Source organism: Lactobacillus agrestimuris, assembly GCF_943193025.1.
Classification (GTDB): Bacteria; Bacillota; Bacilli; order Lactobacillales; family Lactobacillaceae; genus Lactobacillus; species Lactobacillus agrestimuris.
Window position 1 is genome coordinate 1 of the sequence record NZ_CALPCQ010000001.1, and the last position, 57,671, is coordinate 57,671.

General features: G+C 33.7%; 59 protein-coding genes, 1 tRNA gene and 1 other annotated feature (1 of these 61 running past the window's edge). Of the genes, 55 read left to right on the forward strand and 5 right to left on the reverse strand.

Features of this window, described 5'->3' with window-relative positions; genetic code table 11:
• Nucleotides 1-524 precede the first annotated feature (524 nt).
• The 4 genes from NFR82_RS00005 to NFR82_RS00020 all read left to right on the forward strand — a co-directional run bounded on the left by NFR82_RS00005 (nucleotide 525) and on the right by NFR82_RS00020 (nucleotide 3,569).
• A complete protein-coding gene (locus tag NFR82_RS00005) occupies nucleotides 525-1,523 on the forward strand; it encodes a GHKL domain-containing protein (protein WP_251716096.1) in 999 nt (332 codons plus the stop codon).
• A 1-nt stretch (nucleotide 1,524) separates the two neighbouring features.
• Nucleotides 1,525-2,304: a LytR/AlgR family response regulator transcription factor gene (locus NFR82_RS00010; RefSeq protein ID WP_251716097.1), complete on the forward strand. Its 780-nt coding sequence runs from the start codon at nucleotides 1,525-1,527 to the stop codon at nucleotides 2,302-2,304.
• Between the two features lie 214 nt (nucleotides 2,305-2,518).
• Complete coding sequence (locus tag NFR82_RS00015) at nucleotides 2,519-3,160, forward strand: hypothetical protein (RefSeq protein WP_251716098.1); 642 nt, start codon at nucleotides 2,519-2,521, stop codon at nucleotides 3,158-3,160.
• A 91-nt stretch (nucleotides 3,161-3,251) separates the two neighbouring features.
• Nucleotides 3,252-3,569 (forward strand): bacteriocin immunity protein, encoded by a 318-nt coding sequence (locus tag NFR82_RS00020; protein ID WP_251716099.1) that lies wholly within the window; start codon nucleotides 3,252-3,254, stop codon nucleotides 3,567-3,569.
• Between the two features lie 176 nt (nucleotides 3,570-3,745).
• Here the strand turns inward: NFR82_RS00020 and galE are convergent, their stop codons facing one another.
• Nucleotides 3,746-4,738 carry a UDP-glucose 4-epimerase GalE gene (gene galE / locus NFR82_RS00025; protein WP_251716100.1) on the reverse strand — a complete coding sequence of 331 codons (993 nt, stop codon included), beginning with the start codon at nucleotides 4,736-4,738 and terminating at the stop codon, nucleotides 3,746-3,748.
• A gap of 162 nt (nucleotides 4,739-4,900) precedes the next feature.
• Between galE and NFR82_RS00030 the strand changes: the two genes are divergently transcribed.
• From NFR82_RS00030 to NFR82_RS00095, 14 genes are all read left to right on the forward strand, one after another.
• Complete coding sequence (locus tag NFR82_RS00030) at nucleotides 4,901-5,890, forward strand: LacI family DNA-binding transcriptional regulator (protein WP_251716101.1); 990 nt, start codon at nucleotides 4,901-4,903, stop codon at nucleotides 5,888-5,890.
• A 136-nt stretch (nucleotides 5,891-6,026) separates the two neighbouring features.
• Nucleotides 6,027-7,196 carry a galactokinase gene (locus NFR82_RS00035; protein WP_251716102.1) on the forward strand — a complete coding sequence of 390 codons (1,170 nt, stop codon included), beginning with the start codon at nucleotides 6,027-6,029 and terminating at the stop codon, nucleotides 7,194-7,196.
• A gap of 13 nt (nucleotides 7,197-7,209) precedes the next feature.
• The gene (locus tag NFR82_RS00040; protein ID WP_251716103.1) at nucleotides 7,210-8,676 is read left to right on the forward strand and encodes a UDP-glucose--hexose-1-phosphate uridylyltransferase; all 1,467 of its coding nucleotides are present in this window, start codon (nucleotides 7,210-7,212) and stop codon (nucleotides 8,674-8,676) included.
• Between the two features lies 1 nt (nucleotide 8,677).
• A complete protein-coding gene (locus NFR82_RS00045; RefSeq protein WP_251716104.1) occupies nucleotides 8,678-9,667 on the forward strand; it encodes an aldose epimerase family protein in 990 nt (329 codons plus the stop codon).
• A gap of 14 nt (nucleotides 9,668-9,681) precedes the next feature.
• Complete coding sequence (locus tag NFR82_RS00050; protein ID WP_251716105.1) at nucleotides 9,682-10,080, forward strand: OsmC family protein; 399 nt, start codon at nucleotides 9,682-9,684, stop codon at nucleotides 10,078-10,080.
• A 533-nt stretch (nucleotides 10,081-10,613) separates the two neighbouring features.
• Complete coding sequence (locus NFR82_RS00055; protein ID WP_251716106.1) at nucleotides 10,614-10,772, forward strand: hypothetical protein; 159 nt, start codon at nucleotides 10,614-10,616, stop codon at nucleotides 10,770-10,772.
• Nucleotides 10,745-12,181, forward strand: a complete 1,437-nt coding sequence (locus tag NFR82_RS00060) for a sensor histidine kinase (protein ID WP_251716107.1) — start codon at nucleotides 10,745-10,747, stop codon at nucleotides 12,179-12,181. The genes NFR82_RS00055 and NFR82_RS00060 overlap by 28 nt, the downstream gene beginning before the upstream one ends.
• A gap of 1 nt (nucleotide 12,182) precedes the next feature.
• Nucleotides 12,183-13,001: a LytR/AlgR family response regulator transcription factor gene (locus tag NFR82_RS00065; RefSeq protein WP_251716108.1), complete on the forward strand. Its 819-nt coding sequence runs from the start codon at nucleotides 12,183-12,185 to the stop codon at nucleotides 12,999-13,001.
• Nucleotides 12,985-15,150 carry a peptide cleavage/export ABC transporter gene (locus NFR82_RS00070; RefSeq protein ID WP_251716109.1) on the forward strand — a complete coding sequence of 722 codons (2,166 nt, stop codon included), beginning with the start codon at nucleotides 12,985-12,987 and terminating at the stop codon, nucleotides 15,148-15,150. Before NFR82_RS00065 ends, NFR82_RS00070 begins: the two co-directional genes overlap by 17 nt.
• Nucleotides 15,151-15,163: 13 nt before the next feature.
• On the forward strand, nucleotides 15,164-15,802 hold the full coding sequence (locus NFR82_RS00075) for an HlyD family efflux transporter periplasmic adaptor subunit (RefSeq protein ID WP_251716110.1): 639 nt from the start codon (nucleotides 15,164-15,166) through the stop codon (nucleotides 15,800-15,802).
• A gap of 567 nt (nucleotides 15,803-16,369) precedes the next feature.
• A complete protein-coding gene (locus NFR82_RS00080) occupies nucleotides 16,370-16,507 on the forward strand; it encodes a hypothetical protein (protein WP_251716111.1) in 138 nt (45 codons plus the stop codon).
• A gap of 54 nt (nucleotides 16,508-16,561) precedes the next feature.
• Nucleotides 16,562-16,729: a hypothetical protein gene (locus NFR82_RS00085; protein ID WP_251716112.1), complete on the forward strand. Its 168-nt coding sequence runs from the start codon at nucleotides 16,562-16,564 to the stop codon at nucleotides 16,727-16,729.
• A complete protein-coding gene (locus tag NFR82_RS00090; protein WP_251716113.1) occupies nucleotides 16,729-16,893 on the forward strand; it encodes a hypothetical protein in 165 nt (54 codons plus the stop codon). The genes NFR82_RS00085 and NFR82_RS00090 overlap by 1 nt, the downstream gene beginning before the upstream one ends.
• A 101-nt stretch (nucleotides 16,894-16,994) precedes the next feature.
• A complete protein-coding gene (locus NFR82_RS00095) occupies nucleotides 16,995-17,795 on the forward strand; it encodes a CPBP family intramembrane glutamic endopeptidase (RefSeq protein WP_251716114.1) in 801 nt (266 codons plus the stop codon).
• 491 nt (nucleotides 17,796-18,286) lie between these two features.
• Here the strand turns inward: NFR82_RS00095 and NFR82_RS00100 are convergent, their stop codons facing one another.
• A complete protein-coding gene (locus NFR82_RS00100) occupies nucleotides 18,287-19,633 on the reverse strand; it encodes a ClC family H(+)/Cl(-) exchange transporter (protein WP_251716115.1) in 1,347 nt (448 codons plus the stop codon).
• Nucleotides 19,634-20,006: 373 nt separating this feature from the next.
• On the opposite strand from NFR82_RS00100, the gene pyrR reads away from it, so the two are divergent.
• The gene (gene pyrR / locus NFR82_RS00105) at nucleotides 20,007-20,549 is read left to right on the forward strand and encodes a bifunctional pyr operon transcriptional regulator/uracil phosphoribosyltransferase PyrR (RefSeq protein ID WP_251716116.1); all 543 of its coding nucleotides are present in this window, start codon (nucleotides 20,007-20,009) and stop codon (nucleotides 20,547-20,549) included.
• A 1,129-nt stretch (nucleotides 20,550-21,678) separates the two neighbouring features.
• Here the strand turns inward: pyrR and NFR82_RS00110 are convergent.
• Nucleotides 21,679-24,060, reverse strand: a complete 2,382-nt coding sequence (locus NFR82_RS00110) for a Xaa-Pro dipeptidyl-peptidase (protein WP_251716117.1) — start codon at nucleotides 24,058-24,060, stop codon at nucleotides 21,679-21,681.
• Between the two features lie 105 nt (nucleotides 24,061-24,165).
• On the reverse strand, nucleotides 24,166-24,522 hold the full coding sequence (locus NFR82_RS00115; RefSeq protein WP_251716118.1) for an arsenate reductase family protein: 357 nt from the start codon (nucleotides 24,520-24,522) through the stop codon (nucleotides 24,166-24,168).
• A 150-nt stretch (nucleotides 24,523-24,672) separates the two neighbouring features.
• Here NFR82_RS00115 and NFR82_RS00120 point away from each other — a divergent pair.
• The 29 genes from NFR82_RS00120 to NFR82_RS00260 all read left to right on the forward strand — a co-directional run bounded on the left by NFR82_RS00120 (nucleotide 24,673) and on the right by NFR82_RS00260 (nucleotide 49,966).
• Nucleotides 24,673-24,746 (forward strand) — tRNA-Arg (locus tag NFR82_RS00120).
• A gap of 164 nt (nucleotides 24,747-24,910) precedes the next feature.
• Nucleotides 24,911-26,395 (forward strand): glycosyltransferase, encoded by a 1,485-nt coding sequence (locus tag NFR82_RS00125; RefSeq protein ID WP_251716119.1) that lies wholly within the window; start codon nucleotides 24,911-24,913, stop codon nucleotides 26,393-26,395.
• A 50-nt stretch (nucleotides 26,396-26,445) separates the two neighbouring features.
• Complete coding sequence (locus tag NFR82_RS00130) at nucleotides 26,446-27,048, forward strand: ECF transporter S component (RefSeq protein WP_251716120.1); 603 nt, start codon at nucleotides 26,446-26,448, stop codon at nucleotides 27,046-27,048.
• Between the two features lie 43 nt (nucleotides 27,049-27,091).
• Nucleotides 27,092-27,271 (forward strand): 2-hydroxymuconate tautomerase, encoded by a 180-nt coding sequence (locus NFR82_RS00135; RefSeq protein ID WP_251716121.1) that lies wholly within the window; start codon nucleotides 27,092-27,094, stop codon nucleotides 27,269-27,271.
• A 102-nt stretch (nucleotides 27,272-27,373) separates the two neighbouring features.
• On the forward strand, nucleotides 27,374-28,717 hold the full coding sequence (locus tag NFR82_RS00140) for a DUF2325 domain-containing protein (protein ID WP_251716122.1): 1,344 nt from the start codon (nucleotides 27,374-27,376) through the stop codon (nucleotides 28,715-28,717).
• 94 nt (nucleotides 28,718-28,811) lie between these two features.
• On the forward strand, nucleotides 28,812-29,651 hold the full coding sequence (locus NFR82_RS00145; protein WP_251716123.1) for a YitT family protein: 840 nt from the start codon (nucleotides 28,812-28,814) through the stop codon (nucleotides 29,649-29,651).
• Nucleotides 29,652-29,712: 61 nt separating this feature from the next.
• Nucleotides 29,713-29,792 (forward strand) — a sequence feature (ribosomal protein L21 leader region).
• Nucleotides 29,793-29,807: 15 nt separating this feature from the next.
• Entirely contained in the window at nucleotides 29,808-30,119 is a 312-nt protein-coding gene (rplU, locus tag NFR82_RS00150) for a 50S ribosomal protein L21 (protein WP_025080297.1), read from the forward strand.
• Nucleotides 30,120-30,137: 18 nt separating this feature from the next.
• The gene (rpmA, locus tag NFR82_RS00155; protein ID WP_251716124.1) at nucleotides 30,138-30,428 is read left to right on the forward strand and encodes a 50S ribosomal protein L27; all 291 of its coding nucleotides are present in this window, start codon (nucleotides 30,138-30,140) and stop codon (nucleotides 30,426-30,428) included.
• 70 nt (nucleotides 30,429-30,498) lie between these two features.
• Nucleotides 30,499-31,608 carry a M24 family metallopeptidase gene (locus tag NFR82_RS00160; RefSeq protein WP_251716125.1) on the forward strand — a complete coding sequence of 370 codons (1,110 nt, stop codon included), beginning with the start codon at nucleotides 30,499-30,501 and terminating at the stop codon, nucleotides 31,606-31,608.
• Nucleotides 31,609-31,669: 61 nt separating this feature from the next.
• On the forward strand, nucleotides 31,670-32,239 hold the full coding sequence (efp, locus tag NFR82_RS00165) for an elongation factor P (protein WP_251716126.1): 570 nt from the start codon (nucleotides 31,670-31,672) through the stop codon (nucleotides 32,237-32,239).
• 16 nt (nucleotides 32,240-32,255) lie between these two features.
• Nucleotides 32,256-32,687: an Asp23/Gls24 family envelope stress response protein gene (locus NFR82_RS00170; RefSeq protein WP_251716127.1), complete on the forward strand. Its 432-nt coding sequence runs from the start codon at nucleotides 32,256-32,258 to the stop codon at nucleotides 32,685-32,687.
• A 3-nt stretch (nucleotides 32,688-32,690) separates the two neighbouring features.
• The gene (gene nusB / locus NFR82_RS00175) at nucleotides 32,691-33,089 is read left to right on the forward strand and encodes a transcription antitermination factor NusB (protein WP_251716128.1); all 399 of its coding nucleotides are present in this window, start codon (nucleotides 32,691-32,693) and stop codon (nucleotides 33,087-33,089) included.
• A gap of 49 nt (nucleotides 33,090-33,138) precedes the next feature.
• Nucleotides 33,139-33,993, forward strand: coding sequence for a tetrahydrofolate dehydrogenase/cyclohydrolase catalytic domain-containing protein (locus NFR82_RS00180; RefSeq protein ID WP_251716129.1), 855 nt, complete (start codon nucleotides 33,139-33,141; stop codon nucleotides 33,991-33,993).
• The gene (gene xseA, locus NFR82_RS00185; RefSeq protein WP_251716130.1) at nucleotides 33,977-35,335 is read left to right on the forward strand and encodes an exodeoxyribonuclease VII large subunit; all 1,359 of its coding nucleotides are present in this window, start codon (nucleotides 33,977-33,979) and stop codon (nucleotides 35,333-35,335) included. Before NFR82_RS00180 ends, xseA begins: the two co-directional genes overlap by 17 nt.
• Nucleotides 35,325-35,567, forward strand: coding sequence for an exodeoxyribonuclease VII small subunit (locus NFR82_RS00190; protein WP_251716131.1), 243 nt, complete (start codon nucleotides 35,325-35,327; stop codon nucleotides 35,565-35,567). Before xseA ends, NFR82_RS00190 begins: the two co-directional genes overlap by 11 nt.
• Nucleotides 35,568-35,569: 2 nt before the next feature.
• Nucleotides 35,570-36,439, forward strand: a complete 870-nt coding sequence (locus NFR82_RS00195; protein ID WP_251716132.1) for a polyprenyl synthetase family protein — start codon at nucleotides 35,570-35,572, stop codon at nucleotides 36,437-36,439.
• Nucleotides 36,440-37,252: a TlyA family RNA methyltransferase gene (locus tag NFR82_RS00200; RefSeq protein WP_251716133.1), complete on the forward strand. Its 813-nt coding sequence runs from the start codon at nucleotides 36,440-36,442 to the stop codon at nucleotides 37,250-37,252. It abuts the gene before it with no gap.
• A gap of 12 nt (nucleotides 37,253-37,264) precedes the next feature.
• On the forward strand, nucleotides 37,265-38,944 hold the full coding sequence (gene recN, locus NFR82_RS00205; protein ID WP_251716134.1) for a DNA repair protein RecN: 1,680 nt from the start codon (nucleotides 37,265-37,267) through the stop codon (nucleotides 38,942-38,944).
• An 84-nt stretch (nucleotides 38,945-39,028) separates the two neighbouring features.
• Nucleotides 39,029-39,643: a guanylate kinase gene (gene gmk, locus NFR82_RS00210; protein ID WP_251716135.1), complete on the forward strand. Its 615-nt coding sequence runs from the start codon at nucleotides 39,029-39,031 to the stop codon at nucleotides 39,641-39,643.
• A gap of 1 nt (nucleotide 39,644) precedes the next feature.
• Nucleotides 39,645-39,872, forward strand: coding sequence for a DNA-directed RNA polymerase subunit omega (rpoZ, locus tag NFR82_RS00215; protein ID WP_251716136.1), 228 nt, complete (start codon nucleotides 39,645-39,647; stop codon nucleotides 39,870-39,872).
• A 51-nt stretch (nucleotides 39,873-39,923) separates the two neighbouring features.
• Nucleotides 39,924-42,326 (forward strand): primosomal protein N', encoded by a 2,403-nt coding sequence (gene priA / locus NFR82_RS00220; protein ID WP_251716137.1) that lies wholly within the window; start codon nucleotides 39,924-39,926, stop codon nucleotides 42,324-42,326.
• 12 nt (nucleotides 42,327-42,338) lie between these two features.
• The gene (gene fmt / locus NFR82_RS00225) at nucleotides 42,339-43,283 is read left to right on the forward strand and encodes a methionyl-tRNA formyltransferase (protein WP_251716138.1); all 945 of its coding nucleotides are present in this window, start codon (nucleotides 42,339-42,341) and stop codon (nucleotides 43,281-43,283) included.
• Nucleotides 43,270-44,595: a 16S rRNA (cytosine(967)-C(5))-methyltransferase RsmB gene (gene rsmB, locus NFR82_RS00230; protein WP_251716139.1), complete on the forward strand. Its 1,326-nt coding sequence runs from the start codon at nucleotides 43,270-43,272 to the stop codon at nucleotides 44,593-44,595. Before fmt ends, rsmB begins: the two co-directional genes overlap by 14 nt.
• A gap of 4 nt (nucleotides 44,596-44,599) precedes the next feature.
• Complete coding sequence (locus NFR82_RS00235; RefSeq protein WP_251716140.1) at nucleotides 44,600-45,349, forward strand: Stp1/IreP family PP2C-type Ser/Thr phosphatase; 750 nt, start codon at nucleotides 44,600-44,602, stop codon at nucleotides 45,347-45,349.
• Nucleotides 45,346-47,367 carry a Stk1 family PASTA domain-containing Ser/Thr kinase gene (gene pknB, locus NFR82_RS00240; protein ID WP_251716141.1) on the forward strand — a complete coding sequence of 674 codons (2,022 nt, stop codon included), beginning with the start codon at nucleotides 45,346-45,348 and terminating at the stop codon, nucleotides 47,365-47,367. The genes NFR82_RS00235 and pknB overlap by 4 nt, the downstream gene beginning before the upstream one ends.
• Nucleotides 47,367-48,260: a ribosome small subunit-dependent GTPase A gene (gene rsgA / locus NFR82_RS00245; protein ID WP_251716213.1), complete on the forward strand. Its 894-nt coding sequence runs from the start codon at nucleotides 47,367-47,369 to the stop codon at nucleotides 48,258-48,260. The genes pknB and rsgA overlap by 1 nt, the downstream gene beginning before the upstream one ends.
• A gap of 10 nt (nucleotides 48,261-48,270) precedes the next feature.
• The gene (rpe, locus tag NFR82_RS00250; protein ID WP_251716142.1) at nucleotides 48,271-48,930 is read left to right on the forward strand and encodes a ribulose-phosphate 3-epimerase; all 660 of its coding nucleotides are present in this window, start codon (nucleotides 48,271-48,273) and stop codon (nucleotides 48,928-48,930) included.
• Nucleotides 48,927-49,616 (forward strand): thiamine diphosphokinase, encoded by a 690-nt coding sequence (locus NFR82_RS00255; RefSeq protein ID WP_251716143.1) that lies wholly within the window; start codon nucleotides 48,927-48,929, stop codon nucleotides 49,614-49,616. The genes rpe and NFR82_RS00255 overlap by 4 nt, the downstream gene beginning before the upstream one ends.
• 44 nt (nucleotides 49,617-49,660) lie before the next feature.
• Entirely contained in the window at nucleotides 49,661-49,966 is a 306-nt protein-coding gene (locus tag NFR82_RS00260) for a hypothetical protein (protein WP_251716144.1), read from the forward strand.
• Nucleotides 49,967-50,092: 126 nt separating this feature from the next.
• On the opposite strand, the gene rpmB is transcribed toward NFR82_RS00260, so the two are convergent.
• Nucleotides 50,093-50,278 (reverse strand): 50S ribosomal protein L28, encoded by a 186-nt coding sequence (gene rpmB / locus NFR82_RS00265; RefSeq protein WP_006351512.1) that lies wholly within the window; start codon nucleotides 50,276-50,278, stop codon nucleotides 50,093-50,095.
• 169 nt (nucleotides 50,279-50,447) lie between these two features.
• On the opposite strand from rpmB, the gene NFR82_RS00270 reads away from it, so the two are divergent.
• From NFR82_RS00270 to NFR82_RS00300, 7 genes are all read left to right on the forward strand, one after another.
• On the forward strand, nucleotides 50,448-50,810 hold the full coding sequence (locus tag NFR82_RS00270) for an Asp23/Gls24 family envelope stress response protein (RefSeq protein ID WP_251716145.1): 363 nt from the start codon (nucleotides 50,448-50,450) through the stop codon (nucleotides 50,808-50,810).
• A gap of 20 nt (nucleotides 50,811-50,830) precedes the next feature.
• Nucleotides 50,831-52,489 carry a DAK2 domain-containing protein gene (locus NFR82_RS00275; RefSeq protein WP_251716146.1) on the forward strand — a complete coding sequence of 553 codons (1,659 nt, stop codon included), beginning with the start codon at nucleotides 50,831-50,833 and terminating at the stop codon, nucleotides 52,487-52,489.
• A 2-nt stretch (nucleotides 52,490-52,491) separates the two neighbouring features.
• Nucleotides 52,492-54,531: an ATP-dependent DNA helicase RecG gene (gene recG / locus NFR82_RS00280; protein ID WP_251716147.1), complete on the forward strand. Its 2,040-nt coding sequence runs from the start codon at nucleotides 52,492-52,494 to the stop codon at nucleotides 54,529-54,531.
• Nucleotides 54,532-54,546: 15 nt separating this feature from the next.
• Nucleotides 54,547-55,548: a phosphate acyltransferase PlsX gene (plsX, locus tag NFR82_RS00285; protein ID WP_251716148.1), complete on the forward strand. Its 1,002-nt coding sequence runs from the start codon at nucleotides 54,547-54,549 to the stop codon at nucleotides 55,546-55,548.
• A gap of 15 nt (nucleotides 55,549-55,563) precedes the next feature.
• Nucleotides 55,564-55,803, forward strand: coding sequence for an acyl carrier protein (acpP, locus tag NFR82_RS00290; protein ID WP_251716149.1), 240 nt, complete (start codon nucleotides 55,564-55,566; stop codon nucleotides 55,801-55,803).
• A gap of 124 nt (nucleotides 55,804-55,927) precedes the next feature.
• Nucleotides 55,928-56,968, forward strand: a complete 1,041-nt coding sequence (locus tag NFR82_RS00295) for an ABC transporter ATP-binding protein (protein WP_251716150.1) — start codon at nucleotides 55,928-55,930, stop codon at nucleotides 56,966-56,968.
• A 3-nt stretch (nucleotides 56,969-56,971) separates the two neighbouring features.
• Nucleotides 56,972-57,671, forward strand: partial view of an ABC transporter ATP-binding protein gene (locus NFR82_RS00300; RefSeq protein ID WP_251716151.1) — the 5' portion only. The gene runs 278 nt beyond the window's last position; the window shows 700 of its 978 coding nt (coding positions 1-700); it begins with the start codon at nucleotides 56,972-56,974; its stop codon lies beyond the right edge, outside the window.

The following is a 57,671-nucleotide window of genomic DNA, read 5'->3' on the forward strand; positions in this document are numbered from 1 at the left end:
AGGAACTCCTTTTTCTAATGTTTAAAGAAATAAATTTAAGGAATCATTCATCCTTACACAAACTATTTTACAGTCTCTTGATTCTAGAAACAATATTACAAACTATATTTATTATTATTTCTATTTTACTTGATATTTTAATATTTGTAACGATAACGAATTCTTTAAAAAGTAGAGTTGACAAGATTATACTTACTCTTTTTACTCTAGTTTTTATTCTTTTAACCCTTATATGTACAATCTTTTTTGATAATTTCTATCCGCTTATAACTATATTTGAAATTTTAGGTTTATACATATATTTTGCAATAATAAGAGGCAATAACCAAAAACTTGTATTAGGATCTGCTATAGTTTTCAGCTTAGTTGATCTTATTTTTATGGTGCTTGAAATATTGGTGAGTTCAGTCTTTTCAATATTCAAATTAGATAATCAAATATATTTTTGGACCAGTGTATTTAATGTATTAACTTTATTTCTATTGTATAAATATAAGAAACAGATTAGGACATATCTTACAGATATGAATAGTTCAATATTTTTAGGAATTGTCATATATTTGTACATTTCGATGCAAGTAGTACTTTATTATCTTTATAGCGATCAAAAACCTACAGAAGTTATTCAAATTTCATTAGGGTTATTGATTTTACAAACTTTCTTTGCGGTTCTTGTTTATATAGGAATTGTACGTATTCAAAGGAACTTATTAACTGAGCAAGAGCAAAAACAACAAAAATTACAATTGAAATTAATGGAGACCAAAAAAGAAAATACTGAAATAAAGAATAGAGAACTAGCTTTAAAAGAAGAGCAACTACGTACTGAAAATGCACAATTAAGAGAATATTCTGAATATCTTGATAAAAATGAAGATGAACTTCGACATTTTAAGCATGATTATCAGAATCTTTTAAATGGTCTGAGAATTAGCGCAGAAAAAGGGGATACTGCCGCTGTTGTAAAGCAGCTAACTGAATATACAGATACTCAGTTTGATGAAAAGGCACTTCGTAAATATAAGGGTGTTAACCATGTTCATGTAGAAGAGTTAAAGAGTATTGCAATAGCTAAATTAGCAAAACTCTACAATGAAAAGATTCCTTATAGTTTTGGCTGTGAAGTAGAAATCAAGGATATTCCAAAATCTGTAAATATTTTGGATATAGTGCGAATTATTGGAATTACCTTTGATAATGCAATTGAGGAGAGTCACAAGCTGATTGAACACACTGGAGATACTGATAGTGCAAGAGTTGATGCGATGTACTATCAAGAAGATGGTAACTTTGAATTTAGAATTAGAAATAAGGTAGCACCAACTGAAGAACTAACACCGGAAACTATGAGCCAAGACGGCTATACAACTAAAAAAGATCATACTGGTATTGGCTTAGCAAATGTTGAACAAATAAGTGTTAAGTATGAACAATTTATGCTTATTAGCTACGGAATTAAGGATGGATGGTTTACTTTTGATCTAGAAATTATGCCAGATGAAGAAAAAGTGGAGGAAATTTAGAATGAAATATCCTGTTTTTATTTGTGATGATGATCCGTTACAAGTCAATGATATTGTTAAAATGATTGGAATGGCGGAAAAAATACTCTCTGATAATTTTGAAATTACATTTGATACAGTAACTGCCAATGACTTTAAAACTGCAAAAAAATATTTAAGGGATAATGTCGTTACTGGTGGAATCTATTTATTAGATGTTGAACTTGGTAAAGAAGTTGGTCAAAATAATGGCTTTGATTTAGCTGAGATAATCAAGAGCCAAGACAAAAAAGCGCAAGTTATTTTTATTACTACACATGCTGATCTATCTTTGATCTCTTTTGAAAGAAGACTTGGGCCAGTTGACTATATTGTAAAGCCAAGGGACGAAAATGATCATGATAGATTTAAACAAAGACTCGTTGCAACTTTAGAAGTATCAATTTCGAATATTAAAAATTTCGATTATACAGAAAAACTTACTTTCCATTATAAAGTTGGCAGACAAGTAAGAAATGTAAATATTGATGATATTATTTATATTTCTACGACTTCAACTCCACATAAATTGCTCATGGTAAATGTAAATGGACAGAATCAATTTTTTGGTAGTATCAATCAATATGCTAAGGAATCTTCAGCTTTGGTAAAAATTAGCCAATCTTGTTTGATAAACCCTAAAAATGTAGAGCTGGTTGATTTACCTAATTACAAAGTTACTTTTGTAAATGGTGATGTTGCTGAATTTTCTCAGTCGGCATACAAAACGATGCAACATTTATTTGATAAAATTAAATCTTAAAAATCGTAAGATATTGAAAATATCTTTAATTCAGATCATATTTGATGCATTTTGGAATCATATTTAAATTAGTAAAATAGATTTGATATTGAAACAGATCATTTTTGATGGAATGATTCCAAGTCATGCAATCCTGCTAGTATATTCTATGTAAGTTACGAATAGGTAGTTGAGTAAACTTATGTTAATTTATTAAAAGAAGGCTGTGTTTAAAATGAAGTTTCAAAAATTTATAACTGGTGCATTATTAGTAGCTGGTACAGTTGGTACCTTGGCTGTTGCACCTATGTCAGTAAATGCTGCAAGTAGTAAGACCACACCTGTTGCAGTTGTTAAAAATGATGTTAGTCTAACAAGAGAAGGCTATATCATGCGAATTATTAACAGCAGTAAGGCTTCTAAGATTTATGTTGGTAAGTCAAACTACAACAAGCTAGTTAAGAATGCAATCCCTGCTAAGGGCGCAAGAAGCATCAGTCCTAAAAACGTTCAAAAGATCAAGTTTAGAGTTGAAAAAGTTCTTGATGTTAAAGGTCGTGGAGCTGGTGCACCAGTATATTTAGTTGCTTCAAAAGATAAGAAATATTCTAGTTGGACAACTCAATCTGGCTTGCAATATTATTATCTAAATAGCAAATCTATGCGTGGTGTAACTAAACCACTTAAGAGAATTGCTAATAGATTGAACACTAACCTTAAGAGAGCAGACAATAAGCGTGACTTTAACGCAGCAATGAAAGCTGCTAAGAAGTTGCATGGCAATCAAAGAAGTTTCGTTTTACGTTCATTAAACCAATTAAAGAAGGATGGTTCTATGAATGTAGAAGGAAAGAACTTATTGTTGTTCGGTTTGTAAAAGTGGAGGATGGGTACAAGCACCTGAAAATGACCATTGGACAGGTTTTAAGTATAATGGACAAAAAGTTAAAATAATAAGAGGTACTGATATGTTTGGTAAAAATAAAAATTCAGAACTTTCTCAAGATATAATGACCTTTAAAAATGCGCTTGAAGAAGTGCGCTTTACGCCTGAAGTTGAACATGATACAGAATTAATTAAAATGTTTGATGAGGCTATTGATAAAGCAGAAAATGGGGAAGCAGTTCAAACTATTTATGCCAGACTATATTATCAAATTATTCAATATATTCAAACCCATCACTTTAAAGCTCCTAAACCAGTTAGTGATTTTATTCATGGAACTACTGCAAGTGTAACAAGTGGCTTAACTTCAGTTCCTGTTTCTTGGAATACAGTTCATTAGAAGAAATAAAAAAAGAAACTTATAAGTTATTCGATTTGTAAGATAATATAAAAATAAAACTCAGAAATTTACCAATGTTAGATAAGACATTGCTAAGTTCCTGAGTTTTTATATTCAACAAAAAAACCAAATCAAAATGATTCGGTTCTTAAAAATATGTATTTTATTTATTTGTTTTACTTATCTTCATAACCATTTGGATGGGTTTGGTGCCACTTCCAAGCAGTTTCGATAACTTCATTTACATTTTCATGCTTTGGCTTCCAACCTAAAATAGTTCTAGCCTTAGTTGAATCGGCAACTAAACTATCAGGGTCACCGCCACGTCTTGGACCCATAGTGAATGGAATATCAATTCCAGTAACGTCCTTAGCAGCATTCAAGATTTCTAAGTTTGAGTAACCTTGAGCAGTACCTAAGTTGAAGACATCTGACTCGTTAGTTTCCATTAAGTGCTTAAGTGCAAGAATGTGAGCATCGATTAGGTCTTCTACTTGAACGTAGTCACGTACGTTTGTACCATCTTTAGTATCATAGTCATCACCAAAAATAGTGAAGTTACCATCACCTGAAATTGCACTCTTTAAAATATTAGGAATAAGGTGAGTTTCAGGGGCGTGGTCTTCACCGATTGTACCATCGCTTGAAGCACCAGCAACGTTGAAGTAACGAAGTGCAGTCCATTTAATGCCGTCAGCCTTGTCAGCCCAAGCCATGATCTTTTCCATCATCATCTTAGTTTCACCGTATGGGTTGATTGGGTTAAGTGGAGTGTCTTCAGTAATTGGTAATTTCTTTGGAATACCATAAGTTGCGGCACTTGATGAGAAGATGAGGTACTTTACGCCAGCGTCATTCATTGCTTCAAGAAGGCTAATCATACCAGAAACATTGTTGTCGTAGTATTTAAGTGGCTTCTTAACTGATTCTGGAACAAGTGAATAAGCAGCGAAGTGCATTACAGCGTCGATCTTTTCATCACGTAAAATCTTTGATACGAGGAAAGTATCTTCAATATCACCTTGATAAAATTTTGCCTTTGGATCAACAGCCTTTCTGTGACCAGTGTAGAGTGAGTCGAGAACTACAACATCTTCTCCATCTTTTACTAATTGCTTAACAGCGTGTGAACCGATATAGCCCGCACCACCGATAACTAAAACACGCATATTTTTACTCCTTTTTTGAATTCTTTATTTGAAACCGATTTCATTTTAACATTGAAGTTATGCTTAGTAAATAGTTTTACCAAAAATAGTAAATGCTTTATTAAACACTACTTTTATGTATAATATCTTTAGTAATTATAATATATTAGAAAAGAAATTTATATGGTAACTATTAAGGAAATTGCAGAGAAAGCAGGATATTCGGCGGCTACGGTCTCACGTCTTTTAAATAACGATCCAAAATTATCTGTTAGTCAAACTACAAAAAATAAGATAATCAAAGTAGCTCATGAGTTAGGCTATTTTGAGCAGAAACGAGTAAATATTAAGCCGAATATTGCATTATTATATCGAGTTAATGGAAATGAACATTTACAAGATGAATATTTTGCATTTTTGAAAAATTCAATTAAACAAACGGCTAGGAAAGAATCTATTGAATTAGATACCTTTACCGAGGCTGAAGAATTGTTAAAAAGTGCTGAATCTTATCAAGGATTTATTGGTGTGGGGACAGGTAAACTTACATATTCAACTCTTAAGAAACTAAAAAAAGTTCTTCCAAATGGTGTCTTTATTGATATAAACCCGGCTCCAAAGTTATTTGATTCAGTTCAGCCAAACTTATCTTTGACCATTCAAGATGCACTAGATCGAATAAGTAAAAAAGGTTATCAAACGGTAGGCTATATAGGGGCAGAGAGTTTTACTCTAGATGGTAAATCACAAAGGGATATACGTGAAATAACTTTTAGTGAGTATAGTAAGTTGAAGAACTTTAAAGAAATAAAAGTATTTTCATCAGGTATTGTAAGTGTGGAAAATGGTCGTAAGTTAGCAGAACAAGCGATAAATGATTGTAAAAAATTACCAAAAGCGTTTGTAATTGCATCAGATACTTTAAGTGTTGGGGTTTTACAAGTTTTTAACGAACATGGAATTAAAGTACCGCAAGATACTGCAATCATAAGTATTAATAATAGTGACGTGTCACAATACGTATCACCACCACTTTCAACTTATAATATTGATCAAAATGCTATGGCACAAATTGCATTCGATACTTTACAAAGTAAAATTAATCATCCGGATCGGCCAACTATTCATTTAACAATGAATACGGAGCTAGTAATTAGAAAAAGTTTTGAATAAAGAGGGTATCCTCTTTATTTTTTTGTTTTAAAGTAAAAAATATTAATGTTATTAGTAAATATATTTACTAAATAAATAAAAAGTAATATACTTATTTATAAAAACGATTACAAAAATTTCGGATGAGGAATTAGCAATGAATAAAGAGGAATTACTTAAAGAATATAAAAATGTTTATGGTGAAGATGCAAAAGACGTCTTCTTCTCACCAGGCAGAATTAATGTAATTGGTGAGCACACTGATTATAATGGCGGTCATGTCTTTCCTGCAGCAATCAGTTTAGGTGTCTACGGTGTTTATGGTCCAAGAGAAGATAACAAAGTTAGACTTTACTCAGGAAATGTAGACGGTGACATCGTTGAATTTGATTTAGATGACTCAAGCGTTGAAAAAGATGACCGCTTCTGGACCAACTACTTCAAAGGGATGCTAACTTACCTTAAAGAAAGAGCAGATGGAGATAAGATTAATCATGGCTTTAACTTATACATCAAAGCAACACTTCCATCAGGTTCTGGTCTTTCTAGTTCGGCCGCAATTGAAATGCTTATGGGAATTATCTTGAAAGATGAATTTAATTTAGATGTTGATCGCGTAACCTTAGCAAAGCTGGGTCAAAAAACAGAGAATGAATTCGTTGGACTTAATTCGGGTATCATGGATCAATTTGCCTGCATTATGGGTAAGAAGGATAATGCAATTTTCCTTGATACCAACACAATGGAATATGAATATAAGCCATTAAAGCTTGGCGAATACGAAATCATCATCATGTCTACTAATAAGGAACATACATTAGCTGATTCGGCTTATAATGATCGAGTTCGTGAATGTCATGATGCGCTAACTAAATTGCAAACCAAATTAAATATCAAAGCTCTTGGTGAGTTAGATGAAGAAAGCTTTGATGAATATTCATACTTAATTAATGATGAAACCGAAATTAGGCGTGCACGCCATGCTGTATTTGAAAATCAAAGAACGCTTCATGCCACTAAGGCAATGGAAGATGCAGATCTTGAAAAATTAGGCCGCTTAATTAACGCTTCACATGTTTCACTTCATTATGACTACGAAGTAACTGGTAAAGAACTTGATACTCTAGCTGAAGCTGCTTGGAAGCAAGACGGTGTTCTTGGTGCCAGAATGATCGGTGGCGGTTTCGGAGGAAGTGCCATTGCAATTGTTAAGAAGGATAAGGCTGAAGAATTTAAGAAGAACGTCGGTAAGATTTATCGCAATAAGATTGGTTATGACGCAAGTTTCTATGATGCAGAGATCGTAGATGGAACGAAGAGAATTTAACTAGGAGATAAAAATGAAAGTTATTGAAAAGTTTACTGAAGATGTCATTGAAAATGGCAGCTATCAGCCACTTGATCGTGTCTATGTAGTTAATAAAATCAAAGCTTTAGTTGGTGATGAAGATGAAGAATTAACCGAAGAAAAACCAGTAAAGCAATTAGTTGAAATGGCTGTACGTAATAAGAAAATTGCAGATGATATTACTTCAAGAGAAGTCTTAAATGATCAACTTTATGATTTGGCAACACCAATACCCTCGAAAACAAATGAAATTTTCTGGCAAAAGATGGAAAAATCTTCTAAAGAAGCCACCGATTGGTTTTACAAGCTTTGCGAAGATAATGACTATGTAAAAAAAGAAGCCATTGCCAAAAATATTGAATTTTCAGGTAAATTTGATGAAGGGCATGAGCTAGAAATCACGATTAATTTGTCAAAGCCTGAAAAAGATCCTAAAGCAATTGCCGCGGCTGCTAAAGCAACCGGCAAGAAATATCCTCAATGTGCACTTTGTCTAGAAAATGAGGGCTATATTGGTGGCTATGGTAAAAATGCTCGTTCCAACTTACGCATTATTCGAATGAACGTTGGTGGTCGTGCTTGGGGATTCCAATATTCCCCATATGCTTATTTCAATGAACATTGTATTTTTCTTGATCAAAAGCATATTCCAATGGTTATCAATCAGCAAACTTTAATTAACTTAGTTGAAATTGAAAAGCAAATTCCAGAGTATTTTGTTGGATCAAATGCTGATTTACCTATCGTTGGTGGGTCAATGTTAGCACATGAACACTATCAAGGTGGTAAGCATGTTTTTCCAATGATGAAGGCCAAAATTAAGAAGTCAGTTAAATTTGACGATTATCCTGATGTTGAGGCTGGTATTGTTGACTGGCCAATGAGTGATTTGAGATTGATCAGTAAAAATTCACTTGATTTGATTGATCTTGGTACTAAAATTATTAATTTCTGGAATCATTATTCAGATGAAGCACTTAACATAAGGGCATTTGAGGGTGAGATAAGACACCATACAGTAACTCCAATTATGCACCGTGATGGTGAGAAGTTTGTTCTTGATCTTGTTCTTCGTGATAACAATACTAGTGACAAATATCCACTGGGTATTTTCCATCCGCACCAAGAACTATGGCATATTAAGAAGGAAAATATTGGCTTAATTGAAGTTATGGGTAGAGCAATCTTACCAGGTCGACTTAAGAATGAACTTGAAGAAGTTAAGAAGTACTTACTCGATCAAGATAATGAAATAGCTGAAAGTCACGTAGAATGGGCAGATAAGATTAAGAGTCAAAATAAGATCACTAAAGAAAATGTTGATCAAATTCTTGATCAAAGCTTAGTTGAAGTTTTTGAAAAAGTTCTTCAATGTGCCGGCGTCTTCAAGCAAGATGAAGCTGGAGATAAAGGATGGGAACGTTTCATTAGTGCTTTAGTTGAAAAAGTAGGCAAATAAAATGAAGACATCTTTTATTAAATATGAACGAAAAGATGGTCATGATCTGTGTGAAATAAGCTTAGAAAATGATCAAGGTATGACAGTTAAGCTTCTAAATTATGGAGCAACTCTTGAAAAGGTAGTCATGTCAGATGGAAAAAATATGGTTATGTCCCTTGAATCTCCAATTGATTATTCAAAAGAGAGAAACTTTTTAGGTGGTACTGTTGGAAGAATTTGTGGTCGTGTCAAAGATGGGGAATGGAAACACGGAAATGAAATTTTCCAATTACTAAAAAATGATGGTGAAAATCATATCCATGGTGGAAATGGTATTGATACGAGAGTTTGGAATTTTAGACCCTTTACAAAGGATGATAAAATTGGAGTGATCTTCACTCTATTTGATCCTGATGGTGCAAATGGATTTCCAGGTGATTTGAAAATTAAAGCAGTATATGAATTAGATAATCAAAATAATTTATCTTATAAGTTGACTGCCTTAAGCGATAAATTGACAATTTTCAATCCTGCTAACCACACATATTTCACTTTAGGAGATAGAGCGGAGAATCTTGAATTGAAGCTTGCTGCAGACTATTACTTACCGGTTGGTGAAGATGGGTTGCCAGATCATGGGATGCAGGAGGTAGCTAATAAAGCCTTTGATTTTAGAAACTTTAAGAAAGTTAAAAGGGCATTGAATTCAAATGATCCGCAGATTAACTTGAGAAATGGTCTCGATCATCCGTTTATTCTAAATGGTAATAAACCAGCAGCAATTTTAAGAAGTGCTGATCATGAAATGGTTATGACAACAAATGCACCAGCTTTGGTGATTTATACAGGTAATCATTTTAATCATACCGGTAGTGCAAGTAATGTTGGTCAATATGACGGAATTACATTGGAAGCACAAGAGGCACCCTCTGCAAGTAATGATCTTGATGCAATTACCTTGCTTCCTGGTGAAAAATATAAACGCAAGATTAATTGGAATTTTAAATAGATAGAGGTTGGTTAATGACAGAATACATAGTGAAATCACATGTTGGAGATAAGGAATGGCAGGTTTTTAATCAGACTGGTGATTTAGAATTTATTAGTGATGAAAATCAAACTGCTCCTAATCCTGTTGAATACTTAACTGGAGCCGTTAATTCATGTATTTCTATCTCAGCGGCAATGATTATTAAAGTTCATAGATTAGATGTAAAAAACTTTAGGCTTGAAAATCAGGCTATTACTGAAAAATTAGGTCATGGAAAATCGATTGTATCTACAATGGAAATTAAAGTTTCTTTTGATAGTGAATCCATGGACGACAAGCAAAGACAAGATTTTTTGGACCATGTTTTACATGTTTCAACTGTTTATCAAAGTGTAAAAGATGCTTTGAATATTAAAGTAAAACTAGCTTAAAATGCAGAATTAATTAAGGCTTGATTCCGTATGCTTTCGGAGTTAGGATTTTTAATGGCTCTTTGTCGAATTCTGTTGATGAAGAATCAAAGATGAGGATTAAGCAATTTAATAATTACTTAATCCTCATCTTTGATTTTGTTATCTTCGAGTCTGATTCTGGCTAAGAGATTAAGGAAGTGCCTCAAATTGAAAATCCTGATGTTAATCATGCTTTTAGAAAATATGAGTTAAATGATGCAGAATATGATGAAATACTTTTTGCTGTTTAAAATAGCGTAGGCTTTTTTCATAGTTTTTTTAAGTAAAAGAAAATTTATACAGAATTACCTATTTTATTTTAAAGAAAATTGTTAATGGAAGATCAAAGACTAGACACACATCTTTAAAAATAGTTTGGTGGAGGGTCCTTTTTAAATAAAAATGCGTAATATGATCAAAATAGTGCTGAATATGACGATTTTGAAAATAAAATTGAATGCATAGTAATATTGATATGTAAAGATTAACAAATTGAAAGGATGTTTTATATTATGAAGAACTTGAATGAAAAGAAATTAGTTGAAGTTAAAGGTGGATTTTTAGGTGGATTAATTGATCCAAATGAAAGCTTTTTTTACCTTAGAGATTTAAAAAGCGATAAAAAACATGAAAATCGTTTTAATTGGAAGAGAATTTTTGGATTAAAGTAAAAATGCTGTTTCAGGCTTTATTTTCTCCTATAGTTGATTTATATATTTTTTATAGGGTGTCAGGTTGGAAACTTAAGAGAAGAGATTATATTTTTTCAGTAATCTTCATTGGAATATGTGTTTTCCTTGGGAGTCTGACACAAATAGATGATTTTTTCATAGATATTATTCAAGCAATTTTAGTATTTCTTTTTTCCTATTTTGTAAGAAAAGAGAAAAAAGCCAAGTTAATTATTGGATTGATCTCATTTTTTGAATTATTGGATCTCTTTATGACAATTAGTGTTGAAATATTGCTGCTATTTTTTGATATTAAATTCAGCAGTATTATTTTTATCTTTTTGTTAATAGATTTTTTAGTTGTATGCATAATCCAAAAGTATTATTTAAGAGTCCGTGAATTTTTAAATGATCGAAATAGTTCAATTTTTATTGGATTGATTTTATATGTTTATTTTTCAAGTGCTATTGTTTACTTGTTAGCATTGCAAAATAAACGTATAACAATATTATTTGAAATATCTTTAAGTTTATTAATACTTCAGATAACTTTCTCTATATTTGCTTATTCGACGGCAGTTAATATTCAAAAGAAACTTTTAACCGAGCAAGAGCAAAAAGAACAAAGGCTCAAACTTAAACTAGCAAATGCAGATAGAAAAGCAAAAGAAGCAGAGAATAGAGAACTTGTTCTTAAACAGCAGGAATTAAAGTCCGAAATGCGACAGTTGCAAGAATATTCGAGCTATCTTGATAAAAATGAAGACGATCTTCGACGCTTCAAGCATGATTATCAAAATATATTAAATAGTCTGAAAGTTAGTGCTCAGGACGGGGATACAAAAAAAGTAATCAAAATGCTGGATCAGTATACAAATACTCAGTTTGATCAGAAAGCACTTCGAAAATATAAGGGTGTAAATCATATTCATGAAAAGAATTTAAAAAGTATTGCAATTGCTAAGATATCTAAATTATATAGTTTGGATTTGAATTATAGTTTTGATTGTGAGCAGAACATTTATCAAGTTCCTGGAAAAATTGATATTTTAGATTTGGTTAGAATTATTGGAATCACGTTTGATAATGCGGCTGAGGAGAGCATGGCATTAATTAGGGAAACGAATGATCCTAACACTGCACAAATAGATGCCATGTATTATCAAGAGAATGGTGATTTTGAATTTCAAATCCGTAACCGAGTTCGCAAAGATACTGTAGCGACGGATAAAATGAGTCAAAAGAACTTTACCACTAAGAAACATCATATGGGTATTGGTTTAGCTAATGTAAAGGAAATTACCCATAAGTATGAAGATACGATTATCGTTAACTATTACGTTGATAATGGTTGGTTTAACTTCGACTTAACGATATTATCTGATGAAGAAAGAGAGATAACAGATTAAAATGAAATATCCAGTTTTTATTTGCGATGATGATCAGGATCAAATTGAACAAACTAAAAAAATTCTTGGTGCGGCTGAGATGATCCTTTCGGATGATGAAGAGGTAGAATTTTCAATTGCCACAGCTAAAAATTATATGGATGCTATTACCTATTTGAAAGATCACAAGCTAGATGGTGGTATTTATTTTTTAGATGTCGAATTAGGTGGTGACACTGAAAATGATACCGGTTTTGATTTGGCTTCTTTAATTAAGAAGAATGACGAACGTGCACAGATAATTTTTGTTACTAGTCATGCTGATTTATCTTTAATCACATTTAGAAGGCGTTTAGGTCCAATAGATTATATCGTAAAAACATCTGATTTAGATAAGCTTAGACGAATGATGGTTAAGACGGTTGAGATAGCTATTTATAACTTACACAAGTTTAATTATATGAAAAAAATGACTTTTTCATATAAGATTGGTCGACAGACTAGGAATGTAAATATCGATGACATTATTTATATTTCTACGACTGTTACTCCACATAAATTATTGATGATTTTGACAACAGGAGAAATGCAACTTTTAGGTAGCATTAATCAATATGCTCAAGAAAATCCGCTACTTGAGAAGATTAATCAGTCATGTTTAGTAAATCCTAAGAATATTAAGTCGATTGATTTGAAGCAACATCGTGTATCGTTTATTAACGGGGATGTTGAAGATTTTTCACGTACTAGTGTAAAAAGAATGAAAGATTTATTGGCTGAGTATAATTATAAAACTGAAAAGCTAGCTAAGAAGGAAGAAGAAAATGGTAGTCTCACTTAGATATAAATCAATTTATGTTCCACAAATTGATGAAACAGATTGTGGTGCAGCATGTTTAGCAATGATTTTAAAGAACTATCATTCTCGAGTATCCATAGCACGTTTGCGTCATATTGCTAAAACAAATACTGAGGGAACTACTGCGTTAGGTTTAGTTAAAACTGCCGAAAAATTTGACATGAATGTTCAAGCGGTTAAAGCAGATATGTCCTTATTTGATATAAGTGATATTCAATATCCTTTTATTGTTCATGTAATAAAAGACGGAGGAATACTGCACTACTACGTAGTTCTTAAAAGTACTAAAAGAAAGATAATTGTTGCTGATCCTGATCCTACCAGTGGGATTAAGAAAATGTCTAGAGAGTCATTTGAAAAAGAATGGACTGGGATTACTTTATTAATGACCCCTAAAGTGGACTTTAAGCCTGTAAAAGAAAAAAAGAATGATTTGTTGTCTCTTTTTCCGTATATGTTTAAGCAGAAAAAATTGGTTAGAAATATCATATTAGCTGCTTTATTGATGACTTTGATTAGTATTTGCAGTTCGTACTTTGTACAGGGGTTGATTGACACTTATATTCCTAATGGTACATTTACAACTTTATCAATCTTAGCTATTGGGTTATTGATTGCATATGTCTTTAACTCAATTTTTTTATATGGACAACAATTTTTATTAAATGTCTTAGGTCAGCGGCTATCAATTGATCTTAATTTGCGGTATATTAGACATATTTTTGAGTTACCAATGGAATTTTTTACTACTAGAAAAACAGGAGAAATTACTTCACGTTTTTCTGATGCAAGTAGGATTATTGATGCCCTAGCAAGTACTGTAATCTCATTGTTCCTAGATCTTTCTATTGTGATTTTGATGGGTATTATCTTGGCAGTTCAAAGCATGACATTATTTTTTATTACATTAGCTTCATTACCATTCTATATAATTGTGATTTTTTGGTTTTCTAAACGCTTTGAAAAATTAAATAATGACCAGATGGAAAGTAATGCAGTAGTTAGTTCATCAATTATTGAAGATATTCAAGGAATTGAAACAATTAAAGCACTTAACAGTGAGCAAGTTCGATATCAAAAGATTGATAGTCAATTTGTGGATTATCTGAGAAAGTCGTTTAAATATAATAAAACAGAAGCTTTTCAGACAGTTTTGAAATCTTTTATTAGATTATCGTTGAATGTCATTATTCTTTGGGTGGGTGCTAGTATTGTAATACATAACCAGATGTCTATTGGTGAATTGATGGCATTTAATGCGTTATTATCGTATTTTGTTGATCCATTACAAAATATTATTAACCTACAACCTAAGCTTCAAGCTGCAAATGTGGCTCAAAATCGTTTAAATGAAGTTTATATAGTTAAAAGTGAATTTAAAAATAAAACTTCAGTTAATAGTATTCGTGATTTAAATGGAAAAATTAATTTCTCACATGTTAATTACCGTTATGGATATGGTGAAGATGTTTTAAAAGATATTAACTTGACTATCAATGATAATGAAAAAATAACTATTGTAGGGATGAGTGGATCTGGTAAGTCAACTTTGGTTAAGCTATTGGTTGATTTCTTTAGTCCAATAAAAGGTAAAGTAACTTTTAATAATTATTCAACTAAAGAGATAAATAAGCACGTTCTACGTTCATATGTAAATTATGTTCCACAAACTCCTTATGTTTTTGCAGGTACTATTAAAGAAAATCTTATATTAGGAAGTCGTTCTAATATAACGGAAGAAGATATAGACGAAGCATGTCAAATTGCAGAAATAAAAAATGATATTGAGAAGCTACCATTAGGACTTGATACTCAATTGGATGAGAATGCTAAAATTTTATCAGGGGGACAAAAGCAAAGACTAACGATTGCTAGAGCACTTCTTTCACCATCTAAAGTGTTGATTTTTGATGAAGCAACAAGTGGATTAGATACAATCACGGAGAAAAAGGTAGTTGATAATTTAATAAGCCTAAAGGATAAGACTGTAATTTTTATTGCGCATCGTTTGGCTGTTGCGAAAAGAACGGATAATATTGTGGTCTTGAATCAAGGAAAAATTGTGGAGCAGGGGAATCATGACGAATTGATTGCAAAACAAGGTTATTATTATGATTTGGTAAGAAGTTAGGAGATAGTCTGAAATGAATAATCAAAATCTGGAAAGTAGTAAGTTTTATTCATATAAGTTTCGTAACTTTTCAGCAATGATAATTTTACCAGCATTTATTTTAGTAATTTTATTATTTATAGGTTCCTTTTTTGCTGTGCATGAGAATGTAGTTAATAGTATAGGTGTTGTTACACCAGATTATGTTGTTCCTTTGAAAAATAATGAGTATAAAGAAGGACAAAAAATTTCAAAAGGTACTACTATTACTTTGGCTGATAACAAAAAGAGATTGATAAAAAATAATATCATAGTACATTTAGATGCTGAAAATATTGTTGCTATGCCCGATATTAAAGATAAAAGTATTCTTAAAATAGTAACCTACATTCCAGATGATGAAGTAGCTACTCTTGCTAGTGGACAAAAAATTCGATTTCAAGTTAAAAATAGGCAGGGAGTACTTACAATACTCAATGGTAAAGTTATTAGCATAGGTACATATCCAGTGCAACAGAAAGGTATTAATGTTTTTAAAGTAGATGCTTTAATTAAGACAACTAAGTCTAAGAGAAAGTTTTTACGATATGGGACACAAGGAAAAGTGACCATCATTACCGGCAGAATTAGTTATTTTAATTATATTAAATCAGAGGTATTAAATTCTAAGTAGATTAATGGGAACAATAATTATTGAAGTTATTGTTCTTTTTTATTGTCAAAGTAGTGCTATTAAATTTAGAATTACAACCGAATCTTATTCATATGTTATCAAATTATGGCGATAATGTGGAAGTAAGACTAAGCTCGCTAGAAGTATACATATAAGTTGATTGGCCTCTTGAGATACTAAGTGAGGCAAGATTAAATTGCTGAAGTGTAATATTATTAAGAATTTTGGAAAAGTAATGTTAGGATGTACTTTACTTTCACCAGTGTCAGAAAAATGGAAAGTACAGAAAAGGCTATATCGGTAAAAATGAAAAGAATAGTAGAGAACAGTATATTCGAGAAGGACGTACTTTATCTAAAAGTAAATTAGATAAACGGTGACTTTTTTATATAGGGACCAGTTTTTAGTCAAATTGTGTAGTATGACAAAATTTGACGCATATGTTGTCAATTTAGGATGATTGCGTGGAGAAGAAGCTATTCCTGTTAGAATTATATATGTAAGTTGATGAGACGCTTAGAACTACTAAGCGAGGCAGGCTTAAAAATTTATTGGAGGTATATAATTTTGACTAATACAATTACATTTACGCAATTGAATTCAGATCAATTAGTTAATATCGTAGGTGGTAGTAAAAGACATCATCCATGGTATTGGTCAATTGAACAATTTGGCCAAGGCTTTTTAAGTGGTTTAACTAGTTAGTTATAGGTAAAAAGATACTGTTGTTAGAAAGTTGCTAGAAAGTTGAGGAGAAAAATGAATAATAATTTTGAAATGGTTAGTGTTAAAGAATTGAAAAGTATTGAAGGTGGACGTCGAGGTCATTCATCAGCTTGGAATTACGGTTATCAAACTGCCAAGGGAATTAAGGGTGGCGTAGTTGCTTATAACATTTTAAAAACTGTAGTTGAGGTTTTTGGTTAATGATAAAAAATAAAACAAGCATTACATTTGGTATTGCAAATACATTACTTTTAGTCAGTTTTATTTGGCATCCCAAAACCAATTTCGGTAAACTTGTTTTTGCGGTCATGTTTGTAATGATTTTAGTATTGTTTATTATAGATGCTATTGAAGCTAATCATTAGAATTGTATATATAAAAATCCAATTTTGATTATAGATCAAAACTGGATTTTTGTTATATCACTATTTCATAAAACATTAGATATCAAAAAATGGGTGAACTTATGGAAAATAAATATTATTTGGCAATAGCTGATGAAGTTGAACTAGATCATAAGGATAATGTGAAGAAAACGATAATTGGATTAATCATACTGGAAGTAATGCTTCAGCTATGTTATCAACTTTACCCAGTTTTATTGAGTTTATTGAGTAAAAATTGTCGCGTTATAGTAATGGCCATCTTAGTTACATTTTTTGTTGCGGTTACAAAACATTTTAGTTTCACTACTAGGGTATTTAACAAGCAAGTAAAACCACTAGACAAATGGTTAATAAAGATTACTTTGATTATTTTGGTATTGAAAGTGTTGTTGGATTTAATCAATGTTAGTTCAGTGTTTAAATTACCAATACATCAAGTTGTTGTAATTGGCTTAGCAGCCCTAATTGCCGCGGTTTGTGAAGAATTCATGTTTAGGGGGATTCTCTTCGATATTTTCTTGTTAATCTTTCGTAAAAGCAAGTTTAATATTTTCTGGACAGCTATAACAAGCTCTGCCTTGTTCAGTTTATCTCACTTGATTAATTTAACCCATCAACCTCTTATTTCAACCCTAGGTCAAATAATAATTACATTTCTTTTAGGCTTGATTTTTAGTTATTTGCATATATGGACCAATGGGTTGACGTGGTGTATAATTTTCCACTTTTTTCAAGATTTTTCTCCACAGTTAGCAAAATCAGATTTAGGTAATCCTCATATTGTCGGGGTAATGATAATGAATGTTCCAGTAATAATTGTTATGCTAATCTGTATTTATGCTTTCAATACCAGATATTTGAAGTTGAATAATAGTAAGTAAAAATATTTATTGCCAACACCAAGGCTCTTTGTCAAATACCCTAAAGTATGAAGGTATATAGAAACAATCAATTTGATCAGACGTAAATTCTTCATGCCTTTGCATAATATGAAAGTGGTATATAGACATCACTGAATTTCATCTACATTACAAGAAGCTTTAGAAAAAATTGAAGATAAAATTTTTGATTTACCGCATAAAACAGTATTATATGTTACTCATGTATACAGTAATAAACTCATCAACAAGGCAGATCAAATTATTCAATTCTAGTAAAAATACAATTTTTATATCAATAGTATTAAGTTTATATACGGAAGGCTTTTCTCGAGCAAAGAAGATATGATTGTTAAATTTTAAAACATGGGATTAATTAGGGCCTGAATTCGATTGAATATCGAATTCAGGCCTTTTCTTCTTTATTAAATTTAGACATAGAAAAAGACCTAAAAGTATTTCACTTTTAGGTCTCACTACAGAATCGACTTTTTTTAATCCTTTAAAGGTTTAAAGTTCATTTGAATTCTAAGTGCTTCATAAATTGGTTTACCACCAAGGAGATCAAGAACGTAATATGCGACAAAAGTTGTTATGATCATTGGTAATACTTGTTCAACGCTGCCAACCATTTCAGTAATTAAGATTACAGCAGTAAATGGAGCCTTTTCAATTGCGCCAAAGTATGCAGCCATTGAGATAACAACTATATGTGGATAATAATCTGGACTTAATAAATTAGAATGGATGAAAATACTTGCGAATAGTACTCCAAGTGACGTTCCTAATACTAAGATTGGCATAAAGATACCACCAGGAACTGATGCTCCGTATGAAATCATAGAAAATAAGAATCTAATCAAAAATACAATTAATGGGACCATTAAGAAAGTCCATGCACCCATATTAATATGAGTATCCGCACTGCGATTTACTAAATCGTTGATTAAAACATGTGAGCCACCAAGCATATGCGCATCCCAAAGTCCAACTGGAATAATTAATATGAAAGCAATTATACTGTGATATTTCGACGGGATTAACTTTATCTTACTATATAGTGGTTTAAGGCTTAATAATGCATATTGGTAAACATAAGCAAGTAATCCAAGGATAATTCCAATAATTGGTAAAAGCCAGTATGATTGAAGTGGTAAATGATTTCTAATAGGTAGGTATAGACACGGTGTAGTACCAAAGAATAAAACTGTAACAAAGTCAGCTGAAAAACTCGCAGCTAATGCTGAAAGAACATTGTGTGGTTTAAATTCGAAGGTAATTTCTTCAACAAGAAAAAAGACACCAGATAAAGGTGCACTAAAGGCTGCCGAAAGACCAGCTGCTACACCACTTTCTTGTAAAATTCTAATTTCTTCTTTGTCACCATGAAAAATTTCTTCCCCAAGTCCTTGACCGATCATTGATCCCATTTGGATACATGGGCCTTCACGTCCAAGCATTAATCCAGGACAAATTGATAGCAAACCACCAACAAATTTTCTCCAAAGGATTGCCCACCAAGGCATTTTGTTTTCATTAATAAAAATTGCTTCGATTTGTGGTACACCTGAACCAGTTAATTCATTCAAATAGGGACCAATTATTTTTCCTAATACTAAAGTAATCAAAACCATTAATATTATATAAGGAATCATTAGCCAAGGATTATTGGCCATTTGCGGATAAATGTTGTACAAAATTTGCATTGTATGATCAATTATCCAACGGAAAATACTTACAACGAGGCCAGTTATTAAACCGACAGCGATTCCTCTGGCTAGAGTGAAGGTCAATTTAGAAGCAAAACCTTGTCCAAGTATTTGATTTGCTTTTTTGATCATTTTAAAATCTCCTAAATATTTTATATGTATATATATCGTATCATTTTTGAAATAAAAAAAGACAGTCAAAATGACTGCTTCAAGGAGATTTATCTTATTATTTCCAATTCCAAGGATCCCAAATTTTGATTCTTCAAAATATGGATGTTAAAGATATTAATCAATTAGTTGGCAAGGTTGAATTTAATTAAAACTATTGACAAAAACCAAAGGCATGATTATCATTTAATCGATCAAGTACAACTTTTAAATTAGTCCCGTGAGGCTAGCAAAGTGATTCGTTTAAAGTTTAATAATGATTAACTTTACAGAGAAGCTCCTAGTCTAACCAGATTCAGGAGTTTTTTTCATAGGGCAAGTACAGGAGGTAAAAATGGCTAAGCAAATTTGGGATGAACTCGCAATGAAGAGAGCACTAACTAGAATTACTTATGAAATTATTGAACATAATAAAGGTACACAAGATTTAGTTCTTGTCGGAATTAAAACTCGTGGTGTTTATCTTGCTCAAAGAATTCATGATCGAATCAAAGAGCTTGAAGGAGTTGATGTGCCTTTAGGTGAACTTGATATTACTCTTTATCGTGATGATCGTCATGATGCAAGTTTAAAGCAAGATCCAGTTATCAATTCTGAACAAGTTGGAGCTGAGATTAATGATAAGAATGTCGTTTTAATCGATGATGTAATTTACACCGGTCGAACAATTAGAGCGGCCATGGATGCCCTAATGGATCAAGGCCGCCCAAGAACAATTAGTGTTGCTGCTTTGGTTGACCGTGGTCACCGTGAATTACCAATTAAAGCTGACTTTGTTGGCAAAAATATTCCTACATCAACTGATGAACAAGTTGCTGTTAAGATGAAAGAAATAGATAAAGTTGATGAAGTAATACTTAACTCGCTTCAAAAATAGATACTTATCAACCTTTTAATTGGCTCCAGAGAGGGCCAGAACGGTTTTCATACGCAATTGCCGAAGCCTGGGGTCTAATAGACTTCAGGCTTTTTTATTAAGTAAATTAAAATGATCAGACTTAAAAATTTTGCAGCTAGCTTTATTAAGCGAGTGGAATCCATACTAGTTTTAAAATAAACAAAAGGAACTAAGTTAAACTTAGTTCCTTTTTCATATTTGTTATTAGCAGAAATAGTTAATTAATAATTAACCGCTATATAAAATAGACGTGTTTAGATGTTACATTTAGATAGAACCACGCTATAGTCATTCAGTATATTATTTATTTGCTGATAAATAAAAGTATTATTAGATCATAGTTGTTTCAAATAGTGAGATAAATGAATAGTTTTGCTTCAAAACAACTTTCTTCAATTAAATGAAGGTGGGTAACACACCCAATAAACTAATAAACAGTATTTCGTAATATGTAGTGAATCAAAATAAATAGACATTATCGAAACTATTGTCGTTTAATAAATGCAAATATGCTTCATTTCCCATATATTGTTTATGAAATAAGTAGCTAGTAGTGTTTTTGGTATATTTAGCTACTTATGTCCTATATGGTAATGTACTACTATTATACGACAAAATTTGTTAAAGGTATACTAATAAGTTTAGTATATTAGTTAAAAAAACAGACCAATAAAAAAAGATTAGAAAAATGATTATATAACATGGTTTACATTAAAAAATAGCAAAAAATATGCTGATATGCTTACATATTAGATACATAAAGATGACAATATAACTTTAAATAACATGCGAAATATTGAAATATGTCAGTTGAATTTGTTAGAATACTCTTAGTTTTAATATATTGATTATATGAGAGAGTAATAGATGAGGCGTATGAATGTTGACTGAATCAGAAATAACGAATTTATTAAATAAGAAACGAACGAAATCATTAGTTAGTTTAATTAAAATTTATAGGGCATCAAATTTTGATGATCAATCAATCAAACAACAGGTTATGTCAATTTATGGACGCTCGTTTAATAATAATGAATTAACGTATTTAATTGAAAAAATTAAGTAAAAAAAGAAGCAGCGAACTTCAAATCCGCTGCTTCTTTTGTTTTTATTTTTGATAAAACTTAATTTCAGTCGCTGCAAGATCAACTGTATAAGTTTCATCTTCGAGTGGCCTCTTAGTCATGCCTTGGTCAGTTGAATAAATAATTAAGGCTAATTTTGAACCAACAGGCATTGTGTAATATGTTGGTTGAAGTTTGAAACTTAGATCGACAAATTGATCTGCTTCGATTTTACTTGGCTTTTTCAGATCTTCAAAGTTTTGTAGATTCATATGTGCTTTGGTAATCAGTTTTGCGTGAGTCAATTTGTCTGGAACAAATTCTTGTAGTGTATCAGTTCCAAAACGATATCCAAGTTCTTGACCATTTCTCATTAAGAATTTTGGAGTAGGGGTAAGCCGTTTACGATCTGCAAGTTCTACTAACGCTACTGATAATTGACCCTTAGGAAGTGAACCACTTACTCTCACTTTAACTTCGGGTCTGCCAACAATTGTGGTTGGATGAATAAATTCACTGGTAGTGTAACGTAAACTTGCCTTGGCCCATTTTTGATCACCACAAATGAATTTATATTGCCAATCTTCTTCAGAGATTTTTGCTTTTTTAAATTCTTTACCACCATGATCAACGAAACTTTGCTTTTCTTTACCGTTTCCATCTTTATGTAATTCATGGTCGTCTGTTGGATAGTAGGTAACTGCTTGTCCTAAGTCATCTGACCAGTCTTTTTCTTCATGCCATTTATCTGCATATAGATTGTCTTGAATCATTGCAGTTGGCCATTGTTCATATGCATTGTTTTCTACACCAAGTAATTCATGAACAAACCAAAGATTCATTAAATCGGTAAAGTCGATTGAAACAAAGTTATTCATATTGTAGTGAGGTCCTTGATGAAGGAAAAGGTGATGCTTAATTGGTAAGTTCTTAACTTTCTGCCAAATCTTGTAAACATTCTTAGGCTTTACATTCCAATCGTTTAGACCATGAACGCTGATCCATGAACATTTGATTCCGTTAGTGTGGTGACGGTAGTTTCTGGCTTCCCAATAATCAGAATATTGTCCAGTTGTCCGATCTTCCTTTGTGAAAAGATCTTTTTGCATTGCGTCATATTTTGGTTTGATTTTAAGATATGATCCTGCATCCCATAAGTTTGACTGACAAGTTTCTGCTAATAGATCTAAATCTTCTCCCTGACAAGCTTCAGGAGCAATTACCAGTCCATGTTCACGATAATAGTCATACCAAGAAGAAATTGCGGCTTCAGAAACTACAGTTTTAAGGCCGGCCACGCCAGTGGTTGCAACGGCAATTTGTAAAGTTCCCAAGTAGGATCTACCAGTCATACCAATGTTTCCGTTACACCAAGAAGCCTTAGTTTCATGTTTACGAGTACGATCAGTATAAGCAATTCGATCACCGTGAAGCCATTCGATAACTTCTTTTGCTGATTCAGTTTCTTCAGGTGCTCCAGTAATTCTAAGCCCATCACTTCCACGTGTTCCGATTCCGCCAGCAAAGACACTTGCAAATCCACGTGCCAAAAGGTATTCATTTAAAGGATATGAAGATTTGTGAACAGCTTCTTCAGTTGAAGGGCGATCTTCATTTCCAGGTTTTTGAGCCTTAACTTCAGGACTTGCTACATATTTAGGATCAGTCCATTTAGTGGCATCAGTCAAGTTTTCGTCAACATTATGGTTTCGTTTTTCATTTGCAATAATACCACCGAAGTAAGGACTAGCAGTATATAAAGCTGGGACTTTTAAGCCGTTATTACTTTCAACTGGGCGAAAGACAGTAACTTGGATTAAATCACTTTGACCATCTTGATCAGTATCAAGATCTGTTTCCACATAAACAACTTCGCGGATGACCTTTTCGGTATTAAATACGGGGAGTGCTTTTCCATTGAAATACATAAATTGATTTTGACCCCAGAATTGAGTGAAATAGCCCTTAGAGGCCATTACATCAATCAATAGTTGACCGTTCTTAGTTCGAGTATTAAGAAGACGATAAAATGCAGAAATTAATCTTCGGATATCATTAATGTCCTTTACTACAGGAAGGGCATTCTTTTCCATAAAGCCAGTTGGATTATCAAGTTGGTAGTCGTAATGTACATGATAACCAATTAATTGCAAGGCAACATTATAGAATTGGTTAGTTCCAATACTTTCAGGCTTTTTCGCCAAAAATTCTGTAAAAGTTTCTTGATCAGAAACCGCAAATTCACTGAGTTTAGCAGTTTTTGCTTCGTCACTTTTAGCTTCTGCAATAACATTTTTTACTAATTTTCCAAGTAGATCATAAAAGGTCCAATCTTGGAAGTTCTGTGGTAAAAAATTGATACTTCTTAATTCTTTGACTTTTTGATCAAAATCGGTCTGAACATAAGCATATTGATTATATTTCATGTCTACACTCCTTATTAATAAAATTTTAATTGTCTTTAGTTTACTAGTTTTCGAGGCATTAGGAAATAGTGAACAAGTGATATTTAATTAATTTGCTTTAATCGTTTATAACCAGGTTTCTTCATAGACATTTTCTTTAAAACCGCAGGTTAGTTTATTGCCTTCAACTACGAGTGGCCGCTTAATTAATTTTCCATCTTTTGACATTAAATCCGCTGCTTCTTCAATTGTCATAGTAGGAATTTTATCCTTGAGTTTTTGCTCGCGGTAGTGTTGACCACTTGTATTGAAAAAATATTTAAGACCGCGATCTTGGTGAGCGGTTATCCATTTGATGAGTTCATCCTTTTTAGGTGGAAGTTCAACTAAATCTTGAAAATCATACTTGACGTTATGATCATCCAACCATTTTTGAGCTTTTTTAGAAGTAGAGCAGCGTTTGTATCCATAAAATTTAATCATGTTGATTTCCTTTCGAGTTTTTTGATTCTGTTTTACTACCTATATTTTAAACGATTCAAAAATTAATTTAAGAAAAATAAATTTTTACTTGCTTTTTCTTTGGAGATTCCATATAATAATTTATGTTCTGTTAAGGATACAAACATACATGGTCTGGTAGCTCAGCTGGATAGAGCAACAGTCTTCTAAACTGTGGGTCGTGGGTTCGAATCTCACCCGGATCATTATTTTTACTTTTAGCAAGGTTTAATCACCTTGCTTTTTTTGTGTAAAAATTTATGACTACTGAATCTTTTTAATAATCCTAGTAATTTAATTACAAAGTCTGCTATAATTTAAAATAATAATTTATGTTATTTAATAGAAATAAATTTTGAAGGTGTTAAATATGCAATATTTCTTATCAACGCGACAAGATGTTAATACTTCAGCTATTGAGCTAGGACAAGTTAAGCGACTTAGAATATTTGATTCACTAGGAGTTGATAGTAAGATAATTGAACTTGAGAAAAATGACTTTAGTGCAGAAACTCAAAATAAATTAAAAATTCAAGGAAAAGTTATTAATATCTTTCATTATTTCCAAGGGTTAGATAATATTGAAAAGCTTGATACTAACTTGGTTTTAAAGAATATTCTAGAAAAGGATAATTTAATTAGAAAGGGCAATATTGCTTATTCTGGAGATAAGCCGGTTATTAATGCTCATTTATATGGAAATAGAATCTATTATGTTGATTACTTGGATCAGTATGGTTTTACTGTAAAAAGAGAATTTTTTGTCAACAATCATTTGGATTATACAGAATATTTTGATGATCAGGCCCATTTGATGATGAGAGTCTTTTCTAATAAAGAAAATATTCCAATCATTTATGAGTACTTTTGTGTAAGCAATGAAAATCAACCTCTCTTAACAATGATCGAATTGCGTAAAAGTGCTACAGAATCAATAAGATTTAATAATAACTCAGATTTTCAAGCATATTTTTTAGATGAAATTGCTAGAAGAGATGATCAAGCAGTCTTTTATTGCGATCGTAGTAGTGAAATTTTACCTGCTTTTGAAAAAATGAAGTATCGATTACCGATTTATGTCATGCTCCATTCTGCTTTAACACCTTCGGGCAACATAAATGATGAAATTTATGCAGTTTATAAGCCGATTACAAAGTTATATGAAGAAGGAAAAATAAAAGGCGTGATTTCATCAACTCAGGAAGAAGCAAAAGATGTAAAAAGGGCTTTAGAGGTAGAAAATTCTTATGCAATTCCAGTTACGTCAATTGAAGAAGTAGCCAAAGTTACTTTTACTAGTCGCGTTCCAGGGAAAATAATTGCTGTTGCAAGAGTAGATGCGATTAAGCAACTTGATCATCTGTTTAATGCAGTTATCCAGCTTCATAAAAAGTACCCAGAGCTTGATCTTTCTATATATGGTAATGTAACTGATCAAAAAGAAAATAAAAAATTAAAGCAAATTGTAGCAGATAATCAAGCAGAGAACTTTATTCATTTTGTAGGTTTTGTTCAAAATCTAGACGAAGCTTATAATTCTGCTCAATTAGAAGTTCTCACTAGTAAAAGTGAGGGATTTGCAATGGCAATACTAGAGGCCCAAGCTCATGGATGTCTTGTAGTAAGCTATGATATTAATTATGGACCTGCCGACATTATTAAAAATAATTATAGTGGTCGTTTAATTCCGGCCAATGATCAAGAAAAATTGAAGAATACAATTGAAGAACTGATGACAAATCCTAAGTTGTTAGCGAGTTATTCTGAAGGCGCATATGAGAATTCGAAAAGATTTGATATGGACCATTTAAGAAATAGATGGTTAGAATTTTTAAAGACTGAAAAGCTTGTTTAAATTTCTAAAATTAGGTAATATTTTTACTAATAAAATGTAAGGGTAAAAATATGAAAAGAAAAGAAACTACACAATTAACTATCACTGCGATTTTTGTGGCAATTTTAATTTTGCAATCGTTTGTTCCTAATTTAGGTTACGTTAGAATAATTCCGGCCTTACCAGCAATTACATTAGTACCATTAACAATTGCTATTTATGGATCAATTATGGGACCAAAAGCCGGATTGTTATTTGGACTTTTTTGGGGAATTACTCGCCTAATTCGAGCCTATACTCAACCATTAGATTTGATTAGTTTGACTTTATTTCAAAACCCAATCATCACGCTAGTGCCAAGCATTGTAGCTGGATGGTTGCCTGGTCTAATTAGTAGTAAAGCTGGATCTAGCAAATTACGCTATATTTTTGGCGGGGCAGCGACTTCACTTGCAAATACAATCTTAGTAATTACTTTGGCGAGTCTTTTATTTATGAATCATTCTGCTGATTTATTGAAATACTTTGGAAATACCTCATCAAGTAGTTCAATTTTTGTAGTTCTAATTAGCGCATTAGGAATAAATGGCATAGTCGAAGCGATTTTTACGGCAACTTTGACACCGATTATTGTTATCCCTCTTCAAAAAGCAATGAGTAGGCTACGGATATAGATGGTAAAATTAAGTTAAGAAGTTAATTTATGGAGGGAAAATTATGCCATTTGTACATATTGAATTAATTAAAGGTAGAAGTGATGAACAATTAACTAAGTTAATGAAGGACGTAACTGAGGCAGTTCATCAAGATACTGGTGCTCCAAAGGAACATATTCATGTGATTATTAACGAACTTGATAAACATACATATGGGAATAATGGTGAATGGAAGGCATAGATGTCTTCGAAGAGATCTCCAAACGGAGATCTTTTTTAATTACAAAAAGGTAAGTAGTAAAATAATATTCAGATAAATTTTAAAGAAAAAGTGGTGATATCAATGTTTGATTATCGAAATAATTTAAAAAGAATTCTTCAAAAAACAGCTGGGGATGATAAAAGTTTAAAAAATGGCCTATCTGCAATTAAGGCAGTAATTGCGATGACTGGCGAAGATGATAATTCAAATTCGTCTATTAAGAAGACTGCTAGAGTAGAGAACTCAGAAATTAAGACATCGAATAAAGAATTAAAAAGATTACTAACATCATTAACTAAATTGATCGAAAGTCCTGGAGATAAAAAAGCTAAAGAAAATGCTATTTCAGCAATTCATCGTCTGACCTTTGAACCAGGAGTTGGAAAAAATTATGGGGTGGAACTTGGAAAGCTTGATCAAGCAATTCAAAAATCGGCTACAACCAAGGACACAATTAATTCCAAAATTTTTCAGGATGCAATCAAGGCACCTGAACCGAAAAAGCGAGATTATCGTAAAGGTAGACGTTATACAGTAATTAGATTAGTCTCAGGAGCTGATTTGATCAATGACAATGGTGAAACAGTTTATACAGTAACTGAATCGCAAATTCACTCTTTAAATTTAAAAAGTGGAGATGTCGTAGAAGCTTTGGAAGATAAGTCTAGTTCAGTTAATGAAGCAGAAATTCTACGGGTTGTAGGTTTTAAGAAGTTGAGAAATCGCGATTTTGATCAAATTGAAGATTTCAAGTATGCCGTAGTTCAAGGCGGTCCAGCTGGTTATTCAGTCTCAAGAAACATTCGCGGAGAAAAATTGAAGATTCGCGGTAAAGCTGTAACAGTTTTTGTTGATCCTAGTTATTATCAAGGTGAGAATATTCATTTAGAAGATGGTGCAATTGTAGATCTTGCATGGTATACCGGGGATGTTCGTTTAAAGAAAAATCCGTCAGATGCTGTTCAAATTAGATGGATCTATCAATTAGAATCAGATAAACGTCCTGGTAATGTGAAAAAGAAAAAGACCAAATCGGGAGAAACTGCTGAAGAACTGGCCAAACTTGATATGGATTTACATTATCAAAGAGTTGGCATTGCAATTGGAGATAATCAAAATGAAGCAATGCTAGAAGGAATCGTAACTCGCTATAATGGAATTCCGATTCCGATTAATGCCTTTGAAGGTAAGAAAAAGGTGATCGAAAATCAAATTAAAGATTTAGATATTGTGATTTTGGTTACCGCTTTTGCAGCTCATGATTCAACTTGGAATATTCGTGAATTTGCAAGTAAATATGGTGCTAAATTTGCTGTGAGTTCAAGTAAAGGTTACCAATCGTTTGAACGAGCTCTATATCGTGCAGAAATGGGTATGCCTGCTTATGAAGGTAATCAAAGCTTGGAATATAAAACTAAAAGTTAAATAATTTCTTATATTTTTATAGTATCCTTGTACTGGTATATAGATATTATGTAAAATAATGATAACGATATAAATTTTAAGAAGGGATGCGTATATGAAAAATAATTTAACTAATCATAAATGGGCACGTTGGCTTGTATTTTTAGCAGGCTTAGAAATCATTGCTGTATCAATTAACTTATTCTATGGGCCAATTAATATTGCTGCAGGTGGTTCTACTGGTATTTCTATCTTGGTTGATGCGGTATGGGGAATCAATCGTTCGATAACGGTTTTTGTTGTTAATATTTTAATGTTGATCTTAGCAGCGATTTTCTTAGGAAAGAAAACCACTAAAAACATCGCCTTAGGTAGTTTGGTTTTACCGATTTTAATGCAAATTACCCCAAGCTTTAAGGCAACGGATAATGAGCTACTAGCCGTAATTTACGGTGGAGCTTTAATGGGACTAGGTGTTTCTCTTTTATATAGAGTTAATGCTTCAAGCGGTGGAACAACAATTCCTCCAATGATTTTAAAAAAATATTTCTATCTTAATCCAGCGGTGACCTTATTGATGATTGACATGGTTGTTATTTTCCTTAACATCTTCGTTGATGGTTGGAACGCCTTCTTTTTAGCAGCATTTTCACAATTAGTTACTGCGATTACCATGAATTATACAGAGACAGGATTTGATAAAAAATATCAGGTCAGAATTATGAGTAATGATAATCTTGACCAAATTAGAGGTATGTTGCAAGAAAACTATGGTGGGTTAACAATTTATGATGTTGTTGGCGGTTATAGTGACGATAAAAAGCAACAATTATTAATCGTAGTTGATACCAATGAATATGGTGCTTTGATTAGTTCGATCCATGAAATTGATCCAGATGCATTCATTATTACTTCTACAGTTGGTAAAGTTCATGGTGGTCGCTGGGGAATTTAAATTTTCATTGAAAATTGTCTAGAATGGTAGTAAACTGTAGGAGTTGTATTTGTGGAGACCTCCACATCTGCAACCGCACATTTCGAGGCTTGAAGTTCTTTTAAGGAAAAGGCGCCTCGATTGGCGAGTCTAAGTATTTTTTACGGAGGTGTACAAATGTACGCAATTATTAAGACCGGTGGTAAGCAATACAAAGTTGCTGAAGGCGACAGCGTATTTGTGGAAAAGCTTGATGTAGAAGAAGGTAAGGAAGTTACCTTTGACCAAGTTATTCTTGTTTCAGACGGCAAGGATGTTAAGGTTGGTGCTCCTTTAGTAGATGGCGCTAAGGTTACTGCTAAAGTTGAAAAGCAAGGTAAGGAAAAGAAGGTTGTAACTTTCAAGTACAAGCCTAAGAAGCACTCACACAGTAAGTATGGTCACCGTCAACCTTATACTAAGGTTACAGTTGAAAAGATTGAAGCTTAATTCAGAGGTGAAATGATTATGAATATTTTAGGTTTGAAATTATTTGCCCACCACAAGGGGGGCGGTTCTACTGCCAACGGTCGTAACTCAGCTGGTCGTCGTTTAGGCGCTAAAGTTGGTGACGGTCAATCAATCCACGCAGGTTCAATTATTTACCGTCAACGTGGTACTAAGATTCACCCAGGCCAAAACGTAGGTCAAGGTGGAGATGACACTTTATTTGCTTTAGTAAATGGTGTTGTTAAGTTTGAACGTCTTGGTAAATTCAGAAAGCAAGTTTCTGTTATCCCAGCTGACGAAGCTAAGTAAGACCATTAAAGACAAGAAGCAAATTGCTTCTTGTCTTTTTTCATATTCAATTTGAAAAGAGGTAATGATAATGAACAAAAAAGATGAACTATTAACGCTGCTTAATCGCCGAATTAAAAGTGTAACTGATTTAATTAAAGAAAAAAATGCGGATGCACTGATCATCTTTAATCAATCAAATTATCGTTATCTTACTAATTTTACTGGGGAAGAAGCACAGTTAATTTTAACTGCTGAAGGGGATAGAATTCTCTTATCTGATTCAAGATTCGCTGATCAAATAAAAGCTCAAGCACCTGGTGAGTTAACAGTTATTATGAAGCATGGTAGTAATTATGATGAACTCACTAAGGCTTTGAAAAATGTTTCTGCCAAAAGAATTTTAGTTGAAGGTGAATTTATTTCTGCAATTGAATATCAAAAACTTAAGCAACTTAATCCAAATCTTGACTTTGAGATGAGTGAGGAATTGGTAGAGCGAGTTAGAAATATAAAGGATGAATTGGAATTAGATGCTTTGAAAAAGGCTATTAATATTTCAATGGAAAGCTTCAACGCAATTTTACCAATGATTAAGGCAGGAGTAAGTGAACGAGCAGTTGGTGCAAAATTAGACTATCTATTTAAAGTAAACGGCGGAGATGGTCCAAGCTTTGATACTATTATTGCTTCAGGTGTTAGATCTGCATGGGCCCATGGTGTAGCTAGCGATAAATTAATCGAAGATGGTGACATGATTGTAATTGATTTTGGTGCTTTTTATAATGGATATACTGCTGATATCACCAGAACGATTTCTTTAGGTAAAGTTGATGCAGAAATGCATAAAATTTATAATATTGTTCATGAAGCACAAAGAAGAGGTATCGAGGCTGCTGTAGTTGGAAATACTGGTAAAGATGTCGATAAGGCAGCAAGGGACTATATCACTGAGCAAGGATATGGAAAATATTTTGGTCACGGAATTGGACATGGTATTGGGTTAGAGCTTCATGAATTATGCCAACCGGCTTTACCCTTTGGCAAGCAAAGATTAATTAATAATATGGTACATACCGTTGAACCGGGGATTTATATTCCTGGAAAAGGCGGGGTTAGAATCGAAGATGATATTTTAGTTAATGATCAAGATCCGGTAACTTTATCAAATTTACCAAAAGATGAACTTCTTTCTCTGTAAAAATATAGCCAAACGGGCTTCAAATTGGTAACATAGATATTGTAGAAATGAGGGAACAAATATGACAATGATTTCAGTTAACGAATTCAAGAATGGATTAACCATTGAATACAATAATGATTTATGGCGAATTGTTGAATTCCAACACGTAAAACCAGGTAAAGGTAGTGCGTTTGTTCGTTCAAAGCTTAAGAGCTTGAGAACTGGCGCAGTTCAAGAATATACTTTCCGTTCAACTGCTAAGGTTGAAACAGCAGATATTCAAACTAAGGCAATGCAATACTTGTACAATGATGGCTCAAGTTTTGTATTTATGGATACTAACACATATGAACAATTGGAAATTCCAAATGAACAAGTTCAAGATGAATCTAAGTATCTTAAAGAAAACATGCAAGTTTCTGTAATTACTCACGATGGTGAAACTTTGGGTGTCCAACTTCCAAATACTGTTGATTTAACAGTTACAGAAACTGAACCAAACATTAAAGGTGATACTTCATCCGGTGGTGGTAAGCCAGCTACTATGGAAACTGGTTTGGTAGTTAACGTACCATTCTTTATTAATGAAGGTGACGTGTTAACAATCAATACTGCTGACGGTACTTACGTATCACGTGCAAATAAGTAATTTTTGAGGTAGAAAAATGGCAGATAGTTCAAAAATTCTCCTTAGCGGTGAAGAAAACGGTGAACAAATTAAGATTGATCCGAGTGTTCTTGAAGTTATTTTGGGAATCGCTGCAGAAAAAGTTGATGGCATTGTCAACATGCGTGGAACTTTAACATCTAGTATCAAGAAGGTATTGGGACAAAGTGATCACGGTAAAGGTGTCAGCGTTACTACTGATGAAGATGGTCAATTAGTTGCTGATATTTATGTTTATCTTGAAGCTGGTGTTAATGTGCCATCAGTTGCAGCTAAGTTACAAAAAACTTTGAAAACACAGTTAGTTCAAATGACCGATTTGACACTAAAGGCAATTAATATTCATGTTGTAGGTTTAGTATTCCCAGATGATGAGGATGCTGAAGAATTTGAAACAACTGAACTGTTTCCAAAAAGTGAGCAGGAGTAATTAATGAATCAACACGAAAGTCGTAAAGTTGCTATGCAAGCAGTTTTTTTGGCTAATCAAGATCCAGAATTGACTGCCGCAGAAGTTGAAGTTAAGACTGTTGAAATGCTTGAGCTACAGCAGCTTTCTGCCTATTCAAAAACTTTGATTGAAGGCGTTATTGCAAATCGTGATCAACTTCAATCTGATATTTCATCCTATTTGAAAAATGGTTGGAAGTTAGAGAGGGTTAATGCGATCACTGTAGCAATTCTCGAAATTGCTCTTTATGAAATTAAGGATAGCGTTGAAATTGAACCAAAAGCAGCAGTTAATGAAGCTTTAAACTTATGCGATGAATTTGCTGATCCAAAGGCAAAACCATTTGTAAATGGTGTATTAGCAAACTTTGTTGAAAAATAATCAATAGCCGGCAGAGTTGCCGGCTATTTTTGATAGCGGAGGACATGATATGGGAAAAATTCTTGATGGAAAAGCATTTGCGGATCTTCGTGCCGAAAAACTTAAAGAAAAAGTTAAGAATTTGAAAGCTCAAGGAGTTAATCCACTTTTTTGCGTAATTAATATTGGGGATAATAAGGCCAGCAAATTATATGTACGTACTAAAAAGAGACGAGCAGAAAGTGTTGGAATTGAACAAAAAATTTATCAATTACCTCAAGACACTAAAGAAGAGGATGTGCTTGACTTAATTGATGAACTTAATCAAGATCCAAAAGTTTATGGAATTATGGTTCAATTACCAACTCCAGATCAAATAGATGAAAATAAACTTCTTGAGAGAATTGATCCTGAAAAAGATGTTGATGCTCTTACTCCAAGTAATGTTGGTCGTTTGTGGCAAGAAGATCATTTCGTTGAACCAGCAACTGCTGACGGTGTTATGGCGCTTTTGGATTATTATCATGTAGATTTAGTTGGAAAGAATGTAGTAATAATTGGTAGAAGTAATATTGTTGGAAAGCCAATTGCTGCTTTAATGCTTGAAAAAAATGCGACAGTTTCAATTTTGCATTTAGGGACAAAAGATATTACGGAGTATACCAAGGATGCAGATATTATAGTTTCTGCCGCAGGTCAGGCGAATTTAGTAACTGCAGATATAGTTAAAGATGGTGTAATCATCATTGATGTTGGAATAAACCACGTTAATGGCCATTTGGTAGGAGATGTTGATTTTGAGAATGTTCTTCCAAAAGCAAGTATGATTACTCCGGTTCCAGGTGGAGTTGGTCCGTTAACAGTTGAATTTTTAATGGAACAAGTCATTAAGCTAACTAGGAGGGCAAATGGCATCAGAGGATAGATATTTATCAGTTACGGACTTAAATTTTTATATTACGCAAAAATTTAAGAATGATCCGTACCTGCATAAAGTTTTTCTTCAAGGAGAATTATCCAATTTTCGCTATCGAAGAAATTCACACCAATATTTTTCACTGAAAGATGATAAATCAAAGATTAATGTTGTAATGTTTCGATCAGCCTTCGATAAAGTTAAATTTAAACCTGAAGAAGGTATGAAAGTTTATGTTACTGGTTACGTAAATGTATATGGCCCTCAAGGATCATATCAGTTCTACGCAGAGAGTATGGAGCCGGCCGGGTTAGGAGCCTTATACGAGCAATTAAAGCAGCTACAAGCAAAACTTGCTAAAGAAGGACTATTCAATCCAGAGCATAAAAGAAAATTACCACGTTTTCCTGATCGAATTGCCGTTGTAACTAGTGCTTCTGGTGCAGTTATTCATGACATCATGGTTACGGCCAATAGGCGTTTTCCACATGCCGAAATCGATTTGTTCCCAGCACAGGTGCAAGGTGATACTGCAGCAGATAGTTTAGTTGCGGCAATGAAGCAGATAGCTTCATATGGTGATAAATATGATGTTATGATCATTGGACGTGGCGGTGGATCACTGGAAGATTTATGGCCTTTTAACGAAGAAAAAGTTGTCAGACAAGTTTATGACATGGATATTCCTGTTATTTCTTCAGTTGGGCATGAAACAGATACTACTTTATGTGATTTAGTAGCCGATGCTCGTGCTGCTACACCGACAGCGGCAGCAGAATACGCTACACCAAATTTAACAGATGAGCTGGCAGCAATTAGTCAACTTCGTAGCCGTCTAATTACTAATATGCAATCAATTATTCGACAAAAACGTGATCGACTTAATCGTGTAAATAATTCAATTATTATGCGAGAACCGATGCGTTTATATGACCAGCAAACTCAAACAGTAGATATGCTAAAGAATAGATTGCATAATGGTATGCAAAATATTGTCAAAAGTTCTCGTCAAAATTATAATCTAACACAACAAAAACTATTGGCCGCAAGTCCTAATAAACAAGTTTCTCAAATGAAACAAAAGAGTGACTTTATGAGTAAGCAACTTTTAGACAATATGAAGCACTTTTTAGTTTCAAAGAGAAATAATTTTAGTAAAGTTGTTCAACAATTAGATGATTATAGTCCGCTTAAGACTTTAAAGCGTGGCTTTGTATATACAACAGATGACAACGGTGAAACCATTTCATCTGTAAGTCAACTCGAAAAAGGTAGTAATATTAATTTGCACTTTAAAGATGGTCAAGCTGAAGCCGTGATAACTGAAATGAGGAAAGATAATGCCAACTAAGAAAAATAACTTTGAAGAACAATTAACCGATTTGGAAAAGATTGTAACTAATTTAGAAAATGGGAATGTACCTCTTGAGGATGCCCTTAAGGAGTTCCAAGAAGGAGTAAAGATTAGTCGAGAATTGGATAAGAAATTGACTCAAGCTGAAGAAACAGTTGCTAAATTAATTGATAGTGATGGTACTGAACATAAGCTTGATCCAAATAATGCATCTGCACCAGAGGAATAATTATGTCAGCATTTAAAGATTTTCAAAATAAATGGACGCCAGTTATCAATGAGTTTTTAAAAACTAAGCTAGCAAAAGAAATTGATGATAAAAAATTAAGCAAGATAATGTCATATTCAGTTATGGCTGGGGGCAAGCGTCTACGCCCACTTCTTTTCTTATCTACATTATCTGCTCTTGATAGAAAAATTGGCCAAGACGAGATCCGAATTGCTTGTGGAATTGAATTGATCCATACTTATTCTTTGATTCATGATGATTTACCTGCAATGGATAATGATGATTATCGAAGAGGAATGTTAACTAGCCATAAAAAATGGGGTGAAGCTGAAGCAATTTTAGCTGGAGATGCACTTTTACCTTTAGGAATTCAGTGGATTGCGAATGCTAGTCATTCTAGTAAAATGGTTGAGATTATCACTCAAGCTATTGGTCCAAATGGAATGGTTGGAGGGCAATATTTAGACATTGATTCAACCAATAATGAAACAGTTGCTAATGATAGTAAGTTTATTAATCAAATGGAATGGTTAAAGACTGGTTGCTTAATTGAAGCTAGTGTTGAGATGGCCGCAGTATATGGTCAAGCTAGTGATATCGAAAAAGTTAAATTAATCGATTTTGCACGCGTATTTGGTCGCTCGTATCAGATATATGATGATTTGGTTGATGTGGTAGAAACTACTGAGGAAGCAGGAAAGGCCACTCACAAGGATGAAGAAGAAGGTAAAAATAATACTTTAACTCTTCTTGGAATTGAAAAGAGTCGTAAAAAGCTTGAGGAATTAATTAAACAAGCTCAAGATGATTTGCATGGCTTGCATGGTGATGTTTTAGCAGGATTTTTAGATTTATACAAAAAGGTGCTATAGATGGCGAAACAAAGAGCAGATGTATTATTAACTAAAAAGGGATTATTTCATTCACGTACTCAAGCCCAGCGTGCGATTATGGCGGGGTTAGTGCTCGACCATAACCATCAAAGAATTGATAAGAGTGGTACGCAATTTTCTGAAGATGAAGAATTTATTTTAAAAGATGACGGAAAGAAATACGTTTCTCGAGGTGGCTTTAAGCTTGAAAAGGCTCTAAAAGTTTTTGATATCGATCTAAATAATAAAATTTGTTTAGATATTGGTGCTTCCACTGGTGGCTTTACTGACGTGGCCCTAAAAAACGGTGCTAAGATGGTTTATGCCCTAGATGTTGGATATAACCAACTTGCGTGGCAACTTCGTGATGATCCGAGAGTTATTGTGATGGAGAAACAAAATTTTCGGTATAGTAAGCCTGAAGATTTTGATCAAGGCTTGCCAGATTTCGCGATGACCGATGTATCATTTATTTCACTCGATTTGATTATGCCGCCAATGTATGCAATTTTGAAAGACCAATGTGATGCAGTGTGTTTGATTAAACCACAGTTTGAAGCAGGACCAGAAAACGTTGGTAAACATGGTATTGTTCATGATCATGAAGTTCATAAGGCTGTGATTGAGCATACAATGAATGAGGCGCTTAAACTTGGTTTTAATGTTTTAGGCGTGGATTATTCACCAATTAAAGGTGGCAAAGGAAATATTGAGTTCTTAATTCATTTAAGAAAAGATGAAGCAAATCCTGGTCAAAATCTCTGGAATGAATCAGCAGCAGAAGTTGTTGAACGCGCTGTAAAAGGTCTTTAGGAGTATACAAAGATGTTAGTTGAACTTGACATTAAAAATTTCGCCATAATTAAAGCTTTAAAAGTTCGCTTTCAAGAACATATGACTGTCTTAATTGGAGAAACTGGAGCAGGTAAATCAATCATTATTGATGCAGTTTCTCTTTTAATGGGTGGTCGCGGACAAAAGGAAATGATTCGATCAGGTGAAAATAAGGCGGTAGTAACTGGTTTATTTGAACTGGAAGATCAAAAAACGCAAATCGCAGATTTATGTGAGGAATATGGGTTACCCCACGATGATGATCAATTAGTAGTAAGTAGAGAACTTGCTAATAAGGGTCGCAACGTTGTTAGAATTAATGGACAATTGACGACAATTAATGTTTTGCGTGAAATTGGTAATTATTTAGTTGATATTCATGGTCAAAATGATCAGCAAATTTTAATGGATCAAGATCGTCAAATTGATTTGGTCGATGATTATGCACCTAAGAGTTTTCATGAAGATTTAAAGAAATATCAAGAAAACTATGATAGATGGGTAAAATTAACTAATCAGTTGCGTAGTTTAAAAAAGAATGCCCAAGAAATCGCTCAAAAACAAGATATTTTGCAATTTCAAAATCAAGAACTTGAGGCGGCAAATTTAGAAGATCCTGATGAAGACGAAAAGTTAGAAGAAGAATTCAATGAATTGAATAATTATCAAAAAATTGCTGAAACAGCAAACTATTTTATTCAATTGTATGATGATGATGAACATGGGTTGGCAACTCTTCTGGGTGATGCTCAAAATGCAGCAACAGATCTAACTGATTTTGGTAGTAGATTTAAAAATTTTGCTAAAACAGTTGATGATGGGGTTTACGCGTTAAATGATGCAAGAAGTGAATTGTCATCCTTGATGGATCAAATGGATTTTGATGAAGAACGCTATCAATATGTTACTAGTCGATTAGATACTTTGAATTCATTAAAGAAAAAGTATGGTCCAAGCTTGGAAGATGTATTTAATTTCTATGAAAATGTTCGAAAGGAATTGAGTACTTTTGAAGTGGGTGGCTTAGATGAAGAGAAGATTCAAGCCGAAATCTCTGATTTAGAGAATGTTTTGAGTAAGCAAGCAAACGATTTGCATAAAGTTCGTGAAGAGGTAGCTCGCTCACTTGAAGAACAAATTAAACGAGAGCTAGCTGATCTTTATATGGAAAAAGCAAGATTTTCAATTAATTTTGAAGATACAAAGACATTTACTGAAAAAGGGACTGACTCAATTGTCTTCTTAATTGCGCCTAACCCAGGTGAAGATTTGATGCCACTTGTGAAAATTGTTTCTGGTGGTGAACAATCTCGTTTAATTTTGGCACTTAAAGCAATTTTTAGCCGTGTTGAACCAGTGGGAACCATGATCTTCGATGAAATTGATACTGGTGTTTCCGGTCGTGTATCGGCTGCTATTGGTAAGAAGATGCATTCAATTGGTAAGTATAAGCAAGTCATTACTATCACGCACTCTCCACAAGTAGCAGCTGCTGCAGACCAAAGATATGTTGTAGCCAAAGAAGTTAAAGATGGTGCTACTTATACTCAAGTTGGACCACTTTCAAAAGAAGAAACTATTACTGCAATTGCTCAAATGATGGCGGGTAGTGATGTTACTGATGCTGCAAAACAAAATGCAGTTGATTTAATGAAGAGCTTAAAAGAATAATTAATATATCTGGTCTCAATACTTGAAAAAGGAGTGTTTTTAGTGCAAACTAGATATATTAGTTAATTCTAGGAGAGTTCGGCAATGGCAGATAAAGGTTTATTACTTGTGTTTTCTGGTCCCTCAGGTGTTGGTAAAGGAACAGTTAAAAGTGCAATTGTTGAAAATAAAGTTTTTCCATTTGAATATTCAGTTTCTATGACAACGCGTAAACCTCGTCCAGGAGAGGTTGATGGAGTGGATTACTTCTTCGTAAGTCAGAAGCGATTCCAAGAAGCTATTAACCAAGGGGAGCTTTTGGAATATAATGAATATGTTGGAAATTACTATGGTACTCCTGTAGCACCTGTTAGGCGAATGCTTAAGGAAGGCAAAGATGTTTTGCTAGAAATAGATGTTAATGGAGCACAAAAGGTACGCGAAAAGATGCCTGATGGAGTATTTATCTTTTTAACTCCACCAGATTTACATACATTACACTTACGTCTTGAGAATCGTGGTACTGAAACCGAAGATGTAATTAGAGGCCGCATTAAGCAAGCACGCAAAGAAATTTTAGTGATGCAAGATTACGATTACGCAGTTGTAAATGATACTGTTGCTAATGCGGTTGATCATATTAAAGCAATTGTTGATGCAGAACACGTTAGTGTTAAGCGAGTTATTGATGATTACCGTAAAATGGTCAAGGAGGACTAAAATGAGAATTACATATCCATCAATTGATAAATTACTTTCACGTGTTGATTCACGTTATTCATTATCTGTTTTAGCTGCTAAAAGAGCACATGAACTTGAAGCAGGTATGCAACCAACACTAGATAAATTTATTTGTGATAAATATGTTGGAAAAGCTCTTGAAGAAATTGCAGCTGGAAAGGTAACAGTTGATCCAGCGCATCAAGAAGTTAATTTAAAAGATTATTAATTTTAATGACCTTCATCACTGGGTGGAGGTCATTTTTTGCAGGGTGATTAAATGATAGCTCAAGTTATTGTAGATGTTGCTGCTAAACAAACGGATCGCATTTTTGATTATCATGTGCCGGACCAATTAAAAAATGTTGAAGTGGGGTCAAGAGTTTTTGTTCCTTTCGGCCCAAGAAAAGTTCAAGGTTTTGTAGTTGGGCTGACAGATGATAATGATAGTCAATATAATGGCAAATTAAAGGATTTACTTGTAGTAGTTGATGAAATGCCACCTTTAACACCTGAATTGGTTAAACTTTCGGCTGATCTTGCAAATCGAATATTTTCTTATCGAATTTCGATCTTAAAAACAATGCTTCCACGAGTAATGAGAGCAAATTATCGCAAAATTCTTACTCCGATTTCTGAAAATGCTCAAAAGTTGCCACTTTTTCAGGGTGATCCAGTTGACTTAAATAAACTTACTGACTTAAGTCAAATTGCTTTGGCTCAAAAACTCGTTAAAAATAGCGATGCCAAAATTGAATATATCGTTGAAAATAAGGCAAAAAAGAAGACGGAAAATCTTTATCGCTTAAATTTTGAAAAAGATGAGTATCAGAAGATTTTTAATAGCTTAAGGCAAAATGCTGCTAAACAAAGAATATTAATCTCTGATATTATTGATGATTTTGATAATTATCCTAAAAGGCAAAGTGATCTCGAAGCTGAACTTGAACTAAAAACCAGTGATTTAACTAATGCTGTGAAAAAGGACTGGTTAGTTAAGGACCAGGTTGAAGTTTATCGTGATCCTTTAACGGGTTATGACGAAGATTTAGAAGATAAAAGGGTAATTCTTAATGAAGATCAAAAAAATGCTTTAGAAAAAATTTCTGCTTCTATTAAAAATATGGAAGCTAAAACGTACTTGCTTGAAGGAATTACTGGTAGTGGAAAAACAGAAGTATATTTAAATGCAATTAGTGAAACCCTTGAGCAAGGTAGGAATGCCTTGATGCTAGTTCCAGAAATTTCTTTAACACCTCAAATGGTAAGACAGGTAAAGGCTAGATTTGGTGATGGAGTTGCTGTTTTACATAGTGGACTTTCAGATGGAGAATCTTATGATGAATGGAGAAAGATTCGTCGAGGTGAAGTTAGAGTAATTGTTGGAGCTAGAAGTGCCGTTTTTGCTCCATTAAAAAATATTGGCCTAATTGTAATTGACGAAGAGCATGAAACTAGTTATAAACAAGAAGATAATCCTCGTTACCACGCAAGGGATGTTGCAATTTGGCGCAGCAATTACAATAATTGTCCACTTGTATTGGGGAGTGCAACGCCATCATTAGGAAGTCGAGCTCGTGCACAAAAGGGCGTTTATACGTTATTGGAGTTAACAAAAAGAGCCAATAACAAACGGTTGCCATCAGTAAACTTAGTTGATTTAAAACATGTAAGATTTGCTGGAGGGCAATTTGATCTGTCAACTGATTTAGTTGATGCTATTAAGGGACGACTTGAACGAAAAGAACAAGTAATTCTAATGTTAAATCGGCGAGGATTTGCTAATTTTATGCTTTGCCGCGAATGCGGTTATGTTATGAAATGTCCTAACTGTGATTTATCATTAACGATGCATAAAGATACAAGCTTAATGCAGTGCCATTATTGTGGGTATAGTGTTGAAATTCCAAATAAATGTCCAAATTGTCAAAGCTCAAAAATTCGTTTTTTAGGTTCGGGAACTCAAAAAGTTCAAGAAGAACTTGAAGAGTTATTACCTGGAGCTAAGATTTTGCGAATGGATGTTGATACAACTCGTCGTAAAGGTAGCTATAAAAAAATCTTAGATTCCTTTGGCAAGCATGAAGCCGATATTCTTCTTGGAACTCAAATGATTGCCAAAGGACTCGATTTCCCAAATGTTACTCTAGTTGGAGTAATCAATGCAGATACCGGTTTATGGATGCCAGATTATAATGCCTCAGAACGAACCTTCGATCTATTAACACAGGTTGCAGGACGTGCTGGGAGAGCCGAAAAGGCAGGAGAAGTAGTTATTCAAACTTATAATCCGGAACATTATGCAATTCAACTTTCTAAATCACAAGATTATGAAAAATTCTACCGTTATGAGATGCGGATGCGTCATGCAGGAAATTATCCGCCATATTTTTATACTGTATTAATTTCAATCGCTTCAAAAAATGAACAAAATGCAGCTAAAGAAGCATTTAAAATTAAACGAAAACTCACAAGAAATTTACATTCTGATACAATAATTCTAGGACCAACTCCAAGTGCAATTTCTCGTTTAAAGAATCAATATTATTACCAAATCCTGGTAAAATATAAAAAAGAAGAAAATCTATTTGAATTACTACATCAAATACAAGATTCAGCACAAGAAATTAAAAAGTACGGTTTAAATGTTTATATTGATAATGAACCTGAGAGAATAATGTAGGGAGCAATGTTTATGAATTCAATTATTTTTATGGGAACACCAGAATTTTCAGTTCCAGTATTAAAAGGCTTAGTTGAAAAGGGATACGACGTTAAGGCTGTTGTTACCCAGCCCGATAAAAAGGTCGGACGAAAGCAAAAAATCACTAAAACACCTGCTAAAATAGCAGCTGAAGAATTAGGGATTCCAGTTTATCAACCAGTAAAGTTATCTGGTTCTGAAGAATTGAATAAATTGATGGCCATGAATGCTGATTTTATTGTGACTGCAGCCTATGGTCAATTTTTGCCAACTAAGTTTTTAAATTCGGTTAAGATTGCCGCAGTTAATGTCCATGGATCACTTCTTCCTAAGTATCGTGGAGGTGCGCCAATTCAATATTCACTTATTAATGGTGATAAACAAACTGGTGTAACTATCATGGAAATGGTAAAGAAAATGGATGCCGGTGATATGTATGCACAAAAGGCAATTGATATCGAAAAAGATGATACTGCTGGTAGTTTGTTTGAAAAGCTTTCATACATTGGTCGTGATTTACTGCTTGAAACTTTACCTAAGATTGCTGATGGTAGCGTCGAAAAAGTCGCTCAAGATGAAAGTAAAGTTGTTTTCTCACCAAATATCAGTAAAGATCAAGAAAAGATCTCAACCTCAATGACTGCAGCTCAAGCTAATAATTTAATTCGTGGATTAAATCCAGATCCAGGTGCTTACATGATGGTTAATGGTCAAAGGTTAAAGGTTTGGAAAGCAGAAGTTGCTGCTGATAAAACAGATCTTACTGTCGGGAGTTTAGTTGAAAATAAGGATAGATTTGCCATTGCCTTTGCTGATGGAACGGTTTTGAATTTATTGGAACTTCAACCAGCAGGTAAAAAAAGAATGCCAGTTAAGAACTTCTTAAACGGACAAGCAAGTAAATATACAGTAGGAGAAAAAATTGTCGACGAGTAAAACCGCACGTTCAATTGCGCTTGAAACTCTAATTAGAGTTCTTCAAGATGGATCTTATTCAAATATTAGTTTAAATAATAGTTTACGTAATTCTAAGTTATCAGTTACTGATCAAAAATTAACAACAAGATTAGTTTATGGAACAATTCAATATAAGATTTTCTTAGATTATCAATTAAAGGATTTAATTAAGACTAAGTTAAGTGAAAAATATTTGAAGCCACTTTTATTAATGTCGGCTTACCAAATATTTTTCTTAGATAAAATACCTAATCGAGCAGTATTAGATGAAGCTAACAAGTTGGCAAAACAATTTGGTAGACACCATTCTTCTGGCTATAAAATTGTAAATGGAATTTTACGATCTCTTATTCGAAGAGGTCAGATTCTACCTGAAAAGACGAATACTATAAAATATTTAAGTGTTAAAGAAAGTATTCCTGAGTGGCTTGTTAAATATTTTATTGATAACTGGGGAGAAAAAAGAACTGAGAGTATCCTAGTTAGTTTGAATAAACCAGCTGAAAATAGTATTCGATTGTCTGGACTTTCTAATAGAAATGCAATATTGCAAAAATTAAGCAGAGACGGATTTGATCCTAAGGAATCAGATTTAAGTGATCACAACTATATTTTGAACCATGGTGGAATTGCAACCAGTAAGTTATTTGAAGATGGTAAAGTAACTATCCAAGATGAAGCAGCAAGTTTAGTAGTTGATGCTTTTGACTTTACTGGTCATGAACAAGTACTTGATGCATGTAGTGCTCCAGGTGGAAAAACCGTTCAGATTGCAGAACATTTAACTGACGGAACGGTTACTGCTTTAGATATTCACGATAAGAAATTAAGATTAGTTAGAAAAAATGCTCAAAGAATGGGTGTTAGCGACCGAGTTAAGACTGTTGGAATTGATGCAAGGAAGGCGAATGAATACTTTTCTGATCGACAATTTGCTAAAATGTTGGTAGATGCACCATGTTCTGGTTTGGGCCTATTAAGAAGAAAACCCGAAATTCGTTATACTAAAAGTAAGGTAGATTTATTAAATTTACAAAGAGTTCAATTGTCTATTTTGAATCAAGTAAGTCAATTACTAGAGAAAAATGGGGAGTTAGTTTACTCAACTTGTACTATTTCACATGAAGAAGATGAAGATGTTGTAAAGAAATTTTTGCAGGATCATTCAGATTTTGAATTAGTACCATTCAAATTAGATAAAATTGAATCGAAAAATGGAATGTTAAAGATTTTGCCAGATAGTTATGGTAGTGATGGCTTTTTTATAGCCAAATTTAGATTACGAGGTTAGGCTTTTGATTGAAACAGCATACGCTTCTAGTATTGGAAGAATACGAAAAAGTAATCAAGATTTTGTAAGAGTTTTTAAAAATAAAAGTGATATTACACTTGCTATCGTCTGTGATGGTATGGGTGGCCACCAAGGTGGTGATGTTGCTTCCACAATGGCTGTTAGTCATTTAGGACATAATTTTTCAACGACAGATTTTACTGATGAAAAAATTGCTCAAAAATGGCTTGCTGTACAGTTAAGCACAGAGAATGAAGTAATTTTAAAGACAGCCGATCGTTTTCAAGATTTAAATGGTATGGGAACTACTATTGTGCTTGCTTTTACTTTTGAAAATGAAGCTTTAGTTGCTCATTTAGGTGATTCTCGTGCATACAGTTATACTGAGGGGAAGTTTGTCCAATTAACTGAAGATCATTCTTTGGTTAATGAATTAGTAAGAATGGGACAAATAACAAAGGAACAAGCTAAGCACCACCCACAAAAAAATATTATTACTCAAGCTTTGGGTGTCTCGAGCACAATCGATCCTGAATATAAGGTTGTTGCCTTACATCCAAATGACATTATTTTACTTTGTACAGATGGTTTAACCAATTCATTGAGTGATCCACAAATTCAACAAATTTTAGCAACGAAGGATTTATCGTTAAAAGATAAGTGTAATAAGTTAATTAACGAAGCCAATCGTTTAGGTGGTGGGGATAATATTACCGTATGCTTAATTTGGAACAAGGAGGATGAAGGCAAATGATCAATAAGGGTTATTTGCTTGGTGAACGATACCGAATCCTTGATACTTTAGGTGAAGGTGGAATGGCCAATGTTTATTTGGCTGAAGACATTATTCTTCAAAGAAAAGTTGCAGTTAAAGTTCTAAGAATGGACTTAAAAAAAGAACCTCAAATTGAAGCAAGGTTTCAACGTGAGGCGCAAGCTACTAGTGAATTAAGCCATCCAAATATTGTATCTGTTCTTGATGTTGGAACTGATAATGGCCTTCCATACATGGTTATGGAGTATGTAAGTGGTCCTGATTTAAAAGACTATATTCGTGAAAATTCACCTCTAGATTTGCACGAAGTGATTAGAATTATGGATCAGATTCTAAGTGCGGTTGCATTAGCTCACCAACATAATGTGATTCACAGAGATTTAAAGCCACAAAATATTTTGATGGATCGTCGCGGTAATGTTAAAATTGCCGATTTTGGGATTGCAGTAGCTTTAAATCAAAGTTCAATTACACAGACCAATTCTGTAATGGGGTCAGTTCATTATATGTCTCCTGAGCAAACTCGTGGCGGCTTAGTTACTAAGCAATCAGATATTTATTCTCTCGGAATTATTTTATATGAACTAATAACAGGTAACGTACCTTTTAATGGTGATACACCTGTGGCAATTGCATTAAAACATGCGCAAGAGGAGATTCCATCAATTCGAAAGAAAGATCCTGAAGTTCCACAGGCCTTAGAAAACGTCGTTTTAAAAGCAACTGCTAAAGATCCAAGAGATAGATATGCTTCGGCTCAAGAAATGAAGGCAGATTTAGATACTAGTCTAGACTTTAGTCGACGTGACGAACCTGTTTTTATCCCAAGTCATGGTTTAAACGATGATAAAACTATAATTTTGCCTGGACTTGAAACAGAAAAAGAGAAAACTGAACCGAATTCTAAAGTAGATGAATCTGAGCAGTCGGATAATCAAAAAACACCAAAAAAGTCTAAAAATAACTTTTGGGGAACTATTGTTAACCATAAATGGTGGTTTATCTTTGTTGGTGCAGCAGCCCTTATAATTATTTTTATTATGATTTTTGCCTTGAGTGGGAAAGAAGATAGAGGCAAAATTCGGGTGCCCGATGTTACTAACCTTGCTGAAGGTAAAGCCAAAAGAAAATTGGAAAATGCTGGCTTGGAGATCGGTAATGTGACTCGAAAACACTCCGATGGAATTGAAGCTGGAAGGGTCATTGAAACTAAGCCGGATCCAGGAGATTCGGTAAATAAAGGAAAAGCAATTGATCTTGTCGTTTCAAGTGGTGCCGGTATGACAAAAGTACCAGATGTTGAACATGAGCAATATGAGGTTGCTACCAAAAAGCTTGAAAGGTTAGGTTTCGACGTAGTTAGAACAAACCAATATTCTGCTGAGGTTCCAAAGAATCATGTAATTTCTCAAAGCGTTGCGCCGGGAGTGGAAGTAAAACCTAAGCAAACTACGATTACTTTAGTTGTATCTGAAGGAAGAATTCCAAAACCTAAAAAAGACATGGTAAAGCTTAAGGACTTAAAGAATATGTCACTTGATGAAGCCCAAAAGTATGCAAAGGATAATGGCTTAACTCTTCAAATTAATCAAGAATATTCTGATGATGTCGATAAAGATGCCATCATTTCTATGAATCCAAAGGCAGGTAGTAAAGTTGAAAAAGGATCAACAATTTCAATTGTTGTGTCCAAAGGGCCAAAGGAGGATACGAAATCTGATAATGTCACAAAGACGTTTACAGTAAATTACGTTGGTCAAGAATCTGATGATGAAAAGACCGATAATGGTAAAGATAGTTCAAGTGATGATAATAAAGGAAATCACGTTCAAATTTACATTGAAGATGATGATCACTCATTAGGAAATATTTATCGTGATCTATATATAAAACGTGATATGAGCTTCTCAATTCCGTTTTCATTAAGAGATAGAAGCGGAAGACTGAGAGTTGTTCGTGATGGTCAAACCATTTTGGATGAGAAGGTGACAAAATGATAAAGAAAGCTGAAGGTACTGTAATTGGCTTAATAGCCGGTTATTATGATGTTCAAACAGCTGATGGAGTTGTAAGAACAAGAGCAAGAGGAGTTTTTCGTCAAAAGAAAGAAAAACCTACTGTTGGAGATCATGTTGAAATTCAGGTTGATGATAAAGGAACTAGCTATTTGGTGAAAATTTTGCCAAGATTAAATCTAATTGGCCGGCCTGCAGTCGCAAATGTAAATCATGTTTTACTTGTTATTTCTGCAGTTCAACCGGATTTTTCTGTTCAATTGTTAGATCGATTTTTAACTTTCTTTTCTTGGAAAAAAGTAGATGTAACAATCTACTTATCTAAAGCTGATATGCTTGAAAATAGTTCTAAATTGAGCAAGATTAAAGAAGAACTTGCATATTATCAGAAAATTGGTTATGCAGTTTATGATAATAGTGATGAGCTTGTTGAATCTATTCCAAATTTGATCAAAGAAAATCAAATTTGGACAATGGCCGGCCAATCTGGTGCTGGTAAGTCAACATTATTAAATAAAATCAAAAAGGATGCTAATCAGGCAACTGGAAAGATCTCAGTTGTTTTAAATCGTGGTAAGCATACTACGCGTCAAGTTCAATTATTCAAGGTTGGAGAAGGTTTCTTGGCTGATACGCCAGGATTTTCATCGATTGATTTTACACCAATTAAAGTAAATGAACTATGTAATTACTTTGTTGAATTTAAGAAAGCAAGTAGCAAGTGTAAGTTCCGTGGTTGTCAACATATTAAAGAACCAGGTTGTGAAGTTAAGAGGCTACTTGAAGAAGGAATTATTCTTCAAAGTCGTTATGATGACTACTTATCAATGAGAACTGAAATTAGTGAAGGCAGAATGCCAGAATATTTGAAGTAAGGAAAAAAGAATGTTAATTGCACCGTCAATTTTAAATGCTGATAATTTAAATTTAAAAGAAAAAATAAGTAAAGCTGTTGATGCTGGAATTACTCGTTTCCACATCGATATTATGGATGGACATTTTGTTCCAAATCTTTCTTTTGGTCCAGAATTAGTTAAAGACTTTAAGAGAGAGTTTCCAATGATTGATGCAGAAATCCATTTGATGAGTAATCAACCTAAAACTCTGGTTCCAGAATTTGTTAAGGCAGGTGCTGATTCAATCGAACTCCATTATGAAGCAATGAGCGAAGAGGATCTTGAGTACTGGATTGATTATATCCATTCTAATGGCTTGAAAGTTGCTTTGGTTTTAAATCCAGATACTTCAGTTGATGTTCTTAACAAATACGCTGTAAAGATAGATCAACTTTTAATAATGACTGTTTATCCAGGTTTTGGCGGACAAAGCTTTATTGAGAATTCGGCTGATAAAATTAAGCATGCAAGAGAAATTCTAGATAATTTAAATCCTAAGGTTCCGATTGAAGTTGATGGCGGTATTGATAATAAAACTGCTGCAATAGCGAAAGAAGCAGGGGCAGAGATTTTTGTTTCAGGTTCTTACATCTTTAAGAATGGTAGTATTTCAGGACAGATTAATGAATTAAGCGAAGTAATCAAATGAAAGCATATGCCCTTTTAGGGGGACCAAAAAGTGAGTGGCCTCAAGATATAAAAGAAACTTTAACTGCTGCAAAAAGATCCGGTGATTTAATAATTGGCGTGGATCGCGGCAGTTTTTTGCTAACTGAATTAGGAATAATTCCTGATTTAGCAATTGGTGATTTTGATTCATTAAAGAAAAAGGAATTAAATCAAATAGAAAGCCAAGTGGCTGATATCCGTTATTCAAATCCAGTCAAGGATCTAACCGATTCAGAACTAATGATAAGAATAGCTTTTAAGGATTATAAAATTAATCAATTAATTATTTATGGAGCAACGGGCGGAAGAATTGACCACTTTTTAACTAATTTATTCATGATAACAAATGAAGATGTTAGAAAGTTTGCGGAAAAAATAAGTATAGTTGATAAGCAAAATCAAATTTATTTTTATAAATCTGGTATTCATAAAATTAAAAAAAGTATAAATTATCCTTATTTTGGAATTTATACTTTAGGTCCAATAAAAAACTTAAATATTTCCTTAGCAAAATATGACTTAAAGGATTTTTCAAATGATTACCCAAAAACCTTTGCTTCGAATGAGTTTTTACCTGAAAAAGATTATGTTGAAATTGCCATAAGCAAGGGAATGATAGCGGTTATATTTTCTAAAGATATTGATCGTTTTTATAACATAAAATAATTTTTAATAGTAAAATAAAGGTAAAAGTATAGGAGGAAAGTCTTATGAAATACACAGATTTTGAAAAGCAAGTTGCAGAAGCAGACAATGATCGTTATGAAGCACGTTTAGATCGTGCAAAGAAAAATGAAGAAGCTTATCAACATAAAAATAGAGTTCATATTTTTGATCGCAAAAAAAAGAAGGAAGTAGCGGCCGTTGATGAGGCTTCAAGAAGTGTAGTTTTCCAGGATTTGGGCTTACCAACTAAGTTAGGCGAACTAATTAATTCATATGCCTTTACTCCACTTGATGAAAGAATGGCTGATGAAATTCCTGACGATGATGAAAGACACAATATTGATAGATAAATTGTAAAAATAAAACCGCTTAGCAAAAATTGCTAAGCGGTTTTTTTGATGTACTGGCGTACAATCATTTTTATCTGAATTCAAATAAAAAGAAAACTTATTAAAACTTAATAAGTTTCAATTGCATTACGCACGAGTAACTTTACCAGACTTCAAAGTCTTAGTAGATACCCAAACGCGCTTTGGTTTACCATCAACAAGAATACGAACTCTTTGAAGGTTTGGCTTCCACGCACGACGAGCTGAACGCTTTGAGTGTGAACGCTTGTTACCAAAAGTAGTCTTCTTACCTGTCACAAAATCTTTTGCCATTTGCTAAACCTCCTTTATATCATTGTCATACTTAAATAAGATAGCATAAGTTGGAATTCAATTCAACCTGAAAAGTATTTTTTAATAAATTGGTTTTAATACCCGATTAGTCATTACTATGATAAAATAGACTACGTATATTGAGAACAATAAAAGACGGAGGAGAAACATGGCTGTTAAGATCAAGACAAAAGATGGTTTGATTGATATTTCAAACGGAGTAATTGCAACTGTTGTTGGTAGTGCAGCTACGTCTAATTATGGCGTTGTAGGAATGGCATCTAAGAATGCTATTCGTGATGGCTTTGATGGAATTCTTAATCGGGCCAATTATAAGCGCGGTGTTGTTGTCAAGTCAGAAAATAATGAAATTACGGTTGATGTTTACATTATTGTTGGTTACGGATTGAAGATTTCAGAAGTAAGTCGAAACGTTCAAGATAGTGTTAAATATAATTTAAAGAATCAACTTGGCATTGATACCAAAGCCGTTAATGTTATTATTCAAAGCGTTAAGGTACTTGACGAGTAACGCAAGCGGAGGTTTTAGGTTTGGTTTTAAAAGAAATAGATAGTAATCAATTTAGAGATATGGTTCGTGTAGCTACTCATAGAATGGGAAAGAATGCCGAATTTGTAGACTCATTAAATGTTTTCCCAGTTCCTGATGGTGATACTGGTACAAACATGAATTTGACAATCGAAAGCGGTGCTAAAGCCGTTTCAGAGAATCCAAGTTCAAGCGTTGCTGATTTAACTGAAAGCTTGGCTAAGGGTATGCTTATGGGAGCTCGTGGCAATAGTGGTGTTATTACATCACAGTTGTTTAGAGGCTTTTATAAAGCTACTCAAGGCATGAATACAATTAATGCTCAAGAATTAGCCAATGCTTTTACAAATGGAGTTGCTACAGCTTATAAGGCTGTTCTTAAGCCCGTTGAAGGTACAATCTTAACTGTTGCTCGTGTTGCAGCTCAAGAAGGTGCAGAAAAGGCTAATGATACTGATGATGTTGAAGAAGTAATGAAGGCCATTGTTGAAGGTGCTAAGAAGGCTTTGAAGACAACTCCAGATTTACTTCCAGTGTTGAAGCAAGTAGGTGTAGTTGACTCAGGTGGTCAGGGTCTTTTATTCATCTATGAAGGTTTCTTAGAAGGAATTCTTGGAGAAAACTTCGCAGATCAATATCAACCAGATAAAACTGAAATGGATGAGATGATCAATGCAACTCACCATCAATCAGTTCAAGGTCAACTTGCTACTCAAGATATTGCTAATGGTTACTGTACTGAAATCATGGTTGATCTTGAAGCAGATGTTCCAAATAAGAAGCCATTTGATTTAGATGAATTTAGAAAACATTTATCAGAAATTGGCGATTCACTTCTTGCTGTATCAGATGGTGAAGTAGCTAAGGTTCACGTTCATACTGAACATCCAGGTGAAGTGTTTAAGTATGGTAGTCAATTTGGTCAACTTGGTAAGATCAAGATTGATAACATGCGTATTCAACACGAAACTATCGTTAATAATGAAGAAGACAGTCAAGAAGCCGTTGATTTTGCTGTTATTGCAGTTGCTTCAGGTAATGGTATTAGACAATTGTTTGAAAGCGAAGGCGTAAACAGAATTATTTCTGGTGGTCAAACTATGAATCCTTCAACTGCTGATATTGTTGATGCAATTAAGAAATCTGGTGCTAAGCAAGCTATTATTTTGCCAAACAACGGTAATATCATTATGGCTGCTAAGCAGGCTGCCGAAGTTAGCGATATTCCAGTGGGTATTGTTCCTACAAAAACAATTTCACAAGGTTTAACTGCAATGCTTTCATTTGATCCAGATGCAAGTGTTGAAGAAAACGTTGAAGCAATGACCGAAGATCTTGATACAGTAGTTTCAGGTGAAGTTACTCAAGCAAACCGTGATACTAAGATTGATGATGTTGAAGTACATAAGGATGATTACTTGGGCATTATTGACGGTAGTATCAAGGTAGATAATCCAGATCTTGTTTCAGCTACTGTTGAAATGATTGAAAAGATGCTTGATGACGATTCTGAAATTATCACAATCATGTATGGTAGTGATGCAAATGAATCACAAGCAAACGAAATTGTCGCTAAATTGGAAGATAAGCATGATGACTTAGAATTTGAAGTTCATGATGGTGGTCAACCAGTTTACCATTTCTTAGTGTCTGTTGAGTAATTATGAAAAATAATGCATTGTTTGCGCCAGTCACTGATTTAAAAGGTGTTGGAACAAAAACTGCAGCAGATCTCGGAAGCTTGGGTATCTATAGTATCTATGACCTACTATTTTACTTTCCGTTTAGATATGATGACTTACAAACATTGCCACTTGATCAAATCATGGACGGTCAAAAAGTAATGTTAAAGGGTATTGTTGCTACGGAAGCTTTTGTTAGCCGTTTTGGCTATAAAAAGAGCCGTTTAAGCTTTAAATTAAGAATTGACCATGATGTAATCATGGTCAATTTTTTTAACCAACCATGGCTTCGAAGTCAAATTGAGGTTGGTAAAGAAGTTGCAGTTTATGGAAAGTATAATGTGGTTAAGCAAAGTTTATCTGCATTTAAATTTGTTGCGGCAAAAGAAAATGATAGTGGAATGGCGCCAATTTATCCAGTTAATAAGCATGTACGTCAAAAAAAGCTAGTTAGTCTAATTAATTTGGCAATCGAAACAGCTTTAGATCAGGTAGAAGATATTGTTCCTAAAGCTATTAGGAATAAGTATCGTTTAATGTCAGATCAAGAGATAATTCAAAAGATGCACCATCCTAAAAATGGTAATGAGGCAAAACTTGCAAAAAGAAGTGCAATTTTTAGGGAATTTTTTATATTTGAAACTCAATTGGCACTTTTATCTAGTAGACAGGCTGAAAATAGCCAGGGGAAAAGTAAAGAATATGACTTGAATGAAATAGCTACTTTAACCCAGTCTCTGCCATTTGAATTGTCGGACGACCAAAAGCATGTAGTTAATGAAATTTTCGCTGATATGCATTCTGATAGGCAAATGCGGAGACTTTTGCAGGGGGATGTTGGTTCTGGTAAGACAATTGTTGCAGTTTATGCAATTTTTGCTGCAGTCACTGCTGGTTTTCAAGCAACACTAATGGTACCAACTGAAATTTTAGCCACTCAGCACTTTAAGAAAATTGATGAAATTCTCCGTCCATTGGGCGTACGTGTCGCTCTTTTAACTGGAAATACCAAGACTTTAGAACGAAGAGAGATTTATCGTGAAATAACAGATGGTACTATCAATGTAGTGATTGGTACGCATGCTTTAATTCAGGATAATGTGATTTTCAAAAATCTCGGCTTAGTAATAATTGATGAACAGCACCGCTTCGGGGTTGGTCAAAGACAGGCTTTAATTAATAAAGGTGAAAATCCTGACATCTTAGCAATGACTGCTACACCGATCCCGAGAACTTTGGCTTTAACGGTGTATGGAGATATGTCAATTTCTGAAATTCATACATTGCCATCGGGTAGAAAGCCAATTATTTCAGGTTGGAAGACTAGCAGTCAGATGGATGAAGTCTATCAAAGAATGCATCAGCAGCTTGACCAAGGTTTCCAAATTTATGCTGTTACACCACTTATTACTGAATCAGAATCACTTGATTTAAAGAATGCAGAGGAGCTTCATCAGAAGCTTTCTCATGATTTTCCAGATAAAAATGTTGTTCTATTACATGGTCAAATGCCAGGTCAACAAAAAGATGAAATAATGGAAGAATTTGCGGCCGGTAAAATCAATATTTTAGTTACAACCAGTGTTATAGAAGTTGGGGTTGATGTGCCTAATGCCAATATGATGATTATTTATAATGCAGATCGATTTGGCTTGAGTCAACTTCATCAGCTTAGGGGTAGAATTGGACGTGGTCAAACTCAAAGTTACTGTATGTTCATTGCTGATCCTAAAACAGATTCTGGTAAGGCTAGAATGAAGATTATTTCCGAAACAACCGATGGTTTCAAACTCGCTCAAGAAGATTTGAAAATGCGAGGAGAAGGAGACTTATTCGGTAAGGCACAATCTGGTCTTCCCGAATTTAGAGTTGGAAATGTTGTAAATAATTACAATATCTTAGTAGAAGCCCAAAAAGTCGCTAAGGAATTAGTAGCTGAAGACCCACATTTAAGTAATGTTGACAATTTAGCTTTAAATCAGATAATAGAATATAAAAAATTAGAACAAAATAGAGTATAGAAAGGGTCCATGATAATGAAGAGAATTGCAATTGATGCAATGGGCGGTGAAAATGCCCCTAAAGCAATCATTGACGGTATTTTAAGAGCAAAAAATGAACTTCCAAATACTAAATTTATTTTGTTTGGTGATAAAGAAAAAATTCGTGAATTTTTACCAGCTGATCAAATTACTGATCAATTTGAAGTAGTCCCAACAACAGAGGTTATTAATGATGAAGATGAACCCGTAAAGGCGATCAGAAGTAAAAAAGATTCATCAATGGTTGTTGCTGCTAACTATGTTAAAGAAGGAAAGGCAGATGCCCTATTCTCACTTGGTAATACTGGTGCACTTCTCGCATGTGGTATTTTTATCATTGGCAGAATTAAAGGAATCAACCGTCCTGGTTTAATGCCAACTTTGCCAGCACAAAATAATGATAGTGGATTTAACATTATTGACGTTGGTGCCAATGTCAAATCAAAGCCTGAATATATTTTAAAATGGGCTCAAATGGCTAGCTTTTATGCCGAAAAAATTCGTGATGTCAAGAATCCCCGCGTTGCATTATTAAACAATGGTGCAGAAGATGATAAGGGGGATGAGATTCATCAAGCAGCTTATAAACTTTTAGAAGAAAGTGACTTAAACTTCATTGGTAACATTGAAGGAAATGAAATTATGACCGGCAAGGCCGATGTAGTTGCAACTGATGGATTTTCTGGTAATATTGCTTTAAAGAGTGTTGAAGGAATGTCTAGCGTCTTGCTTCATTCCCTTAAGGATAGTCTGCTTAATAACGGATTAATGACAAAGCTTGGAGCATTAATGATCAAGAATGCGATTAGTGATTTGCGAGCTAAGTACGATACTGCTAAGCACGGTGGAGCAGTATTACTTGGTGTTAATTCGCCTGTTGTTAAAACTCACGGCCGTTCAAATGAAAGACCAATCTACTATACTCTTAAGCAAATTGATAAAATGTTAGATGAGGATTTGGTTGCTGAGTTTAAAAAAGAATTCTCAAAAGATTAAATAGAGGGTGATATTATGTCCGAAGAAGAAATTTTTAATAAAATTAGAAGCCTAATTGCTGATAACTTTGAAATTGATGAAAATAAGATTACCAAGGATACAAGTTTTACCGATGATCTAGATGCAGATTCAATTGATTTGGTTGAATTTATTTTACAATTAGAAGATGAATTCAGTGCTGAAATTCCAGACGAAGAAGCTGAAAAGATCAAGACCGTTGGTGATGCCGTAGAATATATCAAAAATCATCAATAGTTATTTTATAAAAAAGAGCCGTTCTCGATTTGCAAGAGAGCGGCTTTGTGTTTATAATTAGAAAATAAATTAAGAAATTTAAATACCTTTTAATAAAAGGGTATACGAGATGGAGGAATGACCTTTGGAAAAGCAAAGCGATCTGTTATTAGATATACAGCATTTGCACACTGCATACCGCTTACAAGGTAAGTTTTATGATGCGGCAGATGATGTAAATCTAACTTTAAAACGCGATGAAATTTTGGCCATTGTTGGTGAATCGGGCTGTGGTAAGAGTACTATTGCTTCCAGTGTAATTGGCTTATATGACCATAAAAATACTAAGGTAACCGGTGATATCCTATACAATGAATTGAACTTGGTCGGCCTTAATGAATCTTTATTTAATAAGATTCGTGGTGAAAAGATCGGAATGATTTTCCAAGATCCTTTGGCAAGTTTGAATCCATTAATGCGTGTAGGTGATCAAGTTGCTGAAACTTTGTACTACCATACCAACATGGATGAAAAGGCAAGACATGCAAAGGTCATCGAATTATTTAATCAAGTTGGAATGCCAAAACCAAATGAAATGTATGAGATGTATCCACACGAATTGTCAGGTGGTTTACGTCAGCGTGTGGTTATTGCTATGGCTATTGCTTGTGATCCCGAAGTTATTATTGCAGATGAGCCAACTACTGCACTTGATGTAACTATTCAAGCTCAGATTTTGGACTTGCTTGAAGATATTCAAAAAAAATCACATTCTGGAATTATTTTGATCACACACGACTTAGGTGTTGTTGCAGAAACAGCAGATGAAGTTGCTGTTATGTATGCAGGTCAAATTGTTGAAAAGGCAGATGTAAAGACTATCTTTAAGCATCCCCTTCATCCATACACTCGTTCATTATTGAACTCAATGCCTCAAAGTGATGATGAAGATGAAGATCTTCACGTTATCCATGGTACTGTTCCATCACTTAAGAATATGCCACGTCAAGGTGATCGTTTTGCAGCAAGAATTCCATGGATTCCTGCAAGTGCTCACGAAGAAAATCCACAAATTCACGAAGTTGAGCCTGGACATTTCGTAAGATGTACTTGTTGGAAGACCTTCCACTTTGAAAATGACGAGAATGTGAAGAAGCAAGAAGTCGAAGCAGTAAGTGGGGAATAGTTTATGTCAAAAGAAATCATTCAAATAAAGGACCTAAAAGTTCACTACCCAATTCGTTCAGGATTCTGGAATAGGGTTACAGATTACGTACGTGCCGTAGATGGTGTTAGCTTCTCAATTGGTGAAGGTGAAACTTACGGTTTAATCGGTGAATCTGGTTCAGGTAAATCAACTACTGGTAAAGCAATCGTTGGAGTTGAAAAAGTTACGGGCGGTCAAATTTTATACAAGGGCGTTGATGTAACTAAGGCTTCTAATCGTAAAAGATTAAATTATAACAAAGATGTTCAAATGATCTTCCAAGATTCAATGTCAAGTTTGAATCCAAGAAAGAGAATTGAAGATATCATTGCTGAACCAATTAGAAACTTTGAAAATTTAACTACTGATCAAGAACGTGATCGTGTACAAGAATTGCTTGATATTGTAGGGATGCCTAGTGATGCTATTTACAAATATCCTCACGAATTCTCAGGTGGTCAACGTCAAAGAATTGGTGTTGCCCGTGCGGTTGCTACCAATCCTAAGCTTATCGTAGCTGATGAACCAACTTCAGCTTTGGACTTGTCAGTTCAAGCTCAGGTTTTGAACTTTATGAAGCATATCCAACAACAATACAACATTGCTTACCTCTTTATTTCTCACGACCTTGGTGTGGTTAAGCACATGTCAGAAAACTTGGCAATTATGCACCGTGGCCGTT

What these genes read in the sequence shown, in the direction of transcription:
- NFR82_RS00005 (WP_251716096.1), top strand. Translation starts at nt 525, where the DNA reads ATGAATAGTTCAATATTTTTAGGAATTGTCATATATTTGTACATTTCG.
- NFR82_RS00040 (WP_251716103.1), top strand. Translation starts at nt 7,210, where the DNA reads ATGAAAGTTATTGAAAAGTTTACTGAAGATGTCATTGAAAATGGCAGC.
- NFR82_RS00190 (WP_251716131.1), top strand. Translation starts at nt 35,325, where the DNA reads ATGCCAACTAAGAAAAATAACTTTGAAGAACAATTAACCGATTTGGAA.
- NFR82_RS00095 (WP_251716114.1), top strand. Translation starts at nt 16,995, where the DNA reads ATGGAAAATAAATATTATTTGGCAATAGCTGATGAAGTTGAACTAGAT.
- NFR82_RS00180 (WP_251716129.1), top strand. Translation starts at nt 33,139, where the DNA reads ATGGGAAAAATTCTTGATGGAAAAGCATTTGCGGATCTTCGTGCCGAA.
- rplU (WP_025080297.1), top strand. Translation starts at nt 29,808, where the DNA reads ATGTACGCAATTATTAAGACCGGTGGTAAGCAATACAAAGTTGCTGAA.
- NFR82_RS00260 (WP_251716144.1), top strand. Translation starts at nt 49,661, where the DNA reads ATGAAATACACAGATTTTGAAAAGCAAGTTGCAGAAGCAGACAATGAT.
- recG (WP_251716147.1), top strand. Translation starts at nt 52,492, where the DNA reads ATGAAAAATAATGCATTGTTTGCGCCAGTCACTGATTTAAAAGGTGTT.
- priA (WP_251716137.1), top strand. Translation starts at nt 39,924, where the DNA reads ATGATAGCTCAAGTTATTGTAGATGTTGCTGCTAAACAAACGGATCGC.
- galE (WP_251716100.1), bottom strand. Translation starts at nt 4,738, where the DNA reads ATGCGTGTTTTAGTTATCGGTGGTGCGGGCTATATCGGTTCACACGCT.
- pyrR (WP_251716116.1), top strand. Translation starts at nt 20,007, where the DNA reads ATGGCTAAGCAAATTTGGGATGAACTCGCAATGAAGAGAGCACTAACT.
- rpmA (WP_251716124.1), top strand. Translation starts at nt 30,138, where the DNA reads ATGAATATTTTAGGTTTGAAATTATTTGCCCACCACAAGGGGGGCGGT.
- nusB (WP_251716128.1), top strand. Translation starts at nt 32,691, where the DNA reads ATGAATCAACACGAAAGTCGTAAAGTTGCTATGCAAGCAGTTTTTTTG.
- NFR82_RS00140 (WP_251716122.1), top strand. Translation starts at nt 27,374, where the DNA reads ATGTTTGATTATCGAAATAATTTAAAAAGAATTCTTCAAAAAACAGCT.
- NFR82_RS00255 (WP_251716143.1), top strand. Translation starts at nt 48,927, where the DNA reads ATGAAAGCATATGCCCTTTTAGGGGGACCAAAAAGTGAGTGGCCTCAA.
- rpe (WP_251716142.1), top strand. Translation starts at nt 48,271, where the DNA reads ATGTTAATTGCACCGTCAATTTTAAATGCTGATAATTTAAATTTAAAA.
- NFR82_RS00160 (WP_251716125.1), top strand. Translation starts at nt 30,499, where the DNA reads ATGAACAAAAAAGATGAACTATTAACGCTGCTTAATCGCCGAATTAAA.
- pknB (WP_251716141.1), top strand. Translation starts at nt 45,346, where the DNA reads ATGATCAATAAGGGTTATTTGCTTGGTGAACGATACCGAATCCTTGAT.
- NFR82_RS00270 (WP_251716145.1), top strand. Translation starts at nt 50,448, where the DNA reads ATGGCTGTTAAGATCAAGACAAAAGATGGTTTGATTGATATTTCAAAC.
- NFR82_RS00045 (WP_251716104.1), top strand. Translation starts at nt 8,678, where the DNA reads ATGAAGACATCTTTTATTAAATATGAACGAAAAGATGGTCATGATCTG.
- fmt (WP_251716138.1), top strand. Translation starts at nt 42,339, where the DNA reads ATGAATTCAATTATTTTTATGGGAACACCAGAATTTTCAGTTCCAGTA.
- NFR82_RS00020 (WP_251716099.1), top strand. Translation starts at nt 3,252, where the DNA reads ATGTTTGGTAAAAATAAAAATTCAGAACTTTCTCAAGATATAATGACC.
- NFR82_RS00035 (WP_251716102.1), top strand. Translation starts at nt 6,027, where the DNA reads ATGAATAAAGAGGAATTACTTAAAGAATATAAAAATGTTTATGGTGAA.
- NFR82_RS00070 (WP_251716109.1), top strand. Translation starts at nt 12,985, where the DNA reads ATGGTAGTCTCACTTAGATATAAATCAATTTATGTTCCACAAATTGAT.
- NFR82_RS00135 (WP_251716121.1), top strand. Translation starts at nt 27,092, where the DNA reads ATGCCATTTGTACATATTGAATTAATTAAAGGTAGAAGTGATGAACAA.
- NFR82_RS00055 (WP_251716106.1), top strand. Translation starts at nt 10,614, where the DNA reads ATGAAGAACTTGAATGAAAAGAAATTAGTTGAAGTTAAAGGTGGATTT.
- xseA (WP_251716130.1), top strand. Translation starts at nt 33,977, where the DNA reads ATGGCATCAGAGGATAGATATTTATCAGTTACGGACTTAAATTTTTAT.
- NFR82_RS00145 (WP_251716123.1), top strand. Translation starts at nt 28,812, where the DNA reads ATGAAAAATAATTTAACTAATCATAAATGGGCACGTTGGCTTGTATTT.
- NFR82_RS00170 (WP_251716127.1), top strand. Translation starts at nt 32,256, where the DNA reads ATGGCAGATAGTTCAAAAATTCTCCTTAGCGGTGAAGAAAACGGTGAA.
- NFR82_RS00115 (WP_251716118.1), bottom strand. Translation starts at nt 24,522, where the DNA reads ATGATTAAATTTTATGGATACAAACGCTGCTCTACTTCTAAAAAAGCT.
- NFR82_RS00100 (WP_251716115.1), bottom strand. Translation starts at nt 19,633, where the DNA reads ATGATCAAAAAAGCAAATCAAATACTTGGACAAGGTTTTGCTTCTAAA.
- rpmB (WP_006351512.1), bottom strand. Translation starts at nt 50,278, where the DNA reads ATGGCAAAAGATTTTGTGACAGGTAAGAAGACTACTTTTGGTAACAAG.
- NFR82_RS00075 (WP_251716110.1), top strand. Translation starts at nt 15,164, where the DNA reads ATGAATAATCAAAATCTGGAAAGTAGTAAGTTTTATTCATATAAGTTT.
- efp (WP_251716126.1), top strand. Translation starts at nt 31,670, where the DNA reads ATGACAATGATTTCAGTTAACGAATTCAAGAATGGATTAACCATTGAA.
- gmk (WP_251716135.1), top strand. Translation starts at nt 39,029, where the DNA reads ATGGCAGATAAAGGTTTATTACTTGTGTTTTCTGGTCCCTCAGGTGTT.
- NFR82_RS00085 (WP_251716112.1), top strand. Translation starts at nt 16,562, where the DNA reads ATGAATAATAATTTTGAAATGGTTAGTGTTAAAGAATTGAAAAGTATT.
- NFR82_RS00010 (WP_251716097.1), top strand. Translation starts at nt 1,525, where the DNA reads ATGAAATATCCTGTTTTTATTTGTGATGATGATCCGTTACAAGTCAAT.
- NFR82_RS00130 (WP_251716120.1), top strand. Translation starts at nt 26,446, where the DNA reads ATGAAAAGAAAAGAAACTACACAATTAACTATCACTGCGATTTTTGTG.
- plsX (WP_251716148.1), top strand. Translation starts at nt 54,547, where the DNA reads ATGAAGAGAATTGCAATTGATGCAATGGGCGGTGAAAATGCCCCTAAA.
- NFR82_RS00195 (WP_251716132.1), top strand. Translation starts at nt 35,570, where the DNA reads ATGTCAGCATTTAAAGATTTTCAAAATAAATGGACGCCAGTTATCAAT.
- acpP (WP_251716149.1), top strand. Translation starts at nt 55,564, where the DNA reads ATGTCCGAAGAAGAAATTTTTAATAAAATTAGAAGCCTAATTGCTGAT.
- NFR82_RS00125 (WP_251716119.1), top strand. Translation starts at nt 24,911, where the DNA reads ATGCAATATTTCTTATCAACGCGACAAGATGTTAATACTTCAGCTATT.
- NFR82_RS00030 (WP_251716101.1), top strand. Translation starts at nt 4,901, where the DNA reads ATGGTAACTATTAAGGAAATTGCAGAGAAAGCAGGATATTCGGCGGCT.
- NFR82_RS00015 (WP_251716098.1), top strand. Translation starts at nt 2,519, where the DNA reads ATGAAGTTTCAAAAATTTATAACTGGTGCATTATTAGTAGCTGGTACA.
- rpoZ (WP_251716136.1), top strand. Translation starts at nt 39,645, where the DNA reads ATGAGAATTACATATCCATCAATTGATAAATTACTTTCACGTGTTGAT.
- NFR82_RS00050 (WP_251716105.1), top strand. Translation starts at nt 9,682, where the DNA reads ATGACAGAATACATAGTGAAATCACATGTTGGAGATAAGGAATGGCAG.
- NFR82_RS00065 (WP_251716108.1), top strand. Translation starts at nt 12,183, where the DNA reads ATGAAATATCCAGTTTTTATTTGCGATGATGATCAGGATCAAATTGAA.
- recN (WP_251716134.1), top strand. Translation starts at nt 37,265, where the DNA reads ATGTTAGTTGAACTTGACATTAAAAATTTCGCCATAATTAAAGCTTTA.
- NFR82_RS00090 (WP_251716113.1), top strand. Translation starts at nt 16,729, where the DNA reads ATGATAAAAAATAAAACAAGCATTACATTTGGTATTGCAAATACATTA.
- NFR82_RS00110 (WP_251716117.1), bottom strand. Translation starts at nt 24,060, where the DNA reads ATGAAATATAATCAATATGCTTATGTTCAGACCGATTTTGATCAAAAA.
- NFR82_RS00200 (WP_251716133.1), top strand. Translation starts at nt 36,440, where the DNA reads ATGGCGAAACAAAGAGCAGATGTATTATTAACTAAAAAGGGATTATTT.